This window comes from Cupriavidus necator N-1, assembly GCF_000219215.1.
GTDB lineage: Bacteria > Pseudomonadota > Gammaproteobacteria > Burkholderiales > Burkholderiaceae > Cupriavidus > Cupriavidus necator.
On the sequence record NC_015723.1, the window covers coordinates 1,240,420 to 1,296,075 of the forward strand.

Sequence of the window (55,656 nt, forward strand, 5' to 3'; positions counted from 1 at the left end):
CACGCCGAAGTCCCAGGCATCGGCCTCGCCCGGCAGGCCCGCGCCGCGCGGGCTGGTATCGGGCGCCACCAGCATCAGGCCGTGCTCGGCGGCAAAGCGCTGCGCACCGGCCTTGATCATGAAGGTTTCTTCGGTGCAGGTCAGGCCGGCCAGGTAGAACAGCACCGGCACCTTGCCGCCTCCCTGCGCCTGCGGCGGCAGGTAGACCGAGAAACGCATCGGCAGCCCGATGGCCGCCGAGTCATGGCGATAGAAGCGCTGCACGCCTCCGTAGCAGCCGTGTTGCGAGATCAGTTCCATGTCGGCGCCGTCCTCAGTACAGCACCACGGAGCGGATCGACTCGCCGCGCTTCATCAGGTCGAAGCCCTCGTTGATGCGCTCCAGCGGCAGCGTATGCGTGATCAGGTCGTCGATATTGAGCTTGCCTTCCATGTACCAGTCGACGATCTTCGGCACGTCAGTGCGCCCGCGAGCGCCGCCGAAGGCCGAACCCTTCCATTCGCGCCCCGTCACCAGTTGGAACGGGCGCGTTGAGATCTCCGCGCCGGCCTCGGCCACGCCGATGATGATCGACTTGCCCCAGCCCTTGTGGCAGCACTCCAGCGCCTGGCGCATGACCTGCGTGTTGCCGATGCATTCGAACGAATAGTCGGCACCGCCGTCGGTCAGCTGGATGATGTGGTCGACCACGTTCTCCACGTCCTTCGGGTTGATGAAGTGGGTCATGCCGAACTTGCGCGCCATGGCTTCGCGGCCAGGGTTCAGGTCTACGCCGATGATCTTGTCGGCGCCTACCATCTTGGCCGCCTGGATCACGTTCAGGCCGATGCCGCCCAGGCCGAACACCACCACATTGGCGCCGGCTTCCACCTTGGCGGTGAACAGCACCGCGCCCACGCCGGTGGTGACGCCGCAGCCGATATAGCAGACCTTGTCGAACGGCGCATCCGGGCGGATCTTGGCCAGCGCGATCTCCGGCACCACGATGTGGTTGGCGAAGGTCGAGGTGCCCATGTAGTGGAAGATCGGCTTGCCGTCGATCGAGAAGCGCGAGGTGCCGTCCGGCATCAGGCCCTTGCCCTGGGTGGCGCGGATTGCCTGGCACAGGTTGGTCTTGCGCGACAGGCAGAACTTGCACTGGCGGCATTCCGGCGTGTACAGCGGGATCACGTGGTCGCCAGGCTTGAGCGAGGTGACGCCAGGGCCGACGTCGGTGACGATGCCTGCGCCCTCGTGGCCCAGGATCGCCGGGAAGATGCCTTCCGGGTCGGCTCCAGACAGTGTGTAGTAGTCGGTATGGCAGATACCGGTGGCCTTGACTTCCACCAGCACTTCCCCGGCGCGCGGGCCGTCCAGGTCCACGTCTTCAATGGTCAGCGGGGCACCGGCTTTCCAGGCGATGGCGGCTTTGGTTTTCATGGGGGAGTCCTCCGGGATCAGGAATGTGGGGGGGGCTTGCAGGCTGCGCGGCGACGGCCGGCGCGGCGCGGGGGCAAGCCAGGTCCGAGGACATGACTATACGATCTTCCTGCCGCAGCAGGCCAGTTTTGGCCGATCATCGGTCAGCGAAACTGCCCAGGCGGCGCCAGGCGGGACTCTTACGCCTTGAGCGCTCTCGCTTCCAGATTCCAGAGCTTGCGGTCGCTGGTGGAGACGGCCACAGCGCCATGTGCGAGCGCGCTGCGGATATCATCCCGATTGCAGACAAAGCCTGATGTCACGATCGGCGGCAGCGCCTTGCGGTCCGCTTCGGGCAGGTGCGACAGCATCGGCGCCGGCATCAGCTGCACCAGGTTCGGGTCGCTCTGTTCGAGCGCCTTGACGCTGCGCGGCCAGGTGGAACGGTCGGTCACAAAGACCTTCTGCATCGTCACCATGCCCGCGCGGTTGGCCCGCTGGATCGTTGCCACGCGCGTGGAAACCAGACTGGTCACCCCGATGTCGGCCAGATAATCCACCCCGCCCTTGTCCTGCGACAAGCCTTCGCAGCTGTCGATATTGACGATGACGTACTTGCCAGCGCTGGCCAGCGTGGCGATGACGGGCTGCAGCTTGCGCAACTCCACGTTGGCGACGATGCAGACTTCGGCCACGCTTTCAAAGATGGCGTCGATCTGGTCAACACCGTAGAGTGTGCCGATGACGGGGTGTCGCGTCAGGCGCGCACCGAGGGACCTGTCCATGCTGGTTACTTCGGTTCGTTGGTGAGCACGTCACTGAGACCCAGCTTGCCTGGGTTCAGGATATTCTGCGGGTCAAGTGCCTGCTTGACTGCCGCCAGCAGCGGGAATGCCGTGTCCAGCGACGAGGCCATGTATGGCGCGCGCAGCAGTCCGATTCCGTGGTGGTGGCTCAGTGCCGCATTGTATTGGATCAGCACCGCATTGGCAGCATCCCATGCCTGGTGATACCACTTCCGGCGGTCCTCCACCGCGACCTCGCCGCGCAGCGAGAAGTACAGGCAGGCGCCGTCCACATAGGCGTGCGACTGATGCGCGGAGCCGGCGAGGGTGCCCGGCACGGCATTGATGGCCTTGACAACGTCCGTGTAGATGGCAGCCAGGTCGCGCCACGGTCCCGACATTTCGAGCGTGTCGGCGACAAAGCCGGGGCTGCGCTTGAAGCCCTCGGCGCTCTTGCCCGTCAGGTAGCGCGTATCGAGCCAGCGTTCGAAAATCGCCGCGCTGTCCAGCTTGTCACCACGTTCCTGGCACACGCGCTCGCTGATCGTCATCACCGCATCGACCATCTCGCGCGAGCCCTCGTCGGCAACCAGCAGGACGTTGGTGTCGGGCAGCCCGAACTGCACTCCGCTCTCCAGTTTGTCATAGAGCCGCAGCGCGGCGGGGTTGGCCCCGCGTTGCATGATCTCGCGGCAGGCGTCCAGGCCAATGGCAAAGGTCTTGAAGCCATAGGCGATGGCACGCCCGTAGTCGGGCAGGCGGTGCAGCTTGAGGCGCACGCGCACGATCACGCCCAGCATGCCTTCGGACCCGATGAACAGTTGCTGCAGATCCGGGCCCAATGCCGCGCGCGAGTAGCCGCCTACGGTGACCAGGCTGCCGTCGGCCAGCACCACGTCCATGCCAAACACCATGTCCTCGATCTTGCCGTAGCGCGTGGACAACTGACCGGCGCCGCGGCAGGCTACCCATCCGCCGACCGTGCTGATCGCGTACGATGATGGCCAGTGGCCCATCGTCATGCCGAATTCCTTCTGCATGGTCTCCTCGAAGATGTCGCCGAACATGCCGGCTTCCACGTCGACGATCTGGCTGTCCTTGTCGAATCCGACCAGCTTGTTAAGGCCGCACACGTCCAGCACGATTCCGCCGCGCACGGGCAGGGCGGCGCCCGTCACGTTGCTGCGGCCGGCCGATACGGTGACCGGAATGGCACTGGCGCTGGCAATGCGCATGACTGCCTGCACCTGTTCCACGGTGGAAGCGCGTACGATGACCCCGCGCGGCGTGGCGGGCTTGCCTGCGGTCTCTGTGATCATCGATCCGGCCCACCAGTCGCGGGTCCACGCCACGACATCGGCGGTATCGGTCAAGACCTCGTCGGCCACTTTGCGCAGGGCCGCGAGATCGGCCGCGCAGACGGAAATGGTGTCACGTTGCAGGCCCGGCGCATCCGGGGTGTCCTGGATGTTTGCCGCATAGCCCGGCGGCGTGTGGGCGCCGACGACGTAGTTGCCGCGGTTGTAGCCGCGCTTGATGGCTTCCTTGCTGATCATGCTGAGTCTCCCATGAGGACGGATTTTTCGAGGGCGACGGCGGCCAGGTATTCGCTGACCTGCCGCGCCACGGCCGCCTCGGACAATCCGAGTTCGGCCTGGAGGATCTGGCCCACCCGCGCTGCGGCCCGGGCGGAGGCATCGCGCGCCATCAGGCGGGCGCGGATGCGTCGTGACAAGACGTCGTCAACCGTGCCGGCCAGTTCATGGCGCACGGCGTAGACGATTTCGGCCTCGGTATAGGGCAGGCCTTCGACGATCGGCCTAGCCAGGGTGGCGTCCGCCTGCAGGATGTCGCTGACAAAGCGCGCCTCTGTGCCGTAGCGCTCGCCCAGGTGCGCGGACATGCCGCCGGATGCGACGATGGCCTGCGCGTCATAGCCAGCCGCCCCGAGCAGATAGGCCGCTTTGGTCAGGCACTTGCTGCGCTTGCCGATGACCTTCTGCGCTGCATCGATGGTTTGCTCGGCCATGTGCCGCGAGGTCGTGAGCTTGCCGCCGACGATGGTCACCAGGCCGTCGTCCGCGGTATGAATCTCGTGATTGCGCTTGATTTCCAGGGTCTTGCCGCCGGGCGGCGCCACCAGCGGGCGACACCCCGCGATGCTGCCCACCACGTCTTCCGGCGTCAGGTCGGTCTTTAGTGCCGAGCGCGCGCCCTCCAGCAGGAAGTCGAGTTCCTGCCGGGTGCACATGACATTGTCGAGGTCGCCCACATAGTCTTCGTCGGTGGTGCCAAGGTAGGACACATTGCCCCACCGCGTGATGGTTGCCCGGCGGCTGCGCCCGGGCACCGGGATCGTCACCGTGCAGTCATTGCGGATCTTCAGCCACGGGATGGCAACGTGGACGCCCTTGGCGGGGCGAATGTGCAGGGTCCTGGCCTCGCCCTTCCTGCGTCCGGTCCAGTCGCGCAGCCAGACGCCGGTTGCCATGATGACCACGCCTGCGCGCACGCGGATCTCGCGCTCGCCGGCGTGGACAATGGCGCCATCCACCTTGCCGTGGCCGTCGCGGGTGATCTCGGCGACGGTCGCGTGATTGACCACGGCCGCGCCATGGAACGCTGCCGTGCGCGCGATGTTCAGTGTCAGGCGGGCATCGTCGACGCGCGCATCGAAGTACAGGTAGCCGCCGGTCAGATGTTCCTCATTGAAGGTCGGGCAGTGGGACAGCACCTCGGCCTTGGTCAGCTTCTGGTGCAGGATTCCCTCGCGCCAGCCACCGGCGAGGTCGTAGGTCCAGAGCAGGCTCTCGAAGGCCTTGGCCAGGCGCTTGTCGAACACGCCGTTGCGCTCCATCACCGGGAACAGGAACGGCAGCCGTTGCACCAGGTGGCGCGCGTTGCGGCGCAGGCGCTGGCGCTCCAGCAGTGAATGGCGCACCAGGCCGAGATTGCCCTGCTCGATATAGCGCAGGCCGCCGTGCACCATCTTGGATGACTTGGACGAAGTCCCCGCGGCGAAGTCGCACTTTTCAACCAGCGCCACGCGATAGCCGCGCAAGCTGGCATCCAGCGCGGCGTAGGCGCCCGTCACACCACCACCGACCACCAGGATGTCGAATGCATCTGTCTCCAGGCGGTCAAGCAGGTCCCGGCGCACCAGCCGCAACGGCTCGGTGCTGGTCATGGCGGCGCGCTCGCGGTTAGCGCTGCGGGATGGAAAAATCACCATGTCTGTTGTTGCTCCTGATTAATGGACCGCAAGCGCGTCCGCATGGTTGAGCTCGGATGCCACCCGCGCATTCCAGCGCGCGCGCCGCTGGGCACGTTCATCGGCGCTGATCGCCGGTTCGAATACCGCGTCCGGGGTGGTGGTGGCACGGGCCTGCTGCATGGAATCCCAAAGCAGGCCGGATGAGCCGGCAAGGTAAGCGATGCCGCGCAGGCTGGCGCGGTCGGTCTCCTTCATGCGGTGGATGGGAATTCCGCTGAGATCCGCCTGCATTTGCAGCAGCGCATCGCTGCCGGACAAGCCGCCGCCAACCACGAGCTCCGACACCGGCACGCCCGCGATCTCCCGGTTTGCCTCGATGCATGAAGTTACCGAATGCGCAATGCCTTCGAGGATGGCAAAGGCCATCTCGGCCTGCGTCGTTGCCATCGAGATACCGGTCAATGCTGCGCGCGCTTCAGGCTGCATGCGTGGGACCCGCAACCCTGTCAGCGCGGGAATAAAGGTCACGCCCCGTGACGACGCAACAGTGCTGGCCAGCGCACTGATTTGCCTGGCGTTCTGAAACCAGCCGAGCTTGTCGCAGACCCAGTTGAGCGCGGAGCCGGTGGTGGCGACAAAGGTTTCGACGGAGAAGTGCGACACGCCCAGCTGCCGGCGCGCGGTCATGGTCAGGGTGCTGTCCGACTTGCCACTGCGTGCGGGAAGGTTCGGGCCGACTACCAGATCGACGAAGCTGCCGGTGCCATGCAGGCACATCGCCTGGCCGGCATCGAGACATCCGAGGCCGATTGCGCCGGCGAGCTGGTCCCCGGCACAAGCCAGGATCGGTACGTCGATACCCAGCACGTCCGGCCGCGTGCGGCCGAAGTCGTCCGCATCCTGGCGCAGCTCAGGCAGCAGTTCACGCGGAAAGCCAAGCGCGTCGATCCAGTCGAGCTGGTAGCGATGCCCGGTCAGCACGTAGGCGTTGCATGAGGTGGCGTTGGTCGGCGTGGTGATGCATGCGCGTGCCGTCGACAGGTGCCAGAGCAGCCAGCTGTCGATGGTGCCGAAGGCGAGCCGGCGCGCACTGAAGGCGTCAGCCACAGCCGGCGTGTCGCGCAGGTGCCGCGCTGCCCACAGGTATGGCGAGCGTACACCGGTGGGGCGGCCGACCGTTTTGCGCAGATTTGCGTCCCATGCCGGCGCGAGCTGGTCAAGATCGGCCGCGTACCGCGTGTCCTGCCACACCATGGCGGGTACCAGCGCACGTCCGGTCTGCGTGTCCCACAGTACCGCGGTGGCGCGCTGGGTGGCGATGGCGAGGGCGGTGACAGTCAGGTTTTGGCGAGCAGCCTGCGCCAGGGTGGCGCGGCAAACCGCCAGGGTTTTGTCGAGCAAGACGTTGGCGTCCTGTTCGACCACGCCAGGGCAGGGGGATCGGACCTCAAGCGTGGTGTACTCGAGGCACATGACATGACCGTCGGCGGCCACCACCGCTGCCCGCGTGCCTGAGGTGCCCTCATCGATCGCAAGGATGACATTTCTGCGCTGGGTCATGGGCGGGCCTTTTCAATCGCGGGATTCATGAAGCCCGGAGCGTCCGGCACATCGCCCTTGAACTGCGGGGCGTCGGCTTCATTGTCGGGGTTGATGGTGGTGCGGGTCGGGTCCCAGCGGATCGCAAAGCAGATGATGCTTGCCAGCAGCGGGACCACGGAGAGAATCAGGAAGGTGGTCTCCAGCCCATACTGTGCGCGGAACAGCGGGAAGACCAGCAGGCCCAGTGCAGCGCCGATGGCACCGAGCGCGCCGATGATGCCGTTGGCGCCCGCGCGCAGTTCGCTGCGGAAAGACAGTGACGACAGGCTCTTGCCGTTTGCGCCGGGCCCGCCCGAGTGGAACAGGATGAACAGCGACGGAACGACCACTGCCATCCACATCGGCATCTTGCCGTTAAACAAGCCCAGGATCAGCAGCATGGCGAATACCGCCGCAAAGCCGAATGCCGAGGCGCGGCGCAGGCCCAGCTTCCGGCCTATAAAGGGCGAGAGGAAGCCGCCAAAGATGCCGCAGACGTTGAAGACCAGCGCGCCGATCGTCGCGTAGACAAAGTCCTTGCCGAACAGGGCCGCACTGATCAGCGGCAGGTACCAGCCGATCGCGAAGTACTGGATCGACTGCCCGATCTGCACGGTGGCCGCCAGGATGGTGCGCGGCAGGTAGACGCCGCGGAAGATCAACAGCACATTGGCCAGGCCGCGGCGCGCCTGGTTGAGGACGGGGATGCGTTCCGCGGGCGGGGCGGCAACGAACTCACGTCCGTAGATGCGCGTCATGGCATGCGCGGCGGCATCGAGCCATTCCTTGCGTGCCAGCCAGATCGGGCTTTCCACCAGGAACAAGCCTTGCAGCAGCAGGATGATCACGCCAAAGACCGCGGTGGCTGCCACTGAGTAGCGCCAGATCGTATCGCCAACGTCCCAGGAGTAGAACAGCAGTGCCAGCAGCAAGTTGGAGCAGACGGCCGTGTACCACATGCCTTGCCACGTGTTCAGCCGACTCTTGAGCTTCACCGGCGTGAACTCCGCCAGCACCGCCATGGCGATGGCAAAGTCGATGCCGTAGGCCGCACCGACAAAGAAGCGCCCGGCCAGGATCACCTCGAAGCCGGGGGCAAACACCACCAGCAATGCGCCGACCACAGCCAGGACCTTGGCGAGAATCAGCGGGCGGACGCGGCCCCAGCGGTCGGCCATCCAGCCGCCGATAGGGTTGAAGGCAATGGCCACCCAGGAGGCAAACGAGGTCAACAGGGCGACCTTTGCGGGCGCGAGTTGAAGGTTGCGCGTCATCGGCCCGAGGCCGGCGCTCAGCGCAGAATTGGAAAACGCATCAAGGAATAGCCCGCCGAGTGCGAGCCACCAGATGACACCGGCCCTGCCGCGAATGCCTGGGCAGGAATCTATGTAGGCAATGACATCATCGATGCCACGAATTTTGATGGCAGAGCGTTGCACGGCGGTCTCCTCTTATTTGTTCTGTAAGAGGCCGCAGCGACTGCAAGGCGCGAAGAGACCATCTTACAGATGGTCTCTTATCTAGATCTGCGTGGCCAATGTATGGCTTCGCAGACACAGCGTCAACCGGGAAAACCCTTGTCCTGAGCACTAGCGTGCAGCGGTATTCCCCACGGCACGGCGCAGACTGGCATCCGGCGGGCCCAGCTGCCCCTCATGCCGCCGCCCCAGCCACCACCCCAGTCCCGCCCACGCCAGCGCCAGCACCGCGCCAGCCAGCGCCACCGTGGCGGGATGGCCCGACAGCGCATCGATCCCCGTCTTGACCCACGCACTGACTGCATCGCCCGCACGGTAGACGGCGGTGTCGATCACGTTCTTGGCCTTGTACTTGGTCTCGGGATTGACCACGGTGAACAGCATCTCGCGCCCGGGGCGCAGCAGCGCGTATTCGCCGACACGGCGCAGGATCATCACGCCGGCCAGCACGCCGAAGGTCGGCAACAGCGCCAGTACGAGAAAGCCGCAGGCCACCGCCAGCGGCACCGCGGTCAGCAGTACCGAGACGCCATAGCGGCGCGCCATGCGGCCGGTGAAGAAGAGCTGGACCAGGATGGTCAGCGCCTGCACGGCAGCATCCAGCGCGCTGAAGACCTGGGTCTGGCGGGTGCGTTCCGGGAAGGCCTCGGCCACCAGCCGCGCCTGCTCGAAATACAGGAAGGTACTGGCCGTGGCCAGCAGGATCACGAACAGGCCGATGCCGAGCAGGTAGCGCGAGCGCAGCAGCAGCGACAGCCCGGCCAGCAGCCCGCCGCCGATCGGGTTGGCCGGATCCTGCGCCGCGCCGGCCGGGGCTTCGCCCGGCTGCACCACGCCCGCGCCGGCGCGGCGGCGCCAGCCGAACAGCCAGCCCACGCCGGGCAGCGTGGCGGCCAGCAGCGCGGCCGACAGCAGCATCAGTCCGGTCAGGCCGATCCGCGGCACCAACCAGCCGCCCAGCACGGGCCCGACCAGCCCGCCCGCGCTGGCGCCGGCGGCCAGCAGTGCGAACAGACGGCGCGCCTGCTCGGGGCGGAACACATCGGCCATCAGGCTCCATGCCACCGACACCACGAACAGGTTGAACACCGACAGCCAGACGTAGAACACGCGCGCCAGCCAGACGTTGTCAGGCAGGGCGCGAGTGGCCAGGGCAAAGCCCAGGAGGTTGGCGATAAAGAAGGCGTACACCCAGGGCACGAAGCGGCGCCGCGGCAGCCTGGCGCAGATCGCGCCGTACAGCGGAATCGCGGCCAGCATCACGACAAAGGTGGCGGTGAACAGCCACTGCAGGTTCTTCACGCCGCCGGCAATGCCCATGGTCTCGCGCACTGGCCGCAGCATGAAATAGCTGGCGAACAGGCAGAAGAAAAACAGGAAGCCGGCCACCACGGCGCCGGTCTCGCCGGGGTGGATGCCGAAACCGCGCCGCAGCCGGGCCAGGCCACCGGCAGGCGGGTCGCGCGCGGGATCGTCCACGATCGATACGGCTCAGCGCAGCAGCGCGGCGATGCGCTCGCGCTGGCCGGGATCGGGCATGCGGCCCAGTCCGGCCCCAAGGTTGTCGGCCATGTTGCGCGGCTTGGAGGTGGCCGGGATCGCCGCGGTCACGGCGGGATGGCTGACGATGAACTTCAGGAACAACTGGCCCCACGAGCCGCAGTCGATATCGCCGGCCCACGGTGGCAGCGGGCGGTCCTTGACGACGCGAAAGAGGCGCCCGTCCTGGAAAGGCCGGTTGACCAGCACCGCCACCCCACGCGCTTCGCACAGCGGCAGCAGCGTACGCTCGGCATTGCGCTCGGCCACGGAGTAGTTGATCTGGACAAAGTCCACGCGCTCGCTGCGCACGATCTTCTCCAGCGCCTCGTGCGCGTCCTCGCGGTAATGGGTGATGCCCAGGTAGCGAATGCGGCCCTGTTCCTTCAGCTCGCGCAGCCAGCGCAGGTTGGCCTGCCAGTCGATCAGGTTGTGTATCTGCAGCAGGTCGATCTTGTCCACGTGCAGGTCGGCCAGCGAGTGCGCCCATTGCGCCTGCGCGGGCGCGCCGGACTTGGCCGAGATCTTGGTGGCCAGGAACACCCGGCTGCGGGCATTGGCCGCGCGCAGCAGGTCGCCGGTCACGGCTTCGGCGCTGCCGTAGCTGGGCGCGGTATCGACGACCGACCCTTCGCTCTGCAGAAGCAGGCCCATCACCTCCGCCAGCGGCTTGCGTTCATCAGCGCCGGTGCCGACGTTGAAGGTGTCGGCGGTGCCCATGCCGATCACGGGCAGGGCTTCGGTGGTGCCCGGGATGTTGCGGCGCATTGGCACGGCTACGGTGGCAGCGCCGGCGGGCAGGGCGGCGCAGGCGGCGAGGCCGGCGGCCAGGGCCAGGAAGGAGCGGCGATCTAGTGGCATTGGGACGGTTCGCGGCAGGTCACACACTGGTTGACCTTAGTAGCTGTCCGGGGGCTTGTAAACCGTTGCTTCAATGCACTTTTTCGCCACGTCACCCGTTCTGATCCCGCCAAAGCCTGGCCTGGAGTGCGGTCTTGCCGCCACCGGCAAGGCCGCCGCCCCAGGGCGTCAGATCACCGTGGCCAGGCCCAGCGTCAGCAGCAGCGCCACCACCGAGATGATGGTCTCGCACACCGACCAGGTCTGGAAGGTCTGGGTCACGGTCATGTTGAAGTACTCCTTGACCAGCCAGAAGCCGCCGTCGTTCACGTGCGACAGGATCAGCGAACCGGCGCCGGTGGTCAGCACCAGCAGCTCCGGGCGGGTGCCCGGCACGCTGGCGGCGATCGGCGCGACGATGCCCGCGGCGGTGGTCATGGCCACCGTGGCCGAGCCCGTGGCGATGCGGATCATCACCGCCACCAGCCAGCCCAGCACCAGCACCGACACGTTGGCGCCGGTGGCGACGTCGACGATGGCGTTGGAGATGCCCGAGTCACGCAGGATGCGGCCAAAGCCGCCGCCGGCGCCGACCACCAGCGTGATGATAGCGGTGGGCGCCACGCACTCGTTGGTGAACTTGAGGATGGTCTCGCGGTTGAAGCCGCGCGCCTTGCCGAAGGTGTAGAAGCTCACCAGCGCGGCAATCAGCAGCGCCATCACCGAGTTGCCAATCAGCTTCAGGAAGTCGTTGGCAAAGGTCTTGGGCGTGGCGATGAGGTCTGCCCAGCTGCCGATCAGCATCAGGATCACGGGCAGCAGGATGGTGAACACGGTGATGCCGAAGCCCGGCAACTCATGCGATGCCTTGACGCGCTCATCCTCTTCGGTGAACTGCTCCGCCAGCGGGTTGATCTCGGGTAGCTTGACGTAGCGGTCCATCAGCTTGGCGAACAGCGGGCCAGCGAGGGCTGCCGTGGGAATGCCCACGATCAGCGCGTACATGATGGTCTTGCCGATGTCGGCGCCATAGGCGGTCACCGCCAGCAGCGCGGCCGGGTGCGGCGGGATCAGGCCGTGCACCACGGACAGGCCGGCCACCATCGGGATGCCGACCAGCACCATCGACGTGCCGGTGCGCTTGGCCACGTTGAAGGCGATCGGCACCAGCAGCACGAAGCCCACTTCAAAGAACACCGGCAGGCCGACGATAAAGGCGATGGTGGCCATCGCCCAATGCACGTTCTTTGCGCCGAAGAAATCGATCAGTGTGTTGGCGATGCGCTCGGCGCCGCCGGATTCGGCCATCATCTTGCCGAGCATGGTGCCCAGGCCGACCACCAGCGCGATATGGCCCAGCGTGCCGCCGACACCGGCTTCAAAGGACTTGACGATGTCGCCCATCGGCATGCCCACGGCAAAGCCGAGCAGCACTGAAACGACCACCAGGGTAATGAAGGGGTTGAGCTTGAAGCGCGCGATCAGCACCACCAGTGCGATCACTGCGATCAGCGCATACACCAAGAGCGTGGTTCCGGTGACGGCACCCATATTGTCTCCTTGTGTGGAAAAAAGGCCGCTTGTGGCGGCAGGGGTTAGTTTTTAGTTTTTCCCCTCTCCCGCGGTAGCGGGAGGGGGGCACGCAATCCGCAGGCAGCAGGCTCAGGCCGCCGGCTTCTTGTAGGCGATGCAGTCCACTTCGACCTTGCAGTCCACCACCATGCTCGACTGCACGCAGGCGCGCGCGGGCGGGTTGGCGCCGAAGTATTCCTTGAAGATCTTGTTGAACGAGGCGAAGTCGCGCGTGTCATCCAGCCAGACGCCGCAGCGCACGACGTGCTCGGGGCCGTAGCCGGCTTCGGCCAGGATGGCCAGCACGTTCTTGATGGCCTGGTGGGTCTGGGGCACGATGCCGCCGTCGATGACCTCGCCGTTGACCATCGGCACCTGGCCGGAGACGTAGAGCCAGCCGTCGGCCGCGACCGCGCGGGCAAAGGGCATGTGCTGGCCGCCGGTGCCGGTGCCGCCTTCGACGCCGAATCGTTTGATGTCCATGGGTACTCCTGGGATGGGTTGGATATGGGAAGGAAGAGGGCAGCGCGCTGGTCAGGCGGCGCCGAACTCAGGCCGCGAGCCTCGCGGCAGGAACCGGCCGGCGCGCACGCCGGTGGTCTGGCGCTGCTGCCATGACAGCTCGCCGTTGACCCAGACCGCGGCAATGCCCTCGGCCGGTTGCATGGGATCGGTAAAGCTGGCCGCATCGCGGATGGTGGTGGCGTCGAACAGCACCAGGTCGGCCCAGTAGCCTTCGCGCACGAAGCCGCGTTCCTGCAGCCCGAAGCGCTCGGCGGACATGCCGGTCATCTTGTTGACGGCCACCGACAGCGGGAACAGCTCGCGGTCGCGGGCGTAGTGGCCCAGCACGCGGGGGAAGGCGCCCCACAGGCGTGGATGCGGCAGCGGGTCGTTGGGCAGCCCGTCCGAGCCGACCACCGTGGCCGGATGGCTCAGGATGCGGTCGACGTCGGCGTCTTCCATGCAGTGGTAGACCGCGCCCGCGGGCATCAGCCGTCGCGCGGCTTCGTGCAGGTCTACCTGCCATTCGGCGGCGATATCGGCCAGCAGGCGGCCGCTCATTTCGGGCGCGCCTTCGGACCAGGTCACCATGATGTCGAAATCGCTGGTGACCTGCTTCAGGTCCAGCGTGGAGGAACTGGCGGTGTAGGGGTAGCAGTCGCAGCCCACCGGCTGCCAGCGCTGCGCGCCGTCGAGCGCGTCCAGCACCTCGGTGCTGCGGCCCCAGTTGGCCACGCCCGCGCATTTCAGGTGCGAGATCACCACCGGCACGCGTGCATGACGGCCGATGCGGAAGGCCTCGTCCATGGCGTCGAGGATCTCGGCGAACTCGCTGCGCAGGTGGGTGGCGTAGAGCGCGCCGGCCTTGGCCAGCGGTTCGGCCAGCGCCAGCACCTCATCGGTCGGCGCGCTGAACGCGTTGGCGTAGGCCAGGCCCGTGGACAGGCCCAGCGCGCCATGCTGCAGCGCTTCTTCCAGCTGTGCTCGCATTGCCGCGATTTCTTCCGGCGTGGCAGCGCGGTCGAAGCGGTCCATATGATTGCTGCGCAGCGCGGTATGGCCTACCAGCGCGGCAACGTTGACCGCGGGCTGCGCGGCTTCCACCGCATCGACGTAGCTTTTGAAATCCGGGTAGCGGAAGGCGTCGGCATGGCCGAGCAGGTTCATCGGGTCGGGCGGCTCGCCCGCCAGCGTCACCGGCGCGGCGCTGATGCCGCAGTTGCCGACCACCACCGTGGTCACGCCCTGCGACAGCTTGGGCGTCATCTCGGGCTGGCGCACCACGTTGGTGTCGTCGTGCGTATGCACGTCGATAAAGCCCGGTGCAAGGACCAGGCCGTCGCCTTCGACTACATGCGAGGCGGCGTCGGGATCGATCGCGCCGGCTTCATCGATGCGGGCGATGCGGCCGTCGCGCAGGGCCACATCGGCCAGGCGCGCGGCGGCGCCGGAGCCGTCGATCAGGGTGACGCAGCGGATCAGGGTATCGAACAGGTGTGGCATGGTCAGTCTCCCAGCGGCTGGCGGCTGTCAGGGCCCCTGGCGGGGCCGCTTTCGCCGCGGTGGGTGTCCAGCACGTACTTGAGCCGGCGCAGGCGCTCCTTGCTCTGGTCCGGCTGCAACAGCGCGCATTGCGTGGCGAGCACGTCCAGCACCATCAGCATGGCGTAGCGCGATGCCGACGGCTTGAAAATGAAATCCGTCTCCAGCGTGCGCACCGGCAGCAGCACGTCGGCACGCGCGGCCAGCGGCGAGCCCAGCGCGGTCACGGCCACCAGGCGGGCACCGTACTCGCGCGCGATATCGCAGCTGGCCAGCATCTCCGGCACGCGGCCGCTGGCCGAGAAGGCCAGCACCACGTCGTCGCGGCCCAGCGTGGCCGCCACCATCTTCTGCAGAAGCGCGTCCTGGTAGCTCGCCACCGGCTGGCCCAGGCGCGCCAGGCGATGGCGGGCCTCGTCGGCCATGAACGACGAGCCGCCGCCCATGCCAAAAGCGTAGACCATGCGTGCACCAAGCAACAGGCGCGCGGCCTGTTCGATGCGCTGCGCATCCATCAGGCCGCGGTTGACTTCCAGCGCGGTGAGGATGTCGGCGTGGATGCTGTCGGCCAGCGTGGCCGGGGCGGCTTCACCGGCGGGAACGCTGCCGGGCTGCAGGAAGCGCGCGCCTACCGCGGTGGCCTGGGCCAGGCGCAGCTTCAGGTCGCGCACGTCGCGGCAGCCGATGGCCTTGGCAAAGCGCGTCACGCTGGCCTCGCTGACGCCGGCCTTGCGCGCCAGTTCATTGATGCTGGCGGCGGCCGCGCCGGCCAGGTCTTCCAGCACCACCTGCGCCACCTTCTGCTCGGCCAGGCGCAGCGCGGGGCCGCGCTCGGCGATGCGGGTCAGGATGTCAAAGGGCGCGGTCATGGGCGGCAGGTCTGGTCGGAAGACGGGTCGGATCGAAATGTGACGGAAGCTGCAGTGCCCGCGGGCAGGGGCTATAACTGTGATTGGCGCACGTGGCGGGTGCCAGTCGCGTTGTCCCGGCTAGCCCTTCCGGGCATCTGCGTGTTACTTTATAACAAGGATGAAATATCTTATTTTCAGGGCTATCATTACGTCAATCAGATTTTTTCAGGGTGATGACAAGCATGCGTGAAATAAAGTATCAGGCCGGCGTGATCGATCCGCTCAACAAGGCACTGGGCCGGATGGAAGGCCCGATCGCCCCGGATGCGGCCGGCCAGACCGGCTGGAACTTGTTGCAGGAAGAGTTGAGCCTGCCGGCCGCGGTGCTCTATGAAGACCGGCTTGCGCACAACCTGGAATGGATGCGCCGCTTCATGAACGAATACGGCGTGCAGCTTGCGCCGCACGGCAAGACCACCATGGCGCCCAAGCTGTTTGCGCGCCAGCTCGGCGCCGGCGCGTGGGGCATCACGCTGGCCACCGCGCACCAGACCGCGGCCGCGCATGCGCACGGCGTCAAACGCGTGCTGATGGCCAACCAGCTGGTGGGCCGGCGCAATATGGAAATCATCGCTGACCTGCTGCGCGATCCGGATTTCGAATTCTTCGCGCTGGTGGACTCGGCCGCGCTGGTCGACCAGCTCGGCAAGTTCTTCCAGGAGCGCGGGCAGAAGCTGCAGGTGCTGCTGGAGCTGGGCGTGGAAGGCGGGCGCACCGGCGTGCGCGACGACGCGCAGCAGCAGGCCGTGCTGGACGCGCTGGCGCGCTGGCCGCAGGCGCTGTCGCTGGCCGGCGTCGAGATCTATGAAGGCGTGCTCAAGGAAGAAGCCGATATCCGCAAGTTCCTGCAGCGCACCGTGGCGGTGACGCGGCGGCTGGCACGGGAAGGCCGCTTCGGCCGCAGCCCTGTGGTGATGTCGGGCGCGGGCTCGGCCTGGTACGACGTGGTGGCCGAGGAATTCGCGCGCACCGAGATCGGCGCGCCGATCGACATCGTGCTGCGCCCCGGCTGCTACCTGACGCACGACGTGGGCATCTACCGCGCCGCGCAGCAGCGCATCCTGGCCAGCAACCCGGTCGCGCAGAAGATGCGCGAGGGCCTGCTGCCGGCGCTGCAGCTGTGGGCCTATGTGCAGTCGATCCCTGAGCCGGACCGCGTCATCATCGGCATGGGCAAGCGCGATGCGGCCTTCGACGCCGGCATGCCGATCCCGGCACGGCTGTACCGGCCCGGCACCGAGGCGCCGGTGGACGTGCCCGCGCACTGGGAAGTCACCGGCATGATGGACCAGCACGCCTACCTGCAGGTCAAGCCGGGCGACGACGTTCAGGTCGGCGACATGATCGCCTTCGATATCTCGCACCCATGCCTGACTTTCGACAAGTGGCGCCATATCCCGGTGCTGGACCGCGACATGCGCGTGATCGACATCGTGCAAACCTTCTTCTGAGGCAGGCAGCCCCATGAGCATCGACATCCTGGCCTACGGCGAACCGCTGGTGGAGTTCAACCAGCAGCCCGACGATCCGTCGCGCTACCTGCAAGGCTTTGGCGGCGACACTTCCAACTTCTGCATTGCGGCTGCGCGCCAGGGCGCCAGCACCGGCTATATCTGCGCGGTCGGCGCCGACACCTTCGGCGAGCGCTTGCGCGCGCTGTGGACGCAGGAGCGGGTCGATACCCGCCACGTGCGCGTCGACCCGAGCGCGCCTACCGGGGTCTACTTTGTCTCGCACGACAACCACGGCCACCGCTTCGACTACCTGCGCGAAGGCTCTGCCGCCAGCCGCTACCAGCATGAGCATCTGCCGCTCGGCGCGATCGCCGCGGCGCGCTACCTGCACCTGTCGGGCATCAGCCTGGCCATCAGCACCAGCGCCTGCGATGCCGGGCTGGACGCGATGGAGCATGCGCGCAAGGCCGGCACCAAGGTCACGCTGGACACCAACCTGCGCTTGCGGCTTTGGTCGCTGGCACGCGCGCGCGGCATCATGCGCGAGGCCCTCATGCTGACCGATGTGTGCCTGCCCAGCTGGGATGACATCACCGTGCTGACCGGGCTGGACGACCGCGACGCCATCGTCGACTACCTGCTGGGCTGCGGCATCGGCCTGGTCGCGCTGAAGCTGGGCGAAGAGGGCTCCTATGTGGCCACGCCCGAGTCGCGCGCGCTGGTGCCGCCTTATCCGGTCAAGCCGATCGATGCCACCGGCGCCGGCGACTGCTTCGGCGGCAGCTTTGTCGCGCGCCTGGCCGCGGGTGCCGATCCGTTCGAGGCGGCGCGCTATGCCAACGTGGCCGCCGCGCTGTCTACCACTGGTTATGGCGCGGTGGCGCCGATCCCCGACGCCCAGACCGTGCTGGGCCGGTTGGCGCAGTCAGTGTCGGTGATCGCGTGACCCGGTTGGCCTGAAACTCCTGCTTCCCTGAACCCCTGCTTCTTCTGCACTCCTTATTCCGAGACAGCCATGCAAAACCAGACTTCCCCGCTGCTTCAACGCCTTGCCGATGTGCCGGTGATCCCGGTGCTGGAGTTCCACTCGGTCGACGAGGCCCTGCACGTCAGCGAGGCACTGGTCACCGGCGGCTTGCCGCTGCTTGAGATCACGCTGCGTACGCCGGTGGCGCTGGAAGCGATCAGGGCGGTGGCGGCAGCCTTGCCGCAGGCCTGCGTCGGTGCCGGCACGGTACTGAACGTCGAGCAGCTGCACGCCGTGCGCGATGCGGGCGCGCAGTTTGCCGTCTCGCCCGGCCTGACCCCGGCGCTGGCCGAGGGCGCGCAGGGCGCGGGCATCTCGCTGCTGCCGGGCGTGGCCACCGCGAGTGAGGCGATGGCGGCGCTGGAAGCCGGCTTCACCTTTCTCAAGTTCTTCCCGGCGCAGGCCGCGGGCGGCGTGCCGATGCTGAAGTCGCTGGGCGGGCCGCTGCCGCAGCTGCGCTTCTGCCCGACGGGCGGCATCGACGCCGCGCTGGCGCCGACCTACCTGGCGCTGCCCAACGTGGTGTGCGTGGGCGGTTCATGGGTGGTGCCCAAGGACGCCGTCGCCAGCGGCGACTGGGGCCGCATCCGCACGCTGGCCGAGCAGGCCAGGGCACTGCGCAACAAGGGCTGAGCACCGGCAGCGCAAAAGGAAACGGCACGCCATTCGGCGTGCCGTTTTCATATCGACGCGGTCCGGGCCGCATCAGACTTGGGGGGCTGGCGGCTTACTTGTGACGGTCCGCCGAGCTTTCAAGCTTCTGGCCACCGCGCTGAATGTCCTGGCCGAGCCCCGCCATCGTGTTGCATCCAGCCAACAGGGTGGCAAACAAAACGCACCAGATCCAACCTTTCTTCACGCCGGGCTCCTTTCGAAGATTTCAAGAATCGAGAGATTCAGGGATTGAGGGATTTGCGCCGATTTTACCGCTGCTGTGAGCGGGTTTGACATCTGGTATGTGCCAATTTGTAAATCGTGCAACGGCCGCAACGCCAGCCGCCTCTCAGGCGTGGGGCGCCAGCAGCTCCCGCGCGCGCTGCTGGATCGCCGCATGGGTCTGGAGCAGCCAGGCCGCGGGGAATGGCTGCGCCAGTAGGTAGCCCTGCACGCTGTGGCAGCCCCAGGCACGCACGGCCTCGAGCTGCTGGTGGGTCTCGACCCCCTTGGCACAGACCGACACGCCGGCGCCCCGGGCCAGCCGGCAGGCGGCGTGCAGGCTGTCGGCACGGTTGGCGGAATCACCGGGCCGGGGTGCATGGCCCAGCCGGCGGGCGTCCAGCGTGACGCTGTCCGGGTGCAGCGCCGCCAGCAACTGGCGGCAGCCCGGGCTGTCGTCGAAATCGCCCAGCGTCAGTTGCAGCCCGCGCCGGCGCAGGGCGGCAACGCGGGCAATGATGTCGGCGTCGGCCGGCACCGCGCTGGCCGACACTTCGATGCACAGGCGGTCCGGTGCGATGCCGCCTGCGTCGATGGCGTGGGCCAGTGCCTCCACCATCTGCGGGCGGTGCAGCTGGGCGCTGGAGGCCAGCAGGGTGAATTGCAGCGGGGCCACGTTTTCGGCGGCGCGTACCAGCGGCAGCACGCTTTCCAGCAGCCAGCTGCCAATCCGGCCGACCAGCCCCAGCGACTCCACCGCCGGCAGGAAATCCTGCGGCGCCACGCGCCCGAGCGCCGGATGGTGCCAGCGCAGCCGCACGGTGTAGCCGCTGACCACGGCGCTGGCGAAGTCGGCGCGCGGCTGCAGCTGCAGGCTCAGTTCGCCGCGCTCCAGCGCATCGGGCAGGGCTGCCAGCAGGGGCGCGGTCGGCGGCGCGGCGGGCTTTTCGGCGCGCGCCAGGCCGTCGCCCCCCCGTCGATCGACCCGCAGCATGGCGTCCAGGGCCTGCTGCAGGCTGCGTTCCGCCGGGATATCCGGATGGTCGGTGGCCACGCCGATGCTGCACGAAATAAACAGCTCGAAGCCGTCCAGCGCGAACGGCCGGGACAGGTCGTCGGCCAGCCGGCTGGCCACCGGGCCGGGGTCGGGCACGCCGTCCGGCAGCGCGGTAATGACCACCAGGTCTGCCGCCGCCATCCAGTGCATGATGGCGCCAGGCGGCAGCAGGCAGGCGATGCGTGCCTGCACGATGGCCCGCAGCCTCGCTGCGCGCCGGGGCCCCAGGGTTTCGCAGGCGCTGGCAAAGCGGTCCAGGCGGATAGAAAGGATCGTCGCTGGCTGCCCGGTGCCGGAGCGGCGTGCCGCAAGCGCGGACACCAGGGCGGACGGCTGCATCGCGCCAGGTGCGCCCGCGGCCGCGGCGATGTCATCGGCATCAGGATGCATGGATGGTCTTGCGGGCAGCCTGTTGATGGCCGTGCGATGCCCGCGTCTCCCCGGTATCAGATTTGGTCGTTCGGCTGGCCGCTGGGGCGGCCGCCGGCGCTTGTCGTTAGGCCCTGGTGATCCATGCCTGCCACGGCCGCATGCGGGCCGCACAGGCGGATCATAAGCGAAGGGGAGGGGGCGGAACATTGCAAATTGCGCCAAGGTGACTTGGTCGCAACCTGCAACTTAATATGGATCAATATGGTCGGAATTGACCGTGATCCTGGATTGACGCCACCGCCGGAATCCGGCAGCGGCCGACTGGCTGGCCTGATCAGCCGGTGGTCTCTTCCTCAGGACCTTCCTGCGGGGGCAGGCGCGCGGCCAGCACCTTGTCGATGCGTTTGCCGTCCATGTCGACGATCTCGAAGCGCCAGTCGCCCCATTGCACGCTGTCGGCGATCTGCGGCAGGCGGCCCAGCAGCAGGAGCAGCATGCCGGACAGGGTGTGGTAGCGCTCTTTTTCTTCTTCCGGCACCTGGCGCAGGCCGATGCGGTCCTTCAGTTCCGGGATCGGGATCAGGCCGTCGAGCAGCCACGAGCCGTCGTCGCGCTGCACCGCCCATTCCTCGCCGGCGGCGTCGGCCTTGAATTCGCCGGTGATGGCCTCGATCAGGTCCTGCAGCGTGACCAGGCCCAGCACTTCGCCGTATTCGTCGATGACAAAGGCCATCTGGCCGCCGGAGCCGCGGAAATTCTCCAGCAGTTCCATGCCGGTCACGCTCTCGGGCACGAACACCGCCGGCTGCGCCGCGGCCTTCAGGTCGGCTTCCTCGCCGCGCAGCCGGCGCGCCAGCAGCTGGCGCGCGCTGACCACGCCGATGATGTCGTGCATGCCGCCGCGCACCACCGGAAAGCGCGAATGGTCGGACTCTTCGATGCGGTGCAGGTTTTCATCCAGCGTCTCTTCGACGTCCAGGTACACGACATCGCCGCGCGGCACCATCAGCGATGCCAGCTGGCGGTCGTCCAGCCGGAACACGTTGCGCACCATGGTGTGCTCGTGCTGCTCGATCACGCCGGCCTCGGAGCCCTCGACCAGCAGTGCGTGGATTTCTTCCTCGGTCACGCCCGGGCCGCGGTCGACCTTGGTGCCCAGCATCCGCAGCACCAGCCGCGTGGAGCTGGACAGCAGCTTGACGAACGGGGTGGAGGCCACGGCCAGCCAGCCGATCGGGCGCGCCACCAGCCGCGCGATCGCTTCCGGGGCCATCTGGCCCAGGCGCTTGGGCACCAGTTCGCCCAGCACGATGGAAAAGTAGGTCAGGCCGGCCACCACGATGGCGGTCGCCACATAGCCGGAGGTGTTCGGCGACAAGCCGAAGCCCTGCAGCCAGAGGCCCAGCGGCTGCGCCAGCGTGGATTCTCCGACCACGCCATTGAGCACGCCGATCGACGTGATGCCGATCTGCACCGTGGACAGGAAGCGCGTGGGGTCCTCGCCCAGCTGGACCGCGGCAATCGCGCCGCGGTCACCGTTCTCGATCTGGCGCTGCAGACGTGCCTTACGGGCCGTGACCAGCGCGATCTCGGACATCGCGAACAGGCCGTTGAGCAGAATCAGCGCCAGTAGTATGGCAATTTCCATCAGGGTACGCGCCCTTTGCGTGTGAATTGAAAGCACCAAGCATACCATCCGCGCATGACGACACGGCGCCGGGCAGCCTGGCGATGGTGGCGGCTGCTCCGGTCGCTTAGCGATAACCAGCGGAGATAGCTCGATGCCTAATATTCAATAGATAGTTATCGTTGGCCGCGCCAAACTTCTGTCCGTGGCACTACCTGTGCCCCCTTACGAAAAGCCTGGATCTGACAGGCGTGCGAATCACAAGGAGACAGAATGGACAACCGATGGACGGCCGTGCTGGTGGAGAAATTCGGCCATAGCTTCAGCGCTTACGAACTGGCAGGCGGCGAGCGCCGCTTCAGCGTGCAGTTGCCGGACTATCCCCATGAATTCGTGGTGGACCGCGAGCGCCTGTGCGGCTACGTCGGCCACTATGGTGTGCAGACCTTCGCACATGCCGGCGACGGCGGCGCCATGGTGATCGCGGTCGACCTGGTGAGCGGCGCGGTCAGGGCGCAGCTTGATTGCTCGCCCTATCACCGCATCCATGGCCTGCAGATTGACCGGCAAGGGCGCGTCTATGCGCTGAGCGAGCGCGACAATATGCTGCTCGTGTTCGAGGCCCCACTAGAGCGCCCGGTGCCGGACCGCGCGGTGCCGGCGGGCGGGGTCAAGAGCCATCTGTTTGTGTTGTCGGCCGATGGCGAGCGTGCTTACGTGACCAACCTGCTGTCGCATACCGTGACACTGGTGCACCCCTACGATGCCACCCGCGCACCGCGCGCGGCCAACGCCGGCAGGCGCCCCGAGGGCTGTTGCCTGAGCCGCGACGAAGCGGCGCTCTACGTTGCCAGCCGCGACGACCACAGTCTCACCCGGCTGGACGCGCGCACGATGGAAGTGGTGCGCACGGTGCCGACGGGCGAGGACCCCACTCGCATCTACTGGTCGCCGGACAACCGCCTGTTCGTACTCAACTACGGCGAGCGCAGCATCCGCATTTTCGACCCCGACACGCTCGCGGAGACCGGTCGGGTCGATACCGGCGCCAAGCCGATCGCGCTCGCCTTCCATCCGGCTGACCCGAGCCGCGCCTATGTCGCGCTCAACGACCACACCGTCGGCCAGCTTGACCTGCCTGGCCTGACCCTGCGCCATGCCTTCACCACCGGCAAGGAACCGGACGGTCTTGCCATCCTGGCTTTGCCGCCGCAGTAGCACCCGGTCGTTTCAACCGACAAGGCCGCGAAGGCAGCGCAGATGCCGGCGGCTGATACCCAGAAATCCATACGGAGACAGAGTATGAAAGGCTTGGACCAAGCCGGCGCCGGTACGTCCGTCGCCATCGACGCGACACCTCTCACCGGTGCGCCCGGCATCCCCGCCCAGCGCTGGTGGCGCATCATCCCGCCGATCCTGATGGTCTGCATCGTCTCGTACATGGATCGCGTCAATATCGCCTTCGCGATGCCGGGCGGGATGGGCGACGCGCTCGGTATCGGTGCCAGCATGGCCGGCCTGGCCGGCGGCATTTTCTTTGTCGGCTATCTGTTCCTGCAGATCCCCGGCGGCAAGCTGGCCGTGCGCGGCAGTGGGCGCAACTTCATCGCCTGGTCGATGCTGGCCTGGGCCGTCATTTCCGTGTTGACCGGCCTGGTGCGCAACGAGACCGAACTGCTGATCCTGCGCTTTGCGCTGGGGGTGGCCGAGGGCGGCATGCTGCCGGTGGTGCTGACCATGGTCGGCAACTGGTTTCCCGACCACGAGCGCGGACGCGCCAACGCCCTGGTGATCCTGTTCGTGCCGATCGCCGGCATCATCACCGCGCCGCTGTCGGGGCTGGTGATCGCGGCGCTCGACTGGCGCTGGCTGTTTATCGTGGAAGGCCTGATTTCGCTGGCCTGCCTCGGCGTGTGGTGGAAGCTGGCCTGTGACCGGCCGGACCAGGCGCGCTGGATTTCCGCCGAAGAGAAGGCTTATCTGCTGGCCCGCCTGCGCGAGGAAGAGCAGCAGGCAGCCGCGGCTGGTGCGAACGTGGGGCAGGGCGCGGGCAGCACGCGGGCGGTGTTGGCGCACATCTTGTCGCAGGATGTGATCTGGCGCCTGATCGCCGTCAATTTTCTCTATCAGATGGGGATCTACGGCTACACGCTGTGGCTGCCCACCATCCTGAAAGGCCTGACCGGAGGCGGCATGGGGCAGGTCGGCATGCTGGCCGTGCTGCCGTACCTGGGTACCATGGCCGGCATCCTCGCGATGTCTTCGCTGTCCGACCGCACCGGCCGGCGCAAGGCCTTCGTGGTCTGGCCGCTGCTGGGTTTCGCTGCCTGCCTGGCCGGTTCGGTGTGGTGGCACGACAATACTTGGGTGTCCTATGGCCTGCTGGTCGGCAGCGGCTTCTTCCTGCAGTCCGCTGCGGGCGTGTTCTGGACCCTGCCGCCGCGGCTGCTGGCCGCCGAGCACGCCGGTGTGGCGCGCGGCGTGATCAATGCGCTCGGCAACCTGGGGGGATTCTGCGGTCCCTATGCCGCGGGCGTGCTGATCGAGCGCGTCGGCGCGGGCGCGGGTGTCTACTTGCTGGTCGCCGCGCTGGTGCTGGCCGGTGCCCTGGCTGCCACGTTGCCGAGGCGGTGCCGATGAACCGCGAAGCAAACGGCGCGCTGCCCCCGGGCCTGGCCATCGTCGACGCCCACCACCACCTGTGGCAACTCGGGCGCGGCCGCTATCCCTGGCTGCAGGACGAATACCGGCCGCAGACTTTCTTTCTCGGCGACTACGAGAGCCTGCGCCGCGATTACTTGGAGGCGCAGTATGCGTACGACACCAGCGCCGTCACCGTACTTGCTACCGTACACGTAGAGGCCGAACGCGACCGCAGCGAAGCCGTCGACGAGACTGCGTGGCTGCACCGCCAGGACTGGCGCCCCGGCATGGCTGCGGCGGTGGTGGCCTACGCGCCGTTCGGGACTCCCGGGTGCGCCGAACTGCTGGCGCGCCAGGCTGGTTTCGCGCGGGTCAGGGGGATTCGATGCAAACCGCTGACCGCTGCGGCGCCGGGCGAGTCGGTGGCCGGGCGCCCCGGGTCGATGCAGGACCAGGTCTGGCTGGATGACCTGGCGCGGCTGGAACGCCACGGCCTGTCGTGGGACCTGCGGGTACCGTTCTGGCACTTGCGCGAGGCGGCCCAGGTGGCGGCCGCCTTGCCCGGCGTGCCCATCGCGCTCAATCACGCGGGCCTGCCGCTGGACCGCTCGGAAGCGGGCCTGGCTTGCTGGCGCGCCGGCATGGAGGCGCTGGCTGCCTGCGCCAATGTGTCGGTCAAGCTGTCGGAGTTCGGGCTGGCCGGCGGGCGCTGGGATGCGCTGGGCAACCGCCGCATCGTGCGCGAGGTGCTGGCGATTTTCGGACATGAGCGGGCGATGTTCGGCAGCAACCTGCCGGTCTCGGGCCTGAGCGCGGACTTCGGCACGATTCTCGGCATGGTGTGCGAGGCGCTGCCGGATCCCGTGGACAGGCAGCGCGTGCTGGCTGGAAATGCGGCGAGGTTCTATTGCATTGCGCCGGCGCAAATGACGGCGCGAAGCGATGCCAACGATGCTAAGGATGCTCCAAAGCCGTCAGAGCTTGCCTAAGGCACGCATGCTATAAAGGCCGATCTTAGCCGAAGTCCCTCCTGAGCGGCCACCATGCCAGACCTCCCCGCCACCCTCTCCAGCGCGGCCACCCTGCGCAAACGCCTGCATATGCGGCACCTGCGCCTGGCCCTGGCCCTGGCCGAGCACCGCTCGCTGCGGCGCGCCGCTGCACAGATGGCGCTGTCCCAGCCAGCCGTCACCAAGGCATTGCGCGAGCTCGAGAGCGTGGTTGGCACGTTGCTGTTCACGCGCCATGCGCGCGGTATCGAGCCGACGGTATTCGGCGAGGCGCTGATCCGCTACGCGCGCGTGGTGCTGGCCGACCTGGATGCCCTGCATGACGAATTTGCCGCCATCGCAGCCGGCGAGGTGGGCAAGGTGCGGCTTGGCTCGATCCTGGCCCCGGTGCCATCGGTGCTGTCCGGTGTCATCAACGCGCTCAAGGCGCGCTATCCGCATTTGCATATCGTGATGCAGGTCGATACCAGCGACGTGCTGGTGCAGGCGCTGCGGCAGGATGCGCTGGACGTGGTGATAGGGCGTATCCCCGAGGGTACGATGGCCGACGATCTCGACTTTGAGCCACTGTTCGAGGAATCGCTGGCCATCGTGGCGCGCGCCGGCCATCCGCAGGCGGGCAAGCGCAGCGTCAGTCTGGCTTCCCTGGCTGGCTATCCGTGGATCATCCCGCCGGCGGCCGTGCCGATGTGGCAGATCATCGACCAGACCTTCCGCGACAACCGCGTGCCGCTGCCGGAAGACATTATCGAGACCTCGTCGATCATGGGCACGTTGCCGCTGCTGGCGGAGAGCGATCGCATTGCTGTCGTGCCGGGCGCCATCGCGGACTACTTCGGCTCGCTGGGCGCGCTGGCAGTCCTGCCGGTGCCGATGCGAGGGCAGTTGGTTCCCTATGGGATTGTGGTGCGCCGGCGCCGTGCCGCGACGCCGGCCATGCGGCTGCTGATCGACGCGGTGCGCGCGGCGCGGCCTGGCCATCCGAATGCGGTGGTTGAATCGGAGCCATTACCTGTTAGGTAATGGCCATTCGCCCCAACGCATGCTGTAATGCAGCCATGGAAACGCTGACCCCCGCCTCCGAAGCCACCCTCGACTTCCCCGGGCTGCTGCGCTACTGGCGCGGCAAGCGCGGTTACAGCCAGCTGGCGTTGTCCCTGGCGGCCGGGGTGTCGCAGCGCCACATCTCCTTCCTGGAATCCGGCCGCGCCCGCCCCAGCCGTGAGATGGTGCTGGCGCTGGCCGAGCGCCTGGGCGTGCCGCTGCGCCAGCGCAACCGGCTGCTGCTGGCCGGCGGCTTTGCCCCGGCATACAGCGAACACGCGCTGGCTTCGCCGCCGCTGCAGATGGTGCAGCAGGCGATCGCGCTGATCCTGGCCAAGCAGGAGCCGTACCCGGCCGTGGTGCTGGACCGCTTCTGGAACCTGGTGGATGCCAACCTGGCTTACCGGCGCATGCTCGATACCCTGCTGGGGGAGCGCGCGCCTGCATCGCTCACGGAAGGCAGCCACCGGATCAACCTGATGCTGACCGTGTTTGATCCAGAGGGCCTGTGGCCGGTGATCGAGAACGCGCACCAGGTCGGGCGCTACCTGCTGCGGCGCGTGTGGCAGGAGCTGCAGGTGCAGGCCCACGACCAGACCGCGCGCGAGATCTTCGGGCGCATCGCTGCCTGGCACCCTGACATGGTGGGGCCGGGCGGCGTGCTGCTGCGCGAGGACGACGGCACCGATGGCCCGCCGGCGCCATTGCTGCCGGTGGTGCTGCATGCGGGTGCGTTCCGCGCGTCGCTGTTCTCGACGCTGACCACGCTCGGCATTCCACAGGACATCACGCTGCAGGAGCTGCGCATCGAATGCTTCTTCCCGGCCGACGATGCCACCCGCACCTTGTTTGAAACGCAGGGCGCGCCGCAGCGGCCGGCGCTCAGAAGTGGTAGCGCAGGTAAATGACGTGGAAGGTGGTGCCAGGATTGGGCTGCTTGATGCCGGCATTGGACAGGTGCTGGAAGCGGTAGCCCGCGGTAAAGCGCCGGTCCTTGCCGACTGTCACGCCGATCCCGGCGTAGTCCGAGAACTGGAAGGCGGTGGCAATGTTGTGCTCGGCCGAAGTGTGCGTGCTGGTCAGCAGGCGCGGCCCGACCGACAGCTCAAGGAAGGGCACCCAGGTGTGGCGCCACCATGCGATTCGCACCACCGGCGAGGCACCGAACTCCCATAGGTCGTTGGGTTGGTTGTCGCTGCTGCTGCGCCAGCGCGCAACGTTGACTTCCCATTGCAGGTCGACCTGCCAGCCTTGCGGATTGCCCCACGCAAAGCCCGAATCCCACAACATGGCGACCTCCGCCTTCTGCACGTCGTGGCTATCGTCGAAGCCGTAGCCAAGCTGCACGGCAGGCGCGGCGCGCGCCGTCGCTGCCAGGCACAAGGGCAGGGCAAGCAGGCCCGCGGCGACGGTGCGGCGCACCCGCTGTTGCCACGCACGCCGGCAGGGCGCATGGAAGGAGGAACAACTCACACGGCGGTCTTGTCTGGCTTCTTGTTCGTGTCGGCGCATGGGAAGCACGGATGAAGAGGTGCTGCGTTGTTGTCCGGCAAGGCATGAGGCGGCCGCCACTGCGGGAACCGCTTGCACATGCGCTGCCTCCCCCCTTATTTGTAGTACACGGGAAGGCACCTTGCGATGGTCGGACATGGCCTAACGTGGGTGAGCGCCCGCGAGAGGAAAAAAACAACAATCGTGCTAACATCCGCGGGCCGGTGCCGGCTACATGGCCGCACCGGTTCGTTACGTCTTCAGGGCGGGGTGAAAGTCCCCACCGGCGGTATGCCGCGGCGCGCAGTGCGTGTCCGGCGAGCCCGCGAGCGCTCGCATTCCCGTGCGAGGTCAGCAGACCTGGTGAGAGGCCAGGGCCGACGGTCATAGTCCGGATGAAAGAAGATGGACGGAGCTTGCCCGCGCGGCCTGGCGCCTTGCCCGGCCTTGCGGTTCGCTGTTGCCTTGCGCCGCGCGCAGGGCGCGGCCGCTCGTGCTTGCGCTTCAGGCGCGGCGTGCGGCGCTGCAACTCCGTTGATCCTTCCCCTGGAACGCCCATTGATGCTGAACAAGGAGCGTTTCATGTCTAGCCTTTCCACCGAAGCTGTTGTACCCGAAGTGTCCGCGGATCTTGCCGCCGATGCCGACCCCCGTTCCCTGGCCGCGCGCATCGCGCAGGCGCTGGAGGCCATGCGCGAAGGCCGCCCGGTCGTGCTGCTCGACGATGACGACCGCGAGAACGAGGCCGACCTGATCCTGGCCGCGGAGCGCCTGACCAACGCCAACATGGCGATGATGATCCGCGAATGCAGCGGCATCGTCTGCCTGTGCCTGACTGAAGACAAGGTGCGCAGCCTCGGCCTGCGGCCGATGGTCGAGCACAACCGCAGCCAGTACGGCACCGCCTTCACGGTATCGATCGAGGCCCGCGAAGGCGTCAGCACGGGTGTCAGCGCCGCCGATCGCATCACCACCATCCGCGCCGCCATTGCCGGGGACGCGGGCACCGATGCGGTGGTCAGCCCGGGCCATGTGTTTCCGCTGGTGGCGCGCGACGGCGGCGTGCTGGTGCGCCGCGGCCATACCGAGGGCTCGGTCGACCTGGCCCGCATGGCAGGCCTGTCGCCGGCCGCGGTGCTGTGCGAGCTGATGAACCCGGATGGCACCATGGCACGCCGGCCGGAGGCGCTGGCCTTTGCCGAGATGTACCAGTTGCCGGTGCTGACCATCGAGGACCTGGTGGCCTGGCGGCGCCTGCGCGACTAAAAAAGTCGTCGCCTGCACGCATTTCCGGCATGCAAGCGCGCCGGGATGTGTGCTTCCTGTGCGACAATGCGGATCGCTTTTTCCCGTCTATATGAGGGCAATTCCATGATGTTCCGCATTTTTAGGCACGCAGCCACGTTTGCTGGCTGCCTGCTTGGACTGGCCGCACCGCTGGCGCATGCCGAAGGCAGCGCCGTGCCGGCACCGTCCCCCGTTCCCTCCAGCACCACCCGCCCGGCTGCCGCCGCTGGCCTGTATGAGTGCCAGGTCACCGGCACCGGCACGGTATTCCGGTCCACGCCCAGGGAAGGCTGCCGGCTGGTCGCGGCACCCGATCCCGCCGCCCCCGATCCGCAGCGATGGCTTCCCCTGATGGGTGCCAATGGCGTGGTTTCCTATTTCGACCAGTCCGCGGTGCGCCGCCAGGGCACCGAAGTCGGCGTGGTGGTGATGCGCAACTCACCGTCGGGCGTGATCCGCACCGCCAGCGGCGAGCCGATCCGCTCGTCGCTCAAGCGCATGGTGCTGAACTGCGCCACGTCCATGTTCGCCGTGGTCGAGCAGACGCTCTACAGCAAGCGCTTTGCGCGCGGCGACTCGCTCTATACGATCCGCGCGCCGCAGTACGGCACCTTCCAGGTCGCTGGCCCCGGCACGATTGCCGCAGAGTTGCTGCGCAAGCTGTGCAGGTAAGCCTGGCGGCGGCCGGCGATCCAAGGCTCCCTATCCATCTCCCTATCAGGGTTTGTCCCGGTCAACGGCGCGCGAACCTTCCTCGTTGATGCTGGTGACAGGCCGCGAGCCAGAAGCGCCAGTCATGGCAGGCATCCCTGCCATACCTATCTGCAGGGCAAATGAGGAGACGGAAATGAAGAAATGGATCGTCATGCTGTCGATGGCAATGTTTGGTGCGGGCGCAATGGCGCAGACGCCTGCGACTCCGGCGACGCCTGCCACCCCGGCCACGCCGGCGGCAGCGTCGACTGACAAGGCCGCGCCGGCCAAGGCAGACAGCGGCAAGGCCAAGGCCAAGAAGACCAGCACCAAGAAGAAGAGCCACGCGCCTGCGGCCAAGGATCCGACGAAGAACAAAGGCGCCTGAGCGCGCTGACGATGGCGGCGGGCGCACGGCTCCCCGGCAAGCGGGGATGCAGGCTGCGTCCGTGACTGCCATGCCGCCACGCAAATAATGGCCGGCCGTGCCTGCATGGCGCGGACCCGCCGCGCGCAGGACAGCCCTGCGGCACGCGTTGCGTGTCTTCCGGGGGGATAAAGCCGGGCATGTCGGGCGGATCGCAACAGGAGGCTTCGGCCTCCTCTTTTTTGTCCGCTGCCGCAAGCGGCCGCCGCCGCGCCGGCTTTGCGCCTGCGCCGCCGCACGCTATGCTTGCGGGCATCGTGCCGGGCAGGGCGTGGAGCCCTCGCGCCGGCACAGGCCAACTCGGACGGGAGCGGTCTTATGGCAGCGCTAGCGGTGTGGCGGCGGTGGCGGCGATTGACGGCATTCTGGATGGCGGGACTAGGCTGGATGATAGGCGCGCTGTGGATGCAAGCCAGCCTGGCCGCGCCGGTGTCCGAGGTCGCGGCCGTGCAGGCTCCGATTGCCGTGCGCAGCGGGGCCGCGGTCGAGCTGCGCCTGATGGACCGGCCCATCGCCACCATGCGCGCCGAGATTGCGGGTGCCACCCCGGCCATGCGCGTCTCGCGCGCGCAACTGGTGTTCAACGACCTGACGGAAAGCGAGCTGGCACTGCCCCTCGGACAGGTCAGCGGCACGGTCGGCGACGTGCCGATGGTCGCCTATCGGCTGGGGGACCGGCTCTTGTTCGCGCTGACCTCGCAAGACCTCTCGCCGGAGGACCACCTTACGCTTGAAGCTGCCGCAACGCGCACCGCGGCGGGTCTGCGCCAGGCCATTGCCGCACGGCGCGCGCACCTGCACTGGCCAAACCTGCTGCGCGGTGCCGCGCTGAGCCTGCTCGGCCTGGCCGTGCTGGCCGCGCTGACATGGGGTGTGGCGCGAGCCGGCGTGGCCCTGCGCGCCCGCCTGCAGGTGGCACTGGAGCGGCACCTGGCGCAGCGCGTCGGCGGCCAGTTCGACTGGACCGGCGCGCTCTACCAGCTGGTTGCCCGCATCGTGCAGATCCTGGCGATCGGGCTGGTGCTGGTGCTGGCCTTTGCCTGGCTGGAGTTTGCGCTCGAGCAGTTTCCGCTGACCCAGCCCATGGGCGACCGCATGGGCGCGTTTATCGTCGGCTTGCTGTCGCAGATCGCGCTGTCGATGGTGTCGTCGGTGCCGGGCCTGGTCACGGTGGCGGTGATCCTGCTGATTACCCGCGCGGTGCAGCGGCTGGTGTCGAATATGTTCAAGGCGGTGCAGAAAGGCCAGATCACGGTGCCCGGCATGCATCCGGAAACCGCGGGCGCCACGCGGCGGCTGGCGGCGGTGGTGATCTGGGCGCTGGGCTTCACCTTTGCCTACCCTTATATCCCGGGCTCGGAGAGTGATGTCTTCAAGGGGCTGTCGGTGCTGCTCGGCTTCATGGTCACGCTGGGATCGGCCAATGTGGTCAACCAGCTGATGAGCGGCATGGTGGTGGTGTATTCGCGTGCGCTGCGGCGCGGCGACATGGTCTGCATCGGCGATACGGTGGGCACCGTTGCCTCGCTGGACGCGCTCTCGGTGAAGGTGATCAACCTGCGCAATGAAGAGGTCACGCTGCCCAACGCGGTGGTGGTCGGCAGTGCCATCCATAACTACACCCGCCACGGCAGCGTGCGTGATCCCCGCGCGCAGGAAGGCTGGCACGCTGCGCTGATCTCGACCTCGGTCACGATCGGCTACGACACGCCCTGGCGGCAGGTCCATGCGATGCTGCTGGCAGCCGCCGGCGAATCGGCGCATATTGTGCCGTCGCCCACGCCATTCGTGCTGCAGCGGGGGCTGTCCGACTTCTATGTCGAGTACGAACTGTTCTGCGCGCTGGACCATCCGCGCAATCGCTTCTACGCGCTGTCGGCGCTGCACGCGGCGATCCAGGACCAGTTCAACACCCACGGCGTGCAGATCATGTCGCCGCATTTCATGGCGCAGCCGGACAAGACCGTCTACGTGCCCGGGACCAGGTGGTACGAGGAACCAGGGTCGCCGCAGGTCGATCCGGCAGCGCGGCCGCATCGCGCGCCGTCGCGCGCGGCATGAACGCCGGCTGCGCGAGCGATCAGCGCCGCTTAGTCAGCCACCTGGCGCGACTTCCATTGTCCGTTGGACTGCTTGCAGAACCACCCGCTCCAATGCTCTTCAGCGCTGCCGCGCTTGAGATCGGACTTCAGGCGCCGGCAGGGCTGGCCCTTGTCGGTCTTGCTTTCGATCGGCGTGATGGTGCCGTCGATCTGCTGGCGCCGCCCCGCCGCGGGGAACGTCCATTCAACAGTCTTGCCGTCGGCCGTATCGTTCAGTGCCGTGCGCACTGACTTGGCCAGCGACGCGCCTTCCTTGTCGTTGAGCGTGCCGATGATGGTGCCGCTCAGGTAATTGTCGAAGTACGCCTGCGCCGGTGCCGCCGCGGCAAACAGCAGGGCGGCACCAAGCGCGCCAGTGACGGCGGCGCGCAGGGCAGGGCGGACAGGGCTGGCGGTAGGGTCGGATGGCCGAGGCAGCATGACGATTCCTTGTGGCTTCGTGGTGGCATTTGGGTGGCATTGTAAGCGCAATGCAGCGCCGCAGCAGCGCGCGGTGCGGTTGACACGTGCCAGCCGCTGACCTAGCGTTGATTGTTGCCCCCGCGCTTCGCGTTGGCCGGCAGCGGAGCCTGCTGTGCGCTTTGCACGGCAAGCGCCTTTCCCCCCGCGAGAGGAGATCCCATGAAGCTGCGCTATCTGACCATCGGCCTGGCACTTGCCTGCGCATTCGGCACGCTGCACGCCCAGACCACAAGCAAGGCCGACAAGTTCAATCCCTACACCGACGGCGCCAAGCAAGACCAGTTCAGTCCCTACTCCGATGGTGCCAAGCAGGACAAATTCAGCCCGTACTCGGATGGCGCAAAAAGCGACAACGTGACCTCGTTGAACCCGGGTGCCCGCCCTGACCAGATGGAGCCGATCCAGGGCGGCGCGCAGAAGTCCTTCGACTCATACAGCCAGGGTGGCATGAAGAGCGGGAAGTTCGATCCGTATTCCGAAGGCGCCAAGAGCGGCAAGTTCGATCCGTACAGCGAAGGGGCTAAAAAGTAACACTGTATTAAAGGGGCCGGCTGCCGGCCGGCCCCGATCTCAACCAGATTCCCACAGCCGGCAGGCGTTGGCCTCGCCGGGGCTTGCGGCCGTGTGACCCCGGCGCCCGCAAAGCCTTGTCCGGAGCGGCTTTCGGGCAACCTGGCCAACATTTTGTTTCAAACCTTGCGTGATCGAAACGTGACTTCCGCGTCTCGAATTGTTATGGTTTATTGCGCATCGCAACAAACCGGACACAGTGCCCCGCGGGCCGTCTGCCTCGTGTCCGGGTCTCGCCACTCGGCGCCGGGCCCGTCTCTTGCTGTGTCGTCCTTCGTTCCGACCGCCGATGCCGGTCACCCCGATTCAACCGCTCACCCTGGCATACATGTCACAGATCGCCACGCCACGCCTGTCCGTTACCCATACCTTGCCCGCCGCCGGGCCGGTGGCCCGCCGCGCGGCACGGGCGGGTGTGCGGATCGCAGCCTGGCTTGGTGGCAGTACGCTGGCGCTGTGTGCCATGGCCGCCCATGCGTTCGATTTCGACACCGTGGCTGCGCGCGCGCGCCAGCTGGCGGCCTCGCCCTACAAGGCGCCGCCGCAGAACCTGCCGCGCGAGCTGCGCGAGCTGTCATACGAGCGCTACCGCGAGATCGAATACAAGCCCGAGCGCTTTGCCTGGCGCGGCACGCGCTCGCCGTTCGAGCTGTCGTTCTTCCACGAGGGCATGGTGTTTGACCAGCCCGTGCGTATCCATGAAGTGGTGGGCGACAGCGTGCGTGAATTCCGCTTCGACCCGTCCGCGTTCAATTACGGCCCGCACAAGGTCGATGCCGGCAAGCTCAAGGGCCTGGGCTATGCAGGCTTCCGCATCCTGTACCCGCTGAATCAGGGCAAGCGCAAGGATGAGCTGGCGTCGTTCCTGGGCGCGAGCTATTTCCGCGCGCTGGGCAAGGACCAGTGGTACGGGTTGTCGGCACGCGGCCTGGCGGTCGACACCGCGCTCAATTCGGGCGAGGAGTTCCCGCGCTTTGTCGAATACTGGATCGAGCGTCCCGGCCCCAATGCCAAGGAGATCACGATCTACGCGCTGATGGATTCGCGCCGCATGAGCGGCGCGTACCGTTTCACCATCAAGCCCGGCGCCGAGACCGCGATGGAGGTCAAGTCTCGCCTCTACCTGCGCGAGAACGTGACCAAGCTGGGCCTGGCGCCGCTGACCAGCATGTTCCTGTTCGGTGAGAACCAGCCGTCGGCCGCGCAGGATTTCCGCCCCGAGGTGCATGACTCTGACGGCCTGTCGATCCACCTGGGCACCGGCGAATGGGTCTGGCGCCCGCTGGTCAATCCCAAGCGCTTGCTGGTCACCTCGTTTGCGGCGACCAATCCGCAGGGCTTCGGGCTGATGCAGCGCGACCGCACCTTCAACAGCTACCAGGAGATCGGCTCATGGTATGAGCGCCGGCCCAGTGGCTGGGTGCAGCCGCGCGGCAACTGGGGCTCGGGCCGGGTAGAGCTGGTGCTGATCCCGACGCCGGACGAGACCAATGACAACATCGTCGCGTACTGGGTGCCGGACAGCCCGCCCAAGCCGAAGCAACCCTTCGACTATGAGTACCGGCTGCTGTGGCAGAAGGACGGCGAACAACAGCCGCCGCTGTCGTGGGTGACCCAGACCCGCCTGGGGCAGGGCCAGACCCGCAACAAGGAAGACACGAGCTTTTCGCTGGTGGTGGACTTCGAAGGCCCGGCCTTCGGCAAGCTGCCGGCGAACGTGCGCATCGACCCGGTGGTTTCGGCCGATGCCAACGGTGAGCTGCTGAAAACGTCGGTGCAGCGCAATGAGGCGACCGGCGGCTGGCGCATGACCATGGTGATGCGCCGCAAGGACGAAACCAAGCCGGTTGAGTTGCGCGGCTATCTTCGCAACGGCAATACAACCCTATCCGAGACATGGAGCTACATCTTACCCCCAGGCTAAAGCAGCGACCGGCCAAGGCGGCGGCATGCGAGCGCTATGTCGACCGCCTGCCGGTATCGCCTGAAGTGCGCAGCGAACTGCTGGCGGACGGCGCGCCCGCGACGCCGGTCGCACCGGTCACGCCCGTGGCATCCGTTGCCCCCGTGATCGCCGTTACCGCCGACGGCCGCGATGCGCAGGACGCGATCACGCGCCTGCAGTCGCGCCTGGCGGCCAAGGACACGCCGCCCGCGCAAGGCGGCAGTGCCTACGCCTCCGTCGGCCGGCGTTTCACGATGGCATACGGCAATCCCCAGGTGGATGGCGCACCGCTGCTGCAGCGGCGCGAAGACGGCACCGTGAAGGTCGACACCGGCCCCGAGCCCGAGCGCAGCTCGATGGTGCCGCGCCAGTGGCCGCCGCATATCGTCACCGGCTGGCTGCGCAATACCTGGCGCCACATGCTGGGCCGCCCACCCGTGCCCGAGACCTGGGACACGCTGCACGACGGTCCCGATGCCGAAGGCAAATGGCATCCGGCTGGCTCGCACCGCCGCTGGTTCCTGCTGGGCCTGGTCGTGATCCAGACCGTGCTGGCTACGTACTTCATGAGCAATGTGCTGCCGTACCATGGCGCCGATCCGCTCGAGATCGCCATCCTGGTGCTGTTCGCCGTCCTGTTCTCATGGGTGTCGGCCGGCTTCTGGACAGCGATGATGGGCTTCCTGGTGCTGGCCAAGGGCGGCGACCGCCACCTGATCTCGCGCTCGGCCGCGCCCGACGGGCCGATCGCGCCCGAGGCGCGCACCGCGATCATCATGCCGATCTGCAATGAGGACGTGACGCGCGTGTTCGCCGGGCTGCGCGCCACCTATGAATCGCTGGCGCGCACCAGTCACCTGTCCAACTTCGATTTCATCGTGCTGTCGGACAGCGGCAATCCGGACCTGCGCACCGCCGAGCATGACGCGTGGATGGAGCTGTGCCGCGCCGTCGGCGGCTTCGGCCGCATCTTCTACCGCTGGCGCCGCCACCGCGTGAAGCGCAAGACCGGCAACGTGGCCGACTTCTGCCGCCGCTGGGGCAGCAAGTACCGCTACATGGTGGTGCTCGATGCCGACAGCGTGATGAGCGGCGACTGCCTGGCCACGCTGGTACGGCTGATGGAAGCCAACCCCGGCGCGGGCATCATCCAGTCCGCCCCCCTGGCAGTGGGCCGCGAGACCCTGTACGCGCGCGTGCAGCAGTTCGCCACGCGCGTGTACGGGCCGCTGTTCACGGCCGGCCTGCATTACTGGCAGCTGGGTGAATCGCACTACTGGGGCCATAACGCCATCATCCGCGTGCACCCGTTCATCGAGCACTGCGCGCTGGCGCCGCTGCCCGGCCGCGGCCCGCTGTCGGGTGAGATCCTGTCGCACGACTTTGTCGAAGCCGCGCTGATGCGCCGTGCCGGCTGGGGCGTGTGGATCGCCTACGACCTGGAAGGCTCGTACGAAGAACTGCCGCCCAACCTGCTGGACGAGGTCAAGCGCGACCGCCGCTGGTGCCAGGGCAACCTGATGAATTTCCGGCTGTGGCTCAAGCAGGGCTTCCACGTGGTGCACCGCGCGGTGTTCCTGACCGGCATCATGGCCTACCTGTCGGCGCCGCTGTGGCTGCTGTTCCTGCTGCTGTCCACGGCGATGCTGGCCAAGCATGCGCTGGTGCCGCCGGAGTATTTCACGCAGCAATACCAGCTATTCCCGACCTGGCCCGAATGGCATCCGGAGAAGGCGCTGGCCTTGTTCTCTGCCACGGCCACGCTGCTGTTCCTGCCCAAGCTGGCCAGCGTGGTGCTGCTGATGAAGCAGGCGCGGCGTTATGGCGGGGCGGTGCAGCTGATTGCCAGCATGCTGATCGAGGTGCTGCTGTCCGCGCTGCTGGCGCCCACGCGCATGCTGTTCCATACCAAGTTCGTGATCGCCGCATACAGCGGCTGGGGCATCTCGTGGAAGTCGCCCCCGCGCGAAGACACCGAGACCACCTGGGGCGAAGCGTTCCGCCGCCACGGCTGGCACACCGCGCTGGGCCTGGCTTGGGGTGGTCTGGTGTACTGGCTGAACCCGTCCTACGTGCTGTGGTTGTTGCCGATCGTGGGCTCGCTGGCGCTGTCGATCCCGTTGTCGGTGATGCTGTCGCGGGTGTCGTTCGGTCGTGCCTCGCGCAATGCGGGCCTCTTCATGATCCCTGAGGAGACGCAGGTACCGCGGGAAATCGTCGAGACGCAACAGCATGTCGAAGCCGCGGCCGAAACGCCTGACTTTGTCGACGCCGTGGTGGACCCGGTTACCAATGCGCTGATGTGCGCGACCGCCACGCCGCGCGTGGTGCAGCCGGAATCGGCCCGCAGGCGCCATGAGGCCCTGGTCGAGCATGCGCTCACGCATGGCCCGCGCGCGCTGACCCCCGCGCAGAAGCATGTGCTGCTGGGCAATCCGTTTGCACTGGCACGCCTGCATGAACTGGTATGGGGCTCGCCGCTGGCCGATGCCGGCTGGAAGGACACGCGCATCCTGGTGCGGCGCGCGGCCAACGTGCTGCCGCTGCGTCCGCGCGCTGCCTGAGCGGGACTGACGCAAAACGAGAACGGCCCGCATCTGCGGGCCGTCTTTCTTTTGTGCGGGCGGCGTGCCGTCACGCGTCAATTGCAATCGATTCTTGTTTGTGTTGGCTAGCGCAGCGCCGCCGTGCAGATGGGCGCGTTGATGTAGACATCGCCGATGCGGCGCTCGCCACGGTCCTTGCGCGTCATGTAGCTGAACATCAGGCTGATGCCAAGCTTGGTCAGGATCTCGACGTCGCGGTTGGCGCAGATATTGCGCTGCAGCGGCGCGGCGTAGTTGACCTCGAAGCTGGCCAGGTCCAGCATCGGCCCGCGGTAGTTGGTGAGCTCCAGCTGGAACAGCACATGCTTGCCGGGGATCGACTGGCAGCGGCGCAGCCGCGTTTCGCCGTCGATTTCGATCGGCAGGGCGTCGTTGAGCTGGCGGCAGGCGCGTGCCAGTACGTTGTCGGGCCGTGTGGTGTTGCGCAGCAATTCGGGCACGCCGGCGGCGCCGGTGTTCTGGCCAGTGGCAGCGCCCTTGAGCATGCGTGACAGCGGGTCGGCCTCATCGATCGCGGGGGCCGGCGCCGAGGCGGCGACATTGCGCGCCTGCACCGGCGCGGCGTTGCCGGGCTGGGGCAGCGGCAACAGCAGCGCAGCCGCGAGTGCGGCCGGGCCTAGCGAAGCGGGAAGCGGCGTGTGTCGTATTCTCATGCAGGCTAACGTTGCCGGGACCGATACTGTCGTCCGTCTCTGCGTGGCCGACGGTGTGGCTTGCGCCGACAGGCTGGCATTGTACCCTCCACCTTGCCGCAGGTGAAAGCCGCGCCACCCGGCAAGGGCATCTGCAGCGCCGATTCGCGCTGCCGTGATCGCAAATGACCTGACCTCACTATTCACCAATAGCGCCAACTTCGCCAGCACCATCGGACCCGACTTAGGCAGGGCAGTTTTTCTGAACGACTGTTTCAAAACCCTGCACGCCAGGACCGTACCGCCTTCGTTATGCTGTGCAACAATTGCGCCTTTTCACGGGTTGCAGGCTCGGGCCGCAAGCAGGCTGGCCGTGCGTGACAACGCCGTTCCCCCGGATACTTTCCATGCCCCGTTCCACCAGCGCGGCTTCTCCCGCGCGCTTTCCTGCCTGGCTGCTGATCTGCGGTTCGCTGATGGCGATCGCGCCGTTGTCGATCGACATGTACCTGCCGAGTTTTCCGTCGCTGGCTGGCGATCTCGGCGTGGACATCGGCCAGGTGCAGTTGACCCTCGGCACATTCCTGGTGGGGTTGGCGCTGGGGCAGGCCTTCTATGGGCCGTTCAGCGACCGCTTCGGGCGCAAGCCGCCGCTCTATGTCGGCCTGTGCCTCTACGTGGCCGCCGCGGTGGGCTGCGCGCTGGCACGCAGCGTGGAGTCGCTGATGCTGTGGCGCTTCCTGCAGGCGCTGGGCGGCTGCGCCGGCATGGTGATGGCACGCGCGGTAATCCGCGACCGGCTTGAGGCGCATGAGTCGGCGCGCGCTTTCTCGTCGCTGATGCTGGTGATGGGGGTTGCGCCGATCCTGGCACCGATCGTCGGTGGCGGCATTCTCTCGGTATCGGGCTGGCGCACGATCTTCTGGGTGCTGGCGGCGGCCGGGATGCTGATCCTGCTGCTGGTCCACCTGCGCATGGAAGAATCGCTGGACCGGCGCCATGCGGCGCCGCTGCGGCTCGGCACCGTGGCGAAAAGCTATGCCGAGCTGCTGCGGGATCGCGAATTCCTCGGCTACTCGCTGTCTGCCGGTTTCGGCTCGGCAGGCATGTTCGCGTATATCTCCGGGTCGCCGTTCGTGCTGATCCAGCTGCACGGCATCGCGCCGTCGCACTACGGTTTTGTGTTCGGCGCCAATGCGCTGGGCCTGATCACGATGTCGCAGCTCAACGCCAGGCTGGTGCGCGGCCGCTCGCTCGATCAGGTGCTCGGGGGCGCGCTGCTGGCGGCCTGCGCGGCGGGCCTGGCGCTCGCTTTTGCCGCGCTTGCAGGCGTGGCGGTGCTGCCGGTGCTGCTGGCGGGATTTTTCGTCTTTATCGGCGCGCTCGGTTGCGTATCGCCGAATGCGTCGGCACTGTCGCTCGCCCATCAGGGCCATCGCGCCGGCACTGCCTCGGCGCTGATGGGCACGCTGCAGTTTTCACTCGGCACGCTGGGCGGCGCGGCCGTCAGCCTGTGGCGCGACGGCACCGCGCTGCCGCTGGGCGTGGTGATGGCGGCCTGCGGTGCAGGCGCGGTGCTGATGCGCTACTACGGGCGCTCAGGCCCCCGTTGACACCGGCTGCGAGCCGTCGTCAGGCGGCCTGTTGCGCGGTGGCTTGCTGGGCGGCAGCCTGTTGCACCACCACCATCTGCGCCGGCATCGGTGCGGCATAGCCGGCCTGGCCGAAGCTCTCGCGGATGATGCGGTTGGTATCGAAATAGACTTGCCAGTAGTGGTCATTGTGGCAGTGCGGACGCACCGCCAGCACCGGGCCGACCAGCGTGAACTCCAGGATCTCGACGTCGATCGGGGGCTCGGCCAGCACGTTGGGGATCTCCGCGATGCGGGTCTTCAGCAGCGCTGCCGCATGGGCAGTGTCGGTGCTGCCGGCAAGCTGCGCTTTCAGTTCGACGCGCCGGTACGGGTTGGCCGTGAAGTTCTGGATGGTATCGCTGAAGATCTTGTTGTTACCGACCACGGTTTGCACATTGTCTGGCGTGTCGAGCGAGGTGGCGAACAGGCCGATCTCGCGCACCGTGCCGGTGACGCCGCCGATTGTCACGAAGTCTCCTACCTTGAACGGGCGCAGCACCACCAGGAACGCACCGGCAGCGAAGTTCGCCATCAACCCCGACCAAGCCATGCCGATGGCCACGCCAGCGGCGGCGATCAGTGCGGCAAAGGTCGTGGTCTGGATGCCGAAGTAGCCGAGGATGCCAATCACCAGCACCACGTTCAGCGTCACGGTGACGATCGAGCCGACATAGCGCAGCAGCGTGGGATCGACCTGCTGCTTGCCGAGCGCGTTCTGCACCATGCGCACGACAAAGTGGATCAGCCAGCGGCCGATGACCCAGAAGGCAAGGGCCGCCAGGATCTTGACCCCGAATTCCGTCGCGTAGGTGACAACCAGGGCCTTGAGGTTATCGAAGGTAGTGGCATCCATCGGCGTAGTCCTTTAATGTTGGTGTCCGGCCGGCCGCCGGCACAACATCCCCCGATTCAGCCGGCAGCGATGTGCTAGCCCTGCGCGCTGTTGCGGCGCAATACATGGGCACGGCAATTATTGAGACGCCGTACCGGAAGTGCAAGCAAATTATTGTTAAGACAAGCTGCCTTGCGCAGCTTGTCTATTTGAATCAGGACGGCCCGAACGCCATTACCAGTTGGTTTCCCGTTCCGGCGTTGCCGAAATCCGGTGCAAGGTCAGGTCCGCCCCATTGAATTCGCCTTCGGCATCCAGCCGGATGCCCACCAGCTTCTTCAGCGCACCGTATACCAGGGTGCCGCCGGCCAGCGCCACCACGATGCCGAGCACGGTGCCGATTACCTGCGCGCCCAGCGACACGCCGCCCAGCCCGCCCAGTGCCCTGGCCCCGAAGATGCCCGCGGCAATGCCGCCCCAGGCGCCGCACAGCCCGTGCAGCGGCCACACGCCGAGCACGTCATCGATATGCCATTTGTTCTGCGCCAGCGTGAACATATAGACAAAGAGCGCGCCGGCCACCGCGCCGGTGATCAGCGCACCGAGCGGGTGCATCAGGTCCGAGCCCGCGCACACCGCCACCAGCCCGGCCAGCGGGCCGTTGTAGGCAAAGCCCGGGTCGTTGCGTCCGGCCGCCCAGGCCGCCAGCGTGCCGCCGGCCATTGCCATCAGCGAGTTGATCGCCACCAGGCCGCTGACCTTGTCGACTGTCTGCGCGCTCATGACGTTGAAGCCGAACCAGCCCACCGCCAGCACCCAGGCGCCCAGCGCCAGGAACGGGATGTTTGAGGGCGGATGGGCGCTGATGCGGCCGTCCTTCTGGTAGCGCCCGCGCCGCGCGCCCAGCAGCAGCACCGCCGGCAGCGCGATCCAGCCGCCCAGCGCATGCACCACCACCGAGCCGGCAAAGTCATGGAACGGTGCGCCGGCCACGCGCGTGATCCAGTCCTGCACACCAAAGCGCTGGTTCCAGGCGATGCCTTCGAAGAACGGATAGACAAAACCCACCAGCACGAAGGTGGCGAGCAGCTGCGGATTGAAGCGTGAACGCTCGGCAATACCGCCCGAGATAATCGCCGGAATAGCCGCGGCAAATGTCGCCAGGAAAAAGAACTTGACCAGTTCGTAACCGTTTTTCTGCGCCAGCGTTTCGGCCCCGGACATGAACTGCACGCCGTAGGCAATGGTGTAGCCGATAAAGAAATAGGCGATCGTCGAAACCGCAAAATCCACCAGAATCTTTACCAGTGCGTTGACCTGGTTCTTCTTGCGCACCGTGCCCAGTTCCAGGAAGGCAAAGCCGGCGTGCATGGCCAGCACCATGATGGCGCCTAGCAGGATAAACAGGGCGTCGGTGCCGGTCTTCCAGTTGTCCATAGTGACCTCATGCTCAAAATGGGAGCGTGGGTATGCAAAAAGCATTCCAGCAATGGCCGCATCCTGGTGCCACGTGCACCTTGTCGGGTAAAACCGCACCGGAATGCCGCGCGCAGACCGGGGCGGCGCTGTTGGCAGCGTTGCCATTGGCATCGCCGTGGTGGTGCGGATGCGCCGAAATGGCGCGCGGCGGCGGCGCAGGCTGAACCGTTATGGTGCGACGCCCCATTTGTGGGAATTTGTCCTATGCTCTGGTTTGCCCCGGGCGCGAGCCGGCCTGGCGTTGCCGCGCGGCAGGACGGCCTGGCAAAGTCGGCTTCTGGCAAGCGGGAAAAGCGATGGAAATTGCCCGCTAACCGGCCTCAATCAAGGATTTGCGGGTTTTTTTGTCGCATTGGTGCCACTGGGGATTGCTCTACGCGCAACGGGCAGATTAGACTGCGCCGATCGATGGCTTTGCCGCGAGGCACGCACATCGGTGACGACGACCAACAAGGGAAATCAGCCATGAATAAAGGTGAACTGGTATCGGCCATCGCCGCGGAAGCAGAACTGAGCAATGCCGCCGCCGAGCGCGCGCTCAACGCAGCGCTGGACAGTATCAAGAAGGCAGTGGCAAAGGGCGATTCGGTGACGCTGGTGGGCTTTGGCAGCTTCAGCGCCGGCAAACGCGCCGCCCGCACCGGCCGCAATCCGCGCACCGGTGAAACCATCAAGATCCCGGCCGCCAAGACGGTCAAGTTCTCTGCCGGGCAGGGTTTCAAGGACGCGGTGAACAAGAAGAAGTAAGCAGTTTGCGTCCACAGCGTGAAAAGCGGCCTTGCAGGCCGCTTTTTTGTTGCCCGGCACGGCCACCCTTGCCGGCACCGGGCTGCCGCCGGCAACGGCGGGCACGATCCGGGTTAAACTGCCGGCGCCAGCGTTCCGGCGTGCATTCAGGCAATGCCGCCCTCGCAGGTTCGCCCCCGAAATCCCGCCCCGCAATCCGTACCCGCATCATGAACGACCAGTCCCACCAGCTTTCCATGACCGTGCTGATGACGCCGGACATGGCCAACTTCTCCGGCAACGTCCACGGCGGCACCATCCTCAAGTACCTGGACATGGTTGCCTATGCCTGCGCCAGCCGCTACGCCGGCCGCTACGTGGTGACGCTGTCGGTCGACCAGGTGGTGTTCCGCCAGCCGATCCACGTGGGCGAGCTGGTGACCTTCCTGGCCTCGGTCAACTTCACCGGCCGCAGCTCGATGGAAATCGGCATCAAGGTGGTGACCGAGAACATCCGCAGCAAGCTGGTGCGCCATACCAACAGCTGCTACTTCACCATGGTGGCCGTGGACGACAACGGCACACCGGCCGAGGTGCCGCCGCTGGAGCCGCGCGACGAGGTGGAGCGCCAGCGCTTTGCCGCCGCCCAGCAGCGCCGCGCGCTGCGCCAGGAAATGGAAAAGCGCCACGACGACATCAAGTCGTCGGTGACCTGAATACCGACCCCGCCATGAAGCGCAACTGCAATCGCATCCGCACGGTCCTGGCCGTCGCCTGTCTGGCGGCCGCCTCGGGCGCCTACGCCGAGGAGATCGGCAGCGTCAGCACCAATTTCCGCATGACCGGCTCCGACAAGGTCGTGATCGAAGCTTATGACGACCCCCAGGTGGACGGCGTGACCTGCTATGTGTCGCGCGCCCGCACGGGCGGTATCAAGGGCCAGCTGGGCATGGCCGAAGACCCGCCGGAGGCATCGATCGCCTGCCGGCAGGTGGGCACGATCGCCTTCAAGGGGCCGATCCGGCAACAGGACAACGTCTTCTCCGAACGCATGTCGATCCTGTTCAAGGTCCTGCACGTCGTGCGCGCGGTCGACCGCAAGCGCAACACGCTGGTGTACCTGACGTACTCCGACCGCATTGTCAGCGGCAGCCCGCAGAACAGCGTCACCGCCGTGCCGGTGCCGGCGGGCACGGTCATCCCGGTGAAGTAACCCGTGCAGTAGCCGGCCCCGGCAACCGGCGGATCAGGGGGCCAGCGCTGCGCTCTCCGCCTGGCAGTCGCGCGACGGGCGCGCGCCGCTGGCGCGTGCCGCCGCCACTTCGCGTCGGGCCTGGTCCAGGTCGGCGCGGAAGGTGGGATCGGCATGCAGCCGCGCCACCGTTGCCGCGGCCATCATGCGGCCCTCGTTGACATCGCTTTGCCAGTGCACGTTGCAGACCACGCGGCTCTGGCCGAACGCGCGCCCGCGCGCCAGGATGTCATTGGCGCGTTGCGGCTCGACCTCCGCCAGGATCAGCGCCCAGGCCCAGCCGATGGCGCTGTGGCCGGACGGGTACGAGCCATCCTTTTCCAGCTTGGCGGCGTCGGCCGGCGTGCACATCTGCGTCTTGTTGGCCACAAAGGGGCGGGTGCGCTTGTAGCGGTCCTTGACGCCGTAGGTGGACAGGCCGGCATCGACCAGGCTGCGCCGCAGCAGGATGTTCAGGTAGGGCGTGTCTTTCTCGCTGACCGGCACGCCCAGCACGCATGAGAACGTGCTGGCAGCCTGCGGGAACGTCAGCACGGCATCTTCGGTGGCCAGCTGCCAGCGCGACGAGCCGCGCAGCGTGCCGGCCTGGCGCGCGGCGTCTTCATCCAGCGCCAGGGCGGGGGAGCCCTGCGCCGGCGGCGCGGGCAGCAGCTTCAGGCTGTCCGGGCGCGCATCGGCCGCCAGGTACCCTGCTGCCACGCCGGGGCGCAGCTCTGGCACCGCGGACAGGTTGGTGCCGCCGGCGGCGCAGCCCGCCACCAGGGCGGCGAGTGCCACCGCGGTCATTGCCCGCACTGGGGTGGACAGGGAGCGGTCACGCTTTGCTTGTTCCGTCAATTGGTCGTCCTTGTTGTTTTTGTCGAGTCGGGGCTGTCCTGCCGCGATTCAGGCGGCTGCGTCGAACAGCTTGCGCAGGTTCGACTTCAGGATCTTGCCATTGGCATTGCGCGGCAGCATCTCCTGGTAAATCAGGATACGCACGGGCACCTTGAACGCCGCCAGCCGCGTGCGCACGAAATCCTGCAGCTCGGCCTCGCTCGCCTGCATGCCGGGCTTCAAGCTGACCACCGCGGCCGGCTCTTCGCCCAGCGTCTTGTGCGCGAGCCCGACCACCGCGGCATCCATCACCGCCGGATGCTCGTACAGGGTGCTTTCCACCTCGATGCAGTAGATGTTCTCGCCGCCGCGGATCAGCATGTCCTTCATCCGGTCGACGATATAGACGTAGCCTTCCTCATCCAGCCGTGCAATGTCGCCGGTGCGCAGCCAGCCGTCGGCAAAGGTCTGCGCCGTGGCCTCGGGCTTGTTCCAGTAGCCGCGCACGACATTGGCGCCGCGCGCCATCAGCTCGCCGGTTTCGCCGGGCGGTAACGCGCGGCCGTACCCGTCCACCACCTTCATCTCGCCGATCGGCAGTGCCGGGCCGCTGCTGTCCGGGCGCATCACGTATTCCTCGGCGCTGTGGCTGGTGAAGGTGGACGACGTTTCCGTCATGCCCCAGCCGATGCCGGGTGCGGCCAGCGGGAATACCTCGCCGATGCGCCGCACCAGTTCGGGCGATGCCGGCGCGCCGCCGTAGTTGACGTTCTCCAGCGAGGACAGGTCGAAGCGGTCGCGCTCCGGATGCTCCAGGATCTGCCATGCGATGGTGGGCACGCCGCCGGCCGCGGTGCAGCTCTCGCGCTCGATCAGTTCCATGCCGCGCAGCGCGTCCCAGCGGTGCATCAGCACCATCTTGCCGCCGGTGGCGATGGCGCCGTTGAGCACCGCCATGCAGCCGGTGACGTGGAAGAACGGCACCGCCAGCAGCATGGCCTTTTGCGGTGCGGCGGGGTCCGGCGCGGGAATCGGCTCGCCCCGGCGCAACAGGTTGCGGATCGGGCTGAAGCTGCCGGCGACCGCCACGTTGGTGGAGTTGCGGTGGGTGCCGAGCGCGCCTTTGGGCTTGCCGGTGGTGCCCGAGGTGTAGAAGATGGTGGCGTCGTCGTCCGGATCGATATCGACCTGTGGCGGCGGCTGGTCTGGCAGCGCGGCCCAGTCAGCCGGGGTGCCGATCACGCTCTCCAGCGGAGCCACACGCGGCTCGGAGGCGGTGCCGCCGACACGTGAGGCATAGACGCGTTCCAGCGCCGGGCAGCCTGTCAGGCGTTCCAGGATGCGGTCGAGCCGTTCGGCATCGACGATCGCCACGCGGCTGCCCGAATCGGCCAGGCCATACTCCAGCTCGGCCCCGGTCCACCAGGCATTGAGCGGTGTCACGATGGCACCCGCCAGCAGCGCGCCGTAGAACGCCACCGGCCATTCAGGCAGGTTGCGCATGGCTACGGCCACGCGGTCGCCCTTGCGCACGCCGTCGCGCGCCAGTGCATGGGCCAGGGCGATGGCCGCGCGCCGGAAGGCATCGTAGGAGACGCGCTCGTCCTCGTAGACCACGAAGGTGCGGTCGGCAAACGCGCGCGTATTCAGCAACAGCTCGCGCAGCGTGGGGGGGGCGTTCTTCCAGACTGTGGTGGGGATGCCGCGGATCACGCGCGTTTCGGTTTCGAACGGCGCGCCGGGCGCGGTAAGCCGGGCGTGGGCCTCGGCCAGCGACATGACCGGCCAGGTGCCGGCCAACTGCGGATTGCTCGACATGACTGCCTCCCGGAACTGCACTGCAGGTTGAGGGAAATGCAGGAAAGCGGCGGGCGCCGGCGTGAAGGCCGGCGCCCGCAATGCTGGGGCCAGACGCTCAGATGGTCACGCCGCCGTCCACGACCAGCGCCTGGCCGGTCATGAAGGTGCTGGCCGCCGACGCCAGGTAGACCGCCGCCCCGGCGATCTCGACGGGTTCGCCGATGCGGCGCAGCGGGGCGCCCTGGGTGGACTGCTTGTAGCGCTCGGGATCTTCCCACAGCGCGCGCGCAAAGTCGGTCTTGATCAGCCCCGGCGCGATGCAGTTCACGCGCACGTTGTGCGGCCCGAACTCGACGGCGAGGTTGCGCGCCAGTTGGAAGTCGGCGGCCTTGGAGATGTTGTACACGCCGATGGTGGGCGAGCCGCGCAGGCCGCCGATCGACGACACGATGATGATCGAGCCGTCCTTGCGGTCGATCATCTGCGGGGCAACCATCTGGATCAGCCAGTGGTTGGAGATGACATTGTTGTCCAGCACCTTGCGGAACTGGTCGTCCGACACGCCGCTCATGGGCCCGTAGTACGGGTTGGACGCGGCATTGCAGACCAGCACATCGATCTTGCCGAAGGCGCGGTTGGTCTCGTCGACCAGGCGCTGCAGGTCGTCCTTCGAAGAAATATTGGCAGGGACCGCGATCGCGGTGCCGGCGCCGTGGCGAGCGTTGATGGCATCCACCACTTCCTGGCAGGCCTCGATCTTGCGCGAAGAAATGACCACCTTGGCGCCCTGGACGGCCATCTGCTCGGCGATGGCGCGGCCAATCCCGCGCGAGGAGCCGGTGACGATGGCAACCTTGCCCGTCAGATCAAACAATGACATGGAGTCTCCTGTATGGCTGCGCCGGCGTCAGGGGCCGGCTTTGTCCTGGCGACGTGCCCGCAGGCAGCATCGCCAGGACATTATGGTGGCGCCGCTGGCACCAGTCCACAGGCCGGGGTGCCGCGCGCCGGCCATATCAGGATTCTTTCTGCGGGCAATGCGCGCCGTGCATGGCAGGCATGCTGCATAGCGCAATCATGGCGCCTCAGGTGCCGGAGGATGCCGTTGCGGGCGCCAGCAGCGCTGGCAGGGCGTCGGCCAGGCCACGCCGCAGGTCATCGTCCAGCAGCACGCCAAAGCGATCCGACAAGGCCTGCACCACGGCCTCGGGCGAGGCCAGCCGCGTTCGGCGCACGGTGCCGTCCGGTGCGCGCTCGGCCAGGTCGCCGTCGGCCAGCGTCACGCGGGTGCCGCCGTCGGTGCGCGCGGCCATCAGCCGCTGCAGGAACACGCTGTCAGGGTGCGTCGATACATACCAGTTGCGCGGCACGAAATCGATCCACGGCTGCGGCGTCAGGTCAAAGCGGTAGACCTTGATCCAGCCGGTGTCGCCGCGCGCCTCCAGATCGTAGCTGTGGAACGCGGTGGCGGTGGCCTCCGGCGGCGAAGGGGCCAGACGGTAAGGGAAGCTGTCATCGGCCGGCTCGGACAGCGGCATCGCCCGGTATGGCGTGGGGCCGCCGAAGCCGACATCGGCCAGGTAGCTACGATGCGCCACTTCCACGCGCAGCAGCATGTGCGAGGTCATGGTCGGCACATCGTCGGGAACGCCCCAGCGCACGCGCGCGGCCAGCGGCGTCACGGCGTAGCCGAGCGCGCCCAGCCCGGCCGCCAGCAGTGTATTGAGCTCAAAGCAGTAGCCGCCGCGCCGGCGCGTGACGAGCTTGTCGAAGACCGCATCCAGTTCGATCCGTACAGGCCGGCGCAACAGCGGATCGATGTTCTCGAACGGAATGCTGGCCAGGTGCGCGGCCAGTACGATATCCAGCGCTTCCAGCGTGGGCGAGGGCGGGGCGGCAATGCCGAGGCGTGCCAGCCAGGCGTCCAGTTGGGGGGCGTCCAGGGTCATCATGGTGTGCGGGGCTCCGGTGCGATGCATTCAGTTGAGCGCTTCCAGCGCCGGCAGGTCAAGCAGTTCGATGCCGCCATACCCCAGCCGCAGCAGCCCGCGCGCTTCCAGTTCGCGCAACGCGTGGTTCACGGTCTGGCGCGACAGGCCCAGCATCTGCGCAAGCTGTTCCTGCGGGATGCGCACGCGCTGCGTGGCCTGGTCCTGCGGCAGGTTGCCGTAGCCATGGGCGATCGCGGCCAGGCGGCGGGCGATGCGCGCCGCCGGCGGCAGCAATTGCGCTTCCTCGACATAGTTGAAGGCCTGGCGCGTCTTGGCGGCCAGCAATTGCCCGAAGGCCTGCCACCATGCCGGCTGCTGCGCCAGGCGCCGCTCCAGGCTGGCGCGCGGCACGTGCCACAGCATCGTGGCGCTGACCGCGCGCGCGTCGTGGGTGCGCGGCAGGCCGTCGAACAGGCAGATTTCGCCGAACCAGGTGCCGGGCTCCAGCAGTCCGAGCAACGCCGCCTTGCCCGATTCGCCGCTGGCGTGGATCTGCATGGTGCCGCTGGCGACACAATACAGGCCGTCGAAGCGGTCGCCGCGGGCAAAGAGCGTCTCGCCGGCCACCAGCCGGCGCAGGCTGCCGTCATCGAGCAGTGCCTGGCGCAGCGCCGGCGGCAACTGGCTGAACCACGCGCCGGCACGTACGGCAGCAAGGGAATCGTCGCGCGGCGGCACCGTGCCGGGCAGCGTGCCGGCGAGTTGCGATCGGGGGCGTTGCGGCGGGCTCGCCAGTCCCATGCCGGTCTCCTTTCATATGGGGCTGTGCCGGGTGTTAGCAGGGACACACAAGGGCACGCGCGACTGTGCCGACTGTCAAAAACCTGACAGACCGCACGGTGCGCGCCCACTACTATAAATCCACATCGCGCCCGCCGCGCAGCAGCAGGCGGCACGCGCACGCCTGCGCACAAGGAGACGCCCCCGTGAAAACCCTGATCGAACACCTGGCCAACTACGCTGCCTACCATCGCGACCCGCGCAACGTCTTTACGCACTTCATCGGCATCCCGATGATCGTGCTGGCAGTGACGACGCTGCTGGCACGCCCGGCGCTGCCGCTGGGCGACGGCTCTGCCTACCTGACGCCGGCGATGCTGCTGTACATCCTGTCGTGCCTGTTCTACCTGCGCCTGTCGCTGGTGTTCGGGGTGGCGATGGCGGCCATCCTGGCGTTCTTCCTCTATGCCGGCGCACATATTGCAGCGATGCCCACCGCCTGGTGGCTTGCCATCGGCGTTGGCTTGTTCGTGGCGGGATGGGTGATCCAGTTCATCGGCCACTATTACGAGGGGCGCAAGCCGGCGTTCGTCGACGACCTGGTCGGCCTGCTGATCGGTCCGCTGTTCCTGGTGGCGGAAACCGCCTTTGCGCTGGGGCTGGCACGCGACACGCGCGAGGCCATGGCCGCCCGCGCGCACTGATCAAGGCAACCCCGCCGGCAGCCGCAGCCGCGCCGCCAGCCCGCCCAGCGGGCTCGATGCCAGCGCCAGGCTGCCGTCGTACATCGCGGCGATTTCCGTCACGATCGCCAGGCCCAGGCCGCTGCCAGCAGCGGCCTCATCGAGCCGGCCATAGCGAGCGGTGGCCAGTGCCTGCGCCTCCGGCTGCATGCCCGGGCCGTCGTCTTCGACCAGTATGTCGAGCTCGCCATCCGCTTCCTGCAGCGTGACGCGCACGCGCGTGCGCGCCCACTGGCAGGCATTGTCGAGCAGGTTGCCGAGTATTTCGATCAGGTCTTGCCGGTCCCCGGCAAAGTGCCCGGCGCCTTCAACCGTCAGCGCCAGCGCGCGCTCAGCGTGCAGCCGCGCCAGTGCACGCGTCAGCTCGCGTACCGGCGGGCCGGCATCGATGCGCTCGCCGCGCGCCGCCGCGGCGCCCGCGGCGCGGGCGCGCGCCAGGTGGCGGTCGACCTGCCGGCGCATCGCTTCGACCTGCGCCGCCACGGCTTGCGCCGGTGCCCCCGGCAGCGCCTCGGCCTCGTTGGCGAGCACTGCCAGCGGCGTCTTGACCGCGTGCGCCAGGTCAGCCGCCTGCCGGCGCGAGCGTTCCAGCGCCTGGGCATTGCGTGCCAGCAGGGCATTGATCTCGGCCACCAGGGGTTCGACTTCGGTGGGCCAGTCGCCGCCCAGGCGTGCCTCGCGCCGCGCCTGCATCGTGCCCAGCGCGCGCCGCAGCCGCGCCAGCGGCGCCAGGCCGAACTTCACCTGCGCCGCGACCGCCAGCATCAGCCCCAGCCCCAGCGCCGTCAGCGACCACGCCAGCGTCCGGTTGAAGCTGCGGCGCTCGGCGCGCAGCTCGGTCCGGTCCAGCGCCACCGAGATCTCCACCGGGGTATCCGCGGACGGCAGCACCAGTTGCCGGGACACCACCAGCAACGACTGGTTGCCGGGGCCCGGGCGCACATCGGCCTGGGCGCCGGCAAGGCGGCGCTCCACCGTCACCGGCATTTCCGTATCCCACAGCGAGCGCGAGCGCAGCAGCGCGCCCGGCGCGCGCGCCTGCCAGTAGGTGCCGGAGTAGGGCAGCTCGTAGCGGGGATCGGCAGGGGTACGGGTAAGGACCAGCTTGCCGTCGGCGCTCCAGTCCAGCGCCGCGGCCAGGCCCGCCAACTGGTGGTCGAGCTGGCGCACATAGGTGTTGTTGACGTGGCGCTCGAACAGTGTCGACAGCAGCCAGCCGCTGACGCCCAGCGCCGCTGCCAGCCAGATCGCCGCCACTGCCAGCAGGCGCAGCGCAAGGGACCGGCGCAGGCGGGCGGGCATCTAGGGCTGCAGCTGCAACGGCGGCCGCAGCCGGTAGCCCTGGCCGCGCACGGTCTCGATGACGTCCACGCCAAGCTTGCGGCGCAGCCGCCCGACAAAGACCTCGATGGTGTTGCTGTCGCGGTCGAAGTCCTGGGCATAGATATGCTCGGTCAGCGCGGTCTTGCTGATGATGGCGCCGGGATGGTGCATCAGGTAGTCCAACACGCGGAATTCATGCGAGGTCAGCGCCACCGGCGTGCCGTCGACGGTGACCGTGCCTGCGCGCGGATTCATCCGCACCGGGCCGCATTGCAGCTCTGGCGCCGGCATGCCGTGCGCGCGCCGGATCAGCGCGCGGATGCGCGCGAGCAGCTCCTCCATGCGGAATGGCTTGGCCAGGTAGTCGTCGGCGCCGGCGTCGATGCCTTCGACCTTCTCGGTCCAGCTGTCGCGCGCGGTCAGGATCAGCACCGGCACGCTGACCTGCGCGGCGCGCCAGCGGCGCAGCACCGAAAGGCCGTCCAGCCGCGGCAGGCCCAGGTCCAGGATGACGGCGTCGTAGGGCTCCTGCTCGCCCAGGTGGCAGGCGTCCAGGCCGTCCGCGGCCACGTCGACGGCATAGCCGGCGTCGGCCAGGCTGGTACGGACCTGGGCGGCGAGGGCGGCTTCGTCTTCGACCAGCAAGATGCGCATCGGGATCTCCTGTCGGTCAGGGTTTGCGGCGGGCGTCTTCCAGCCCACGCCCCTTGGCTTTGAGCAGGGCGGCCGTGCGTGCATCGTACTCGAGCTTGGCCACCGAACCGCCGGGCAACAGCAGCTTGACCTCGTACTGCCAGATGCCGTCATCGCGGTCCAGCTCCACGCCGATCACGTCGCCCGCGTACTGGCGCGATACTGTTTCCAGGATGCGCGACAGCGGCAGGATTTCGCCCGACTGCACGGCCGCGCGGGCGCGGTCGGCGTCCTTGTCGGCGTGCGCGGCCGGCATCGCCGCCAGCGCCAGCAGCGCCGCAGCGACCAGCATGCGCGGGCGCAGGAGGGCCGGGAAATTGAACTTCATGGGCCGGAGTTTGCATCAAATTGCCTGAATGCGGGCTGAACGTAACCCTCAGGCGGCGTTCAGTCGCCGGCACGGACAATGGCCGCCATCACAGCCATCCTGCCAGAGAGCCCGCCCATGCCGCCCGTATCGACACCCAACCGCCACTTGTCTTCGCCGCGCGCAAGGTGCCTGCGCTGGCTCGCACTGGCGGCCGGCGTGCCGGTTTCACTGCTGTGCGTGGCGAGCCTGTTCGGCATGCAGGCCGGCCTGCTTGCGTCCTGGCAGGCATGGTGGCATGCCGATGCAAGCCTGGCGATGATTGCGCTCGGCACTCTCTTCGCGGGTTCGGTGCTGGCGCTTTGCACGGGTGACCAGGCTGCAAACGGTAGCGCCGCGGCACGCGCATCGCTGCGCGCGCAGGCACCTGAAGCGGCTGACGCGAACGCCAAAACGGGGGTACGTAGGCCGTATTCGCGTTTCCACTGAGGCAAAGCCGCGACAAAACCCGGGGTTTTCACGGGGTTTTACGTTTCGCATGCACGAAAACCCCTTGACTTACGGTACTTTCCGCTATGATTCAGTGGGCGTCGAGAAGACGATTGCGCAACGCTGAGAAGCAATGCGAAACACCTGCCGACACCCATTTGTTCAACTTACGAATATCGATATGGCGACCAAAGCGAAACCGACCGCGAAGACTGCAACCAAGCCCGCTGCCAAGAAGGCTGCGGCAACCAAGGCACCCGTGAAGGCTGCCGCCAAGAAGGCCACGCCGGCCAAGAAGGCTGCTCCGGCCGCTGCGCCCGTTGCGCGCCCGCTGAAGGACACCTTCAACAAGTCGAGCCTGGTCGCTCACCTGGTAGCTCAGACCCAACTGGAAGCCAAGGCCGTGAAGACGGTGCTGGCCCACCTGGAAACCACCATCATCGGCGCGCTGAACAAGAAGGGCGCTGGCGAGTTCACGCTGCCCGGCCTGCTGAAGGTCACGGCGCAGCAAGTGCCGGCCAAGAAGAAGCGCTTCGGCAAGGACCCGTTCACCGGTGAAGAGCGTTGGTTCCCGGCCAAGCCGGCCAGCGTCAAGGTCAAGGTCCGTCCGCTGAAGAAGCTGAAGGACGCCGCAGCCTGATCTGCGCCACATTGTCCTGACAAAAAAGGAGCCGCTTGCCGGCTCCTTTTTTTATGCGTGAGCGCAATACGTGCCGCGCGTTCCTGCATTTTCAGCCGCCGGCGACAGACCGGCGCGGGAGGAGACACGATGCCAAGTCTGCAATGCCAGCTGTGGCGGCTTGCCTTGCGCCTGGTCCGGCGCAAGCGGCGGTTTGCCAGCGCCCAGGCGCTCCATGATGAAATCCGGCGGCGCCGTATCGCCGGGCGCGCCTATCCGTCCCGCCGCCTGCTCGCGCGGCACGCGGTCAGCGAGGAGCGGATCGCCGGGATGGCGGTCTACACCGTGCAGCCCAGGAGCGGGCCTGCGCACGGTAAGGCCCGTCATATCCTTTACCTGCACGGCGGCGGCTATGTTTTCGACATCGTCAGCCAGCACTGGGATTTCGTCGGCAAGCTGGTGGACGCGCTTGGCTGCGCGGTGACGGTGCCGGTCTATCCGCTGGCGCCGGAACATACTCACCGCGACGTGTTCGCGGCCATGGTGCCGCTGTGGCAGGCGCTGCAGCAGCGCTATCCGGGCGCAGACCTGACCGTCATGGGCGATTCCGCTGGCGGTGGCATGGCGCTGGCGCTGGCACAGGTGCTGCGCGACAGCGGCCAACCGCTGCCGCGGCGCCTGGTATTGATGTCGCCGTTCCTGGATGCCACCGGCAACAATCCCGGCATCGATGCCCTGGAGCCGTTCGACCCGATGCTGTCACGCCCCGGGGGCATTGAATGCGGGCGCGTCTATGCCGGCGCGGATCCGGTGACCTTGCCGCAGGTCAGTCCCATGCACGGCGTGTTGCGCGGGTTGCCGCCCACCACATTGTTCATCGGCACCCATGACATCCTGCTGCCCGACTGCAGGAAGTTCCGCCAGATGGCCGACGAGCAAGGCCTGCCGCTTCGGTATCACGAGGGCGAGGGGATGTTCCACGTCTGGATGCTGCTGCCGATGCCGGAAGCGGACGCGGCGTTTGCCGAGATTGTGCGGTCCGTGCTTGCCGACGACGCCCATGGCGCGGAGGGCAGGGACGGGCTGGCGCCGGTGCGCGCTGCCGTTGCCCCGCAGGAAGTGACCGACCCGGGTTGATGCGGCCGCCGGGTGATTCATGCCAGGCTGGCCGCAAGCGGATCCGACTGGAACAAGTTTAACCTGCGTCAAACTGGAAGCACGGGCGCCCCGCTAGAATCGGTCAGGTCATGGGTGCGGGGGCGCTCCCCATGACAGAGCTTCCGGAGCCTTCCTGAAGCTTCCGCCCGCGGCCGCAATGGCCGCGGGTTTTTTATTTGGCGGCCACCCTCCGGTCCGCTACCTCAGGCCACCACCTGCTTGGCATAGGTTGCCCGCGCCATCTCGCAGACCTCTACCGACACCTGCACGTCCTGGCCGGTGCCGGAGCCAGCCCGCACCGCTTCGGCGATCACGTCGCAGACGGCCTGCGCCAGTGCCTGGCGCACGGCGGTGTCGCGGCCGTCCAGGATCGACAGGCGCGCG

54 protein-coding genes and 1 riboswitch (2 of these 55 cut by a window edge) are annotated in these 55,656 nt (G+C 67.3%); of the genes, 24 read left to right on the forward strand and 30 right to left on the reverse strand.

Annotation, left to right across the window (positions count from 1 at the left end):
* The 13 genes from fghA to CNE_RS23835 form a co-directional block, all read right to left on the reverse strand.
* Positions 1-300 carry the beginning of an S-formylglutathione hydrolase gene (gene fghA, locus CNE_RS23775; RefSeq protein ID WP_013952835.1) on the reverse strand. Its footprint begins 543 nt before the window's first position, so only the first 300 of its 843 coding nucleotides appear in the window; the start codon lies at positions 298-300; the stop codon falls past the left edge of the window.
* Between the two features lie 13 nt (positions 301-313).
* Positions 314-1,420, reverse strand: a complete 1,107-nt coding sequence (locus tag CNE_RS23780; protein WP_013952836.1) for an S-(hydroxymethyl)glutathione dehydrogenase/class III alcohol dehydrogenase — start codon at positions 1,418-1,420, stop codon at positions 314-316.
* A 179-nt stretch (positions 1,421-1,599) separates the two neighbouring features.
* On the reverse strand, positions 1,600-2,184 hold the full coding sequence (locus CNE_RS23785; RefSeq protein WP_013952837.1) for a glycerol-3-phosphate responsive antiterminator: 585 nt from the start codon (positions 2,182-2,184) through the stop codon (positions 1,600-1,602).
* Between the two features lie 5 nt (positions 2,185-2,189).
* Positions 2,190-3,740 (reverse strand): FAD-binding oxidoreductase, encoded by a 1,551-nt coding sequence (locus tag CNE_RS23790; RefSeq protein ID WP_013952838.1) that lies wholly within the window; start codon positions 3,738-3,740, stop codon positions 2,190-2,192.
* On the reverse strand, positions 3,737-5,416 hold the full coding sequence (locus CNE_RS23795; protein WP_013952839.1) for a glycerol-3-phosphate dehydrogenase/oxidase: 1,680 nt from the start codon (positions 5,414-5,416) through the stop codon (positions 3,737-3,739). Before CNE_RS23795 ends, CNE_RS23790 begins: the two co-directional genes overlap by 4 nt.
* Before the next feature lie 18 nt (positions 5,417-5,434).
* Positions 5,435-6,958, reverse strand: coding sequence for an FGGY family carbohydrate kinase (locus CNE_RS23800; RefSeq protein WP_013952840.1), 1,524 nt, complete (start codon positions 6,956-6,958; stop codon positions 5,435-5,437).
* Positions 6,955-8,418 (reverse strand): MFS transporter, encoded by a 1,464-nt coding sequence (locus CNE_RS23805; RefSeq protein ID WP_013952841.1) that lies wholly within the window; start codon positions 8,416-8,418, stop codon positions 6,955-6,957. Before CNE_RS23805 ends, CNE_RS23800 begins: the two co-directional genes overlap by 4 nt.
* A gap of 150 nt (positions 8,419-8,568) precedes the next feature.
* A complete protein-coding gene (locus tag CNE_RS23810) occupies positions 8,569-9,936 on the reverse strand; it encodes an NTP/NDP exchange transporter (protein WP_013952842.1) in 1,368 nt (455 codons plus the stop codon).
* A 12-nt stretch (positions 9,937-9,948) separates the two neighbouring features.
* Entirely contained in the window at positions 9,949-10,857 is a 909-nt protein-coding gene (locus tag CNE_RS23815; protein WP_013952843.1) for an aldo/keto reductase, read from the reverse strand.
* Positions 10,858-11,025: 168 nt separating this feature from the next.
* A complete protein-coding gene (locus tag CNE_RS23820; protein WP_013952844.1) occupies positions 11,026-12,387 on the reverse strand; it encodes a GntP family permease in 1,362 nt (453 codons plus the stop codon).
* Between the two features lie 111 nt (positions 12,388-12,498).
* Positions 12,499-12,891 (reverse strand): RidA family protein, encoded by a 393-nt coding sequence (locus CNE_RS23825; protein ID WP_012355941.1) that lies wholly within the window; start codon positions 12,889-12,891, stop codon positions 12,499-12,501.
* Between the two features lie 51 nt (positions 12,892-12,942).
* Positions 12,943-14,415, reverse strand: coding sequence for an N-acyl-D-amino-acid deacylase family protein (locus CNE_RS23830; protein WP_013952845.1), 1,473 nt, complete (start codon positions 14,413-14,415; stop codon positions 12,943-12,945).
* A gap of 2 nt (positions 14,416-14,417) precedes the next feature.
* Positions 14,418-15,323 carry a MurR/RpiR family transcriptional regulator gene (locus CNE_RS23835; RefSeq protein ID WP_013952846.1) on the reverse strand — a complete coding sequence of 302 codons (906 nt, stop codon included), beginning with the start codon at positions 15,321-15,323 and terminating at the stop codon, positions 14,418-14,420.
* 224 nt (positions 15,324-15,547) lie between these two features.
* Here CNE_RS23835 and CNE_RS23840 point away from each other — a divergent pair, with 224 nt between their 5' ends.
* The 3 genes from CNE_RS23840 (at position 15,548) to CNE_RS23850 (ending at position 18,479) form a co-directional block, all read left to right on the forward strand.
* Positions 15,548-16,816: an amino acid deaminase gene (locus tag CNE_RS23840; protein WP_013952847.1), complete on the forward strand. Its 1,269-nt coding sequence runs from the start codon at positions 15,548-15,550 to the stop codon at positions 16,814-16,816.
* Between the two features lie 13 nt (positions 16,817-16,829).
* Positions 16,830-17,765 (forward strand): sugar kinase, encoded by a 936-nt coding sequence (locus CNE_RS23845; RefSeq protein ID WP_013952848.1) that lies wholly within the window; start codon positions 16,830-16,832, stop codon positions 17,763-17,765.
* A gap of 69 nt (positions 17,766-17,834) precedes the next feature.
* Positions 17,835-18,479, forward strand: coding sequence for a bifunctional 4-hydroxy-2-oxoglutarate aldolase/2-dehydro-3-deoxy-phosphogluconate aldolase (locus CNE_RS23850; RefSeq protein WP_013952849.1), 645 nt, complete (start codon positions 17,835-17,837; stop codon positions 18,477-18,479).
* Between the two features lie 94 nt (positions 18,480-18,573).
* Here the strand turns inward: CNE_RS23850 and CNE_RS23855 are convergent, their stop codons facing one another.
* The 3 genes from CNE_RS23855 to CNE_RS23865 all read right to left on the reverse strand — a co-directional run bounded on the left by CNE_RS23855 (position 18,574) and on the right by CNE_RS23865 (position 21,799).
* A complete protein-coding gene (locus CNE_RS23855; RefSeq protein ID WP_010814145.1) occupies positions 18,574-18,705 on the reverse strand; it encodes an entericidin A/B family lipoprotein in 132 nt (43 codons plus the stop codon).
* Positions 18,706-18,849: 144 nt separating this feature from the next.
* The gene (locus CNE_RS23860; protein ID WP_041228619.1) at positions 18,850-20,169 is read right to left on the reverse strand and encodes a GGDEF domain-containing protein; all 1,320 of its coding nucleotides are present in this window, start codon (positions 20,167-20,169) and stop codon (positions 18,850-18,852) included.
* A 316-nt stretch (positions 20,170-20,485) separates the two neighbouring features.
* Entirely contained in the window at positions 20,486-21,799 is a 1,314-nt protein-coding gene (locus CNE_RS23865) for a hemolysin family protein (RefSeq protein WP_041228620.1), read from the reverse strand.
* Positions 21,800-22,051: 252 nt separating this feature from the next.
* On the opposite strand from CNE_RS23865, the gene CNE_RS23870 reads away from it, so the two are divergent.
* The 5 genes from CNE_RS23870 (at position 22,052) to CNE_RS23890 (ending at position 27,383) form a co-directional block, all read left to right on the forward strand.
* A complete protein-coding gene (locus CNE_RS23870; RefSeq protein WP_013952852.1) occupies positions 22,052-22,996 on the forward strand; it encodes a YncE family protein in 945 nt (314 codons plus the stop codon).
* An 84-nt stretch (positions 22,997-23,080) separates the two neighbouring features.
* Positions 23,081-24,418, forward strand: a complete 1,338-nt coding sequence (locus CNE_RS23875) for an MFS transporter (RefSeq protein WP_013952853.1) — start codon at positions 23,081-23,083, stop codon at positions 24,416-24,418.
* The gene (locus tag CNE_RS23880; RefSeq protein ID WP_013952854.1) at positions 24,415-25,410 is read left to right on the forward strand and encodes an amidohydrolase family protein; all 996 of its coding nucleotides are present in this window, start codon (positions 24,415-24,417) and stop codon (positions 25,408-25,410) included. The genes CNE_RS23875 and CNE_RS23880 overlap by 4 nt, the downstream gene beginning before the upstream one ends.
* Before the next feature lie 54 nt (positions 25,411-25,464).
* Positions 25,465-26,454, forward strand: a complete 990-nt coding sequence (locus tag CNE_RS23885) for a LysR family transcriptional regulator (protein ID WP_013952855.1) — start codon at positions 25,465-25,467, stop codon at positions 26,452-26,454.
* A 35-nt stretch (positions 26,455-26,489) separates the two neighbouring features.
* Positions 26,490-27,383: a helix-turn-helix domain-containing protein gene (locus CNE_RS23890; RefSeq protein WP_041228621.1), complete on the forward strand. Its 894-nt coding sequence runs from the start codon at positions 26,490-26,492 to the stop codon at positions 27,381-27,383.
* Here CNE_RS23890 and CNE_RS23895 read toward each other — a convergent pair.
* Entirely contained in the window at positions 27,358-27,897 is a 540-nt protein-coding gene (locus CNE_RS23895; RefSeq protein WP_041228622.1) for an acyloxyacyl hydrolase, read from the reverse strand. The genes CNE_RS23890 and CNE_RS23895 overlap by 26 nt on opposite strands.
* A gap of 321 nt (positions 27,898-28,218) precedes the next feature.
* Positions 28,219-28,377, forward strand: a riboswitch (FMN riboswitch).
* 171 nt (positions 28,378-28,548) lie between these two features.
* Here CNE_RS23895 and ribB point away from each other — a divergent pair.
* The 4 genes from ribB (at position 28,549) to CNE_RS23915 (ending at position 32,434) form a co-directional block, all read left to right on the forward strand.
* On the forward strand, positions 28,549-29,232 hold the full coding sequence (gene ribB / locus CNE_RS23900) for a 3,4-dihydroxy-2-butanone-4-phosphate synthase (protein ID WP_013952858.1): 684 nt from the start codon (positions 28,549-28,551) through the stop codon (positions 29,230-29,232).
* Between the two features lie 105 nt (positions 29,233-29,337).
* On the forward strand, positions 29,338-29,925 hold the full coding sequence (locus tag CNE_RS23905) for a surface-adhesin E family protein (protein WP_013952859.1): 588 nt from the start codon (positions 29,338-29,340) through the stop codon (positions 29,923-29,925).
* Between the two features lie 175 nt (positions 29,926-30,100).
* The gene (locus CNE_RS23910; RefSeq protein WP_013952860.1) at positions 30,101-30,334 is read left to right on the forward strand and encodes a hypothetical protein; all 234 of its coding nucleotides are present in this window, start codon (positions 30,101-30,103) and stop codon (positions 30,332-30,334) included.
* Between the two features lie 444 nt (positions 30,335-30,778).
* A complete protein-coding gene (locus tag CNE_RS23915) occupies positions 30,779-32,434 on the forward strand; it encodes a mechanosensitive ion channel family protein (RefSeq protein ID WP_238553132.1) in 1,656 nt (551 codons plus the stop codon).
* Between the two features lie 29 nt (positions 32,435-32,463).
* Here the strand turns inward: CNE_RS23915 and CNE_RS23920 are convergent, their stop codons facing one another.
* A complete protein-coding gene (locus CNE_RS23920; protein ID WP_013952862.1) occupies positions 32,464-32,895 on the reverse strand; it encodes an RT0821/Lpp0805 family surface protein in 432 nt (143 codons plus the stop codon).
* Between the two features lie 201 nt (positions 32,896-33,096).
* On the opposite strand from CNE_RS23920, the gene CNE_RS23925 reads away from it, so the two are divergent.
* From CNE_RS23925 to mdoH, 3 genes are all read left to right on the forward strand, one after another.
* Complete coding sequence (locus CNE_RS23925) at positions 33,097-33,468, forward strand: hypothetical protein (protein WP_013952863.1); 372 nt, start codon at positions 33,097-33,099, stop codon at positions 33,466-33,468.
* A 367-nt stretch (positions 33,469-33,835) separates the two neighbouring features.
* Positions 33,836-35,431, forward strand: a complete 1,596-nt coding sequence (locus CNE_RS23930; RefSeq protein WP_041228861.1) for a glucan biosynthesis protein G — start codon at positions 33,836-33,838, stop codon at positions 35,429-35,431.
* The gene (gene mdoH, locus CNE_RS23935) at positions 35,404-38,016 is read left to right on the forward strand and encodes a glucans biosynthesis glucosyltransferase MdoH (protein WP_080569588.1); all 2,613 of its coding nucleotides are present in this window, start codon (positions 35,404-35,406) and stop codon (positions 38,014-38,016) included. The genes CNE_RS23930 and mdoH overlap by 28 nt, the downstream gene beginning before the upstream one ends.
* 107 nt (positions 38,017-38,123) lie before the next feature.
* Here mdoH and CNE_RS23940 read toward each other — a convergent pair whose 3' ends face one another.
* Positions 38,124-38,711, reverse strand: coding sequence for a hypothetical protein (locus tag CNE_RS23940; protein WP_049800639.1), 588 nt, complete (start codon positions 38,709-38,711; stop codon positions 38,124-38,126).
* Between the two features lie 386 nt (positions 38,712-39,097).
* Here CNE_RS23940 and CNE_RS23945 point away from each other — a divergent pair, with 386 nt between their 5' ends.
* Entirely contained in the window at positions 39,098-40,303 is a 1,206-nt protein-coding gene (locus CNE_RS23945; protein ID WP_013952867.1) for a Bcr/CflA family multidrug efflux MFS transporter, read from the forward strand.
* A 19-nt stretch (positions 40,304-40,322) separates the two neighbouring features.
* On the opposite strand, the gene CNE_RS23950 is transcribed toward CNE_RS23945, so the two are convergent.
* Positions 40,323-41,177, reverse strand: a complete 855-nt coding sequence (locus tag CNE_RS23950) for a mechanosensitive ion channel family protein (protein WP_013952868.1) — start codon at positions 41,175-41,177, stop codon at positions 40,323-40,325.
* Positions 41,178-41,390: 213 nt separating this feature from the next.
* Positions 41,391-42,593 (reverse strand): ammonium transporter, encoded by a 1,203-nt coding sequence (locus tag CNE_RS23955; protein WP_013952869.1) that lies wholly within the window; start codon positions 42,591-42,593, stop codon positions 41,391-41,393.
* A 32-nt stretch (positions 42,594-42,625) separates the two neighbouring features.
* On the opposite strand from CNE_RS23955, the gene CNE_RS41560 reads away from it, so the two are divergent.
* The 4 genes from CNE_RS41560 (at position 42,626) to CNE_RS23970 (ending at position 44,574) form a co-directional block, all read left to right on the forward strand.
* Positions 42,626-42,799, forward strand: coding sequence for a hypothetical protein (locus tag CNE_RS41560; protein WP_158310028.1), 174 nt, complete (start codon positions 42,626-42,628; stop codon positions 42,797-42,799).
* A gap of 301 nt (positions 42,800-43,100) precedes the next feature.
* Positions 43,101-43,382 (forward strand): HU family DNA-binding protein, encoded by a 282-nt coding sequence (locus CNE_RS23960; RefSeq protein ID WP_010814166.1) that lies wholly within the window; start codon positions 43,101-43,103, stop codon positions 43,380-43,382.
* A 209-nt stretch (positions 43,383-43,591) separates the two neighbouring features.
* The gene (locus tag CNE_RS23965) at positions 43,592-44,077 is read left to right on the forward strand and encodes an acyl-CoA thioesterase (RefSeq protein ID WP_013952870.1); all 486 of its coding nucleotides are present in this window, start codon (positions 43,592-43,594) and stop codon (positions 44,075-44,077) included.
* Between the two features lie 14 nt (positions 44,078-44,091).
* Entirely contained in the window at positions 44,092-44,574 is a 483-nt protein-coding gene (locus tag CNE_RS23970) for a CreA family protein (RefSeq protein ID WP_013952871.1), read from the forward strand.
* Positions 44,575-44,607: 33 nt separating this feature from the next.
* Here the strand turns inward: CNE_RS23970 and CNE_RS23975 are convergent, their stop codons facing one another.
* From CNE_RS23975 to CNE_RS23995, 5 genes are all read right to left on the reverse strand, one after another.
* On the reverse strand, positions 44,608-45,450 hold the full coding sequence (locus CNE_RS23975) for an acid phosphatase (protein ID WP_330995912.1): 843 nt from the start codon (positions 45,448-45,450) through the stop codon (positions 44,608-44,610).
* A 48-nt stretch (positions 45,451-45,498) separates the two neighbouring features.
* Positions 45,499-47,247: a class I adenylate-forming enzyme family protein gene (locus tag CNE_RS23980; protein ID WP_013952873.1), complete on the reverse strand. Its 1,749-nt coding sequence runs from the start codon at positions 47,245-47,247 to the stop codon at positions 45,499-45,501.
* Positions 47,248-47,344: 97 nt separating this feature from the next.
* Complete coding sequence (locus CNE_RS23985; RefSeq protein WP_011617096.1) at positions 47,345-48,109, reverse strand: SDR family oxidoreductase; 765 nt, start codon at positions 48,107-48,109, stop codon at positions 47,345-47,347.
* Positions 48,110-48,314: 205 nt separating this feature from the next.
* Entirely contained in the window at positions 48,315-49,181 is an 867-nt protein-coding gene (locus CNE_RS23990; protein WP_013952874.1) for an arylamine N-acetyltransferase family protein, read from the reverse strand.
* Between the two features lie 27 nt (positions 49,182-49,208).
* Positions 49,209-49,961 carry a Crp/Fnr family transcriptional regulator gene (locus tag CNE_RS23995; protein WP_013952875.1) on the reverse strand — a complete coding sequence of 251 codons (753 nt, stop codon included), beginning with the start codon at positions 49,959-49,961 and terminating at the stop codon, positions 49,209-49,211.
* Positions 49,962-50,146: 185 nt separating this feature from the next.
* Between CNE_RS23995 and CNE_RS24000 the strand changes: the two genes are divergently transcribed.
* Positions 50,147-50,644 carry an Mpo1 family 2-hydroxy fatty acid dioxygenase gene (locus CNE_RS24000; protein WP_013952876.1) on the forward strand — a complete coding sequence of 166 codons (498 nt, stop codon included), beginning with the start codon at positions 50,147-50,149 and terminating at the stop codon, positions 50,642-50,644.
* Here the strand turns inward: CNE_RS24000 and CNE_RS24005 are convergent, their stop codons facing one another.
* Genes CNE_RS24005 through CNE_RS24015 form a run of 3 tightly spaced genes read right to left on the reverse strand, consistent with a single transcriptional unit; the run spans position 50,645 to position 53,027 of the window.
* Complete coding sequence (locus CNE_RS24005) at positions 50,645-51,985, reverse strand: sensor histidine kinase (protein ID WP_013952877.1); 1,341 nt, start codon at positions 51,983-51,985, stop codon at positions 50,645-50,647. It lies immediately after the preceding gene.
* On the reverse strand, positions 51,986-52,660 hold the full coding sequence (locus CNE_RS24010; protein ID WP_013952878.1) for a response regulator transcription factor: 675 nt from the start codon (positions 52,658-52,660) through the stop codon (positions 51,986-51,988).
* 16 nt (positions 52,661-52,676) lie between these two features.
* Positions 52,677-53,027: a PepSY domain-containing protein gene (locus CNE_RS24015; protein ID WP_013952879.1), complete on the reverse strand. Its 351-nt coding sequence runs from the start codon at positions 53,025-53,027 to the stop codon at positions 52,677-52,679.
* Between the two features lie 78 nt (positions 53,028-53,105).
* Here CNE_RS24015 and CNE_RS24020 point away from each other — a divergent pair, with 78 nt between their 5' ends.
* The 3 genes from CNE_RS24020 (at position 53,106) to CNE_RS24030 (ending at position 55,251) form a co-directional block, all read left to right on the forward strand.
* Entirely contained in the window at positions 53,106-53,495 is a 390-nt protein-coding gene (locus CNE_RS24020; RefSeq protein WP_013952880.1) for a hypothetical protein, read from the forward strand.
* A gap of 181 nt (positions 53,496-53,676) precedes the next feature.
* Positions 53,677-54,135, forward strand: coding sequence for an HU family DNA-binding protein (locus CNE_RS24025; RefSeq protein ID WP_010809407.1), 459 nt, complete (start codon positions 53,677-53,679; stop codon positions 54,133-54,135).
* A 129-nt stretch (positions 54,136-54,264) separates the two neighbouring features.
* Positions 54,265-55,251, forward strand: a complete 987-nt coding sequence (locus CNE_RS24030; protein ID WP_013952882.1) for an alpha/beta hydrolase fold domain-containing protein — start codon at positions 54,265-54,267, stop codon at positions 55,249-55,251.
* 224 nt (positions 55,252-55,475) lie between these two features.
* Here CNE_RS24030 and CNE_RS24035 read toward each other — a convergent pair whose 3' ends face one another.
* On the reverse strand, positions 55,476-55,656 hold the 3' portion of the coding sequence (locus tag CNE_RS24035) for a 5-carboxymethyl-2-hydroxymuconate Delta-isomerase (RefSeq protein WP_035823957.1). Its footprint extends 188 nt past the window's final position; only the last 181 of its 369 coding nucleotides appear in the window; its start codon lies beyond the right edge, outside the window — the gene reads right to left on this strand; the stop codon is at positions 55,476-55,478.

Coding starts and splice junctions, on each gene's coding strand:
- CNE_RS23780 (WP_013952836.1), bottom strand. CDS start 1,420: ATGAAAACCAAAGCCGCCATCGCCTGGAAAGCCGGTGCCCCGCTGACC.
- CNE_RS23785 (WP_013952837.1), bottom strand. CDS start 2,184: ATGGACAGGTCCCTCGGTGCGCGCCTGACGCGACACCCCGTCATCGGC.
- CNE_RS23790 (WP_013952838.1), bottom strand. CDS start 3,740: ATGATCAGCAAGGAAGCCATCAAGCGCGGCTACAACCGCGGCAACTAC.
- CNE_RS23795 (WP_013952839.1), bottom strand. CDS start 5,416: ATGGTGATTTTTCCATCCCGCAGCGCTAACCGCGAGCGCGCCGCCATG.
- CNE_RS23800 (WP_013952840.1), bottom strand. CDS start 6,958: ATGACCCAGCGCAGAAATGTCATCCTTGCGATCGATGAGGGCACCTCA.
- CNE_RS23815 (WP_013952843.1), bottom strand. CDS start 10,857: ATGCCACTAGATCGCCGCTCCTTCCTGGCCCTGGCCGCCGGCCTCGCC.
- CNE_RS23820 (WP_013952844.1), bottom strand. CDS start 12,387: ATGGGTGCCGTCACCGGAACCACGCTCTTGGTGTATGCGCTGATCGCA.
- CNE_RS23825 (WP_012355941.1), bottom strand. CDS start 12,891: ATGGACATCAAACGATTCGGCGTCGAAGGCGGCACCGGCACCGGCGGC.
- CNE_RS23830 (WP_013952845.1), bottom strand. CDS start 14,415: ATGCCACACCTGTTCGATACCCTGATCCGCTGCGTCACCCTGATCGAC.
- CNE_RS23835 (WP_013952846.1), bottom strand. CDS start 15,323: ATGACCGCGCCCTTTGACATCCTGACCCGCATCGCCGAGCGCGGCCCC.
- CNE_RS23840 (WP_013952847.1), top strand. CDS start 15,548: ATGCGTGAAATAAAGTATCAGGCCGGCGTGATCGATCCGCTCAACAAG.
- CNE_RS23845 (WP_013952848.1), top strand. CDS start 16,830: ATGAGCATCGACATCCTGGCCTACGGCGAACCGCTGGTGGAGTTCAAC.
- CNE_RS23850 (WP_013952849.1), top strand. CDS start 17,835: ATGCAAAACCAGACTTCCCCGCTGCTTCAACGCCTTGCCGATGTGCCG.
- CNE_RS23860 (WP_041228619.1), bottom strand. CDS start 20,169: ATGCATCCTGATGCCGATGACATCGCCGCGGCCGCGGGCGCACCTGGC.
- CNE_RS23865 (WP_041228620.1), bottom strand. CDS start 21,799: ATGGAAATTGCCATACTACTGGCGCTGATTCTGCTCAACGGCCTGTTC.
- CNE_RS23870 (WP_013952852.1), top strand. CDS start 22,052: ATGGACAACCGATGGACGGCCGTGCTGGTGGAGAAATTCGGCCATAGC.
- CNE_RS23875 (WP_013952853.1), top strand. CDS start 23,081: ATGAAAGGCTTGGACCAAGCCGGCGCCGGTACGTCCGTCGCCATCGAC.
- CNE_RS23880 (WP_013952854.1), top strand. CDS start 24,415: ATGAACCGCGAAGCAAACGGCGCGCTGCCCCCGGGCCTGGCCATCGTC.
- CNE_RS23885 (WP_013952855.1), top strand. CDS start 25,465: ATGCCAGACCTCCCCGCCACCCTCTCCAGCGCGGCCACCCTGCGCAAA.
- CNE_RS23890 (WP_041228621.1), top strand. CDS start 26,490: ATGGAAACGCTGACCCCCGCCTCCGAAGCCACCCTCGACTTCCCCGGG.
- ribB (WP_013952858.1), top strand. CDS start 28,549: ATGTCTAGCCTTTCCACCGAAGCTGTTGTACCCGAAGTGTCCGCGGAT.
- CNE_RS23905 (WP_013952859.1), top strand. CDS start 29,338: ATGATGTTCCGCATTTTTAGGCACGCAGCCACGTTTGCTGGCTGCCTG.
- CNE_RS23910 (WP_013952860.1), top strand. CDS start 30,101: ATGAAGAAATGGATCGTCATGCTGTCGATGGCAATGTTTGGTGCGGGC.
- CNE_RS23915 (WP_238553132.1), top strand. CDS start 30,779: ATGCAAGCCAGCCTGGCCGCGCCGGTGTCCGAGGTCGCGGCCGTGCAG.
- CNE_RS23920 (WP_013952862.1), bottom strand. CDS start 32,895: ATGCTGCCTCGGCCATCCGACCCTACCGCCAGCCCTGTCCGCCCTGCC.
- CNE_RS23925 (WP_013952863.1), top strand. CDS start 33,097: ATGAAGCTGCGCTATCTGACCATCGGCCTGGCACTTGCCTGCGCATTC.
- CNE_RS23930 (WP_041228861.1), top strand. CDS start 33,836: ATGTCACAGATCGCCACGCCACGCCTGTCCGTTACCCATACCTTGCCC.
- mdoH (WP_080569588.1), top strand. CDS start 35,404: ATGGAGCTACATCTTACCCCCAGGCTAAAGCAGCGACCGGCCAAGGCG.
- CNE_RS23940 (WP_049800639.1), bottom strand. CDS start 38,711: ATGAGAATACGACACACGCCGCTTCCCGCTTCGCTAGGCCCGGCCGCA.
- CNE_RS23945 (WP_013952867.1), top strand. CDS start 39,098: ATGCCCCGTTCCACCAGCGCGGCTTCTCCCGCGCGCTTTCCTGCCTGG.
- CNE_RS23950 (WP_013952868.1), bottom strand. CDS start 41,177: ATGGATGCCACTACCTTCGATAACCTCAAGGCCCTGGTTGTCACCTAC.
- CNE_RS23955 (WP_013952869.1), bottom strand. CDS start 42,593: ATGGACAACTGGAAGACCGGCACCGACGCCCTGTTTATCCTGCTAGGC.
- CNE_RS41560 (WP_158310028.1), top strand. CDS start 42,626: ATGCAAAAAGCATTCCAGCAATGGCCGCATCCTGGTGCCACGTGCACC.
- CNE_RS23960 (WP_010814166.1), top strand. CDS start 43,101: ATGAATAAAGGTGAACTGGTATCGGCCATCGCCGCGGAAGCAGAACTG.
- CNE_RS23965 (WP_013952870.1), top strand. CDS start 43,592: ATGAACGACCAGTCCCACCAGCTTTCCATGACCGTGCTGATGACGCCG.
- CNE_RS23970 (WP_013952871.1), top strand. CDS start 44,092: ATGAAGCGCAACTGCAATCGCATCCGCACGGTCCTGGCCGTCGCCTGT.
- CNE_RS23980 (WP_013952873.1), bottom strand. CDS start 47,247: ATGTCGAGCAATCCGCAGTTGGCCGGCACCTGGCCGGTCATGTCGCTG.
- CNE_RS23985 (WP_011617096.1), bottom strand. CDS start 48,109: ATGTCATTGTTTGATCTGACGGGCAAGGTTGCCATCGTCACCGGCTCC.
- CNE_RS23990 (WP_013952874.1), bottom strand. CDS start 49,181: ATGATGACCCTGGACGCCCCCCAACTGGACGCCTGGCTGGCACGCCTC.
- CNE_RS23995 (WP_013952875.1), bottom strand. CDS start 49,961: ATGGGACTGGCGAGCCCGCCGCAACGCCCCCGATCGCAACTCGCCGGC.
- CNE_RS24005 (WP_013952877.1), bottom strand. CDS start 51,985: ATGCCCGCCCGCCTGCGCCGGTCCCTTGCGCTGCGCCTGCTGGCAGTG.
- CNE_RS24010 (WP_013952878.1), bottom strand. CDS start 52,660: ATGCGCATCTTGCTGGTCGAAGACGAAGCCGCCCTCGCCGCCCAGGTC.
- CNE_RS24015 (WP_013952879.1), bottom strand. CDS start 53,027: ATGAAGTTCAATTTCCCGGCCCTCCTGCGCCCGCGCATGCTGGTCGCT.
- CNE_RS24020 (WP_013952880.1), top strand. CDS start 53,106: ATGGCCGCCATCACAGCCATCCTGCCAGAGAGCCCGCCCATGCCGCCC.
- CNE_RS24025 (WP_010809407.1), top strand. CDS start 53,677: ATGGCGACCAAAGCGAAACCGACCGCGAAGACTGCAACCAAGCCCGCT.
- CNE_RS24030 (WP_013952882.1), top strand. CDS start 54,265: ATGCCAAGTCTGCAATGCCAGCTGTGGCGGCTTGCCTTGCGCCTGGTC.